Annotated in this window: 52 protein-coding genes (2 of these 52 cut by a window edge); 43 read left to right on the forward strand and 9 right to left on the reverse strand. The window is 54.6% G+C overall.

The features are described 5' to 3' along the window. Positions 1–1,274: the 5' portion of a chromosomal replication initiator protein DnaA gene (gene dnaA / locus Q1A69_RS08310; protein ID WP_299583908.1), read on the reverse strand. Its footprint begins 385 nt before the window's first position; 1,274 of the gene's 1,659 nt are visible here — the first part of the coding sequence; it begins with the start codon at positions 1,272–1,274; the stop codon falls past the left edge of the window. Between the two features lie 507 nt (positions 1,275–1,781). Here dnaA and rpmH point away from each other — a divergent pair. From rpmH to Q1A69_RS08420, 22 genes are all read left to right on the forward strand, one after another. Continuing rightward, positions 1,782–1,916, forward strand: coding sequence for a 50S ribosomal protein L34 (gene rpmH, locus Q1A69_RS08315; RefSeq protein ID WP_020413885.1), 135 nt, complete (start codon positions 1,782–1,784; stop codon positions 1,914–1,916). A gap of 26 nt (positions 1,917–1,942) precedes the next feature. Beyond that, on the forward strand, positions 1,943–2,329 hold the full coding sequence (gene rnpA / locus Q1A69_RS08320) for a ribonuclease P protein component (RefSeq protein WP_299583912.1): 387 nt from the start codon (positions 1,943–1,945) through the stop codon (positions 2,327–2,329). After that, a complete protein-coding gene (gene yidD / locus Q1A69_RS08325) occupies positions 2,326–2,559 on the forward strand; it encodes a membrane protein insertion efficiency factor YidD (protein WP_299583915.1) in 234 nt (77 codons plus the stop codon). Before rnpA ends, yidD begins: the two co-directional genes overlap by 4 nt. Before the next feature lie 8 nt (positions 2,560–2,567). Beyond that, on the forward strand, positions 2,568–4,235 hold the full coding sequence (yidC, locus tag Q1A69_RS08330; RefSeq protein ID WP_299583918.1) for a membrane protein insertase YidC: 1,668 nt from the start codon (positions 2,568–2,570) through the stop codon (positions 4,233–4,235). 75 nt (positions 4,236–4,310) lie between these two features. Continuing rightward, positions 4,311–5,687: a tRNA uridine-5-carboxymethylaminomethyl(34) synthesis GTPase MnmE gene (gene mnmE / locus Q1A69_RS08335; RefSeq protein ID WP_299583921.1), complete on the forward strand. Its 1,377-nt coding sequence runs from the start codon at positions 4,311–4,313 to the stop codon at positions 5,685–5,687. An 897-nt stretch (positions 5,688–6,584) separates the two neighbouring features. Continuing rightward, complete coding sequence (mnmG, locus tag Q1A69_RS08340) at positions 6,585–8,474, forward strand: tRNA uridine-5-carboxymethylaminomethyl(34) synthesis enzyme MnmG (RefSeq protein ID WP_299583924.1); 1,890 nt, start codon at positions 6,585–6,587, stop codon at positions 8,472–8,474. 88 nt (positions 8,475–8,562) lie between these two features. Further along, positions 8,563–9,192: a 16S rRNA (guanine(527)-N(7))-methyltransferase RsmG gene (rsmG, locus tag Q1A69_RS08345; protein WP_299583927.1), complete on the forward strand. Its 630-nt coding sequence runs from the start codon at positions 8,563–8,565 to the stop codon at positions 9,190–9,192. Positions 9,193–9,316: 124 nt separating this feature from the next. Next, positions 9,317–10,126 carry a ParA family protein gene (locus tag Q1A69_RS08350; RefSeq protein ID WP_299583930.1) on the forward strand — a complete coding sequence of 270 codons (810 nt, stop codon included), beginning with the start codon at positions 9,317–9,319 and terminating at the stop codon, positions 10,124–10,126. Between the two features lie 11 nt (positions 10,127–10,137). Continuing rightward, a complete protein-coding gene (locus tag Q1A69_RS08355) occupies positions 10,138–11,037 on the forward strand; it encodes a ParB/RepB/Spo0J family partition protein (RefSeq protein WP_299583933.1) in 900 nt (299 codons plus the stop codon). 202 nt (positions 11,038–11,239) lie between these two features. Then, on the forward strand, positions 11,240–11,602 hold the full coding sequence (locus Q1A69_RS08360) for an ATP synthase subunit I (RefSeq protein ID WP_299583936.1): 363 nt from the start codon (positions 11,240–11,242) through the stop codon (positions 11,600–11,602). A gap of 49 nt (positions 11,603–11,651) precedes the next feature. Continuing rightward, the gene (gene atpB / locus Q1A69_RS08365) at positions 11,652–12,578 is read left to right on the forward strand and encodes a F0F1 ATP synthase subunit A (protein ID WP_299583939.1); all 927 of its coding nucleotides are present in this window, start codon (positions 11,652–11,654) and stop codon (positions 12,576–12,578) included. Between the two features lie 66 nt (positions 12,579–12,644). Beyond that, positions 12,645–12,890 carry a F0F1 ATP synthase subunit C gene (gene atpE / locus Q1A69_RS08370; RefSeq protein WP_020413895.1) on the forward strand — a complete coding sequence of 82 codons (246 nt, stop codon included), beginning with the start codon at positions 12,645–12,647 and terminating at the stop codon, positions 12,888–12,890. Between the two features lie 52 nt (positions 12,891–12,942). Then, positions 12,943–13,413, forward strand: a complete 471-nt coding sequence (locus Q1A69_RS08375) for a F0F1 ATP synthase subunit B (RefSeq protein WP_299583942.1) — start codon at positions 12,943–12,945, stop codon at positions 13,411–13,413. Between the two features lie 13 nt (positions 13,414–13,426). Then, positions 13,427–13,963: a F0F1 ATP synthase subunit delta gene (locus Q1A69_RS08380; protein WP_299583945.1), complete on the forward strand. Its 537-nt coding sequence runs from the start codon at positions 13,427–13,429 to the stop codon at positions 13,961–13,963. 50 nt (positions 13,964–14,013) lie between these two features. Further along, positions 14,014–15,558, forward strand: coding sequence for a F0F1 ATP synthase subunit alpha (gene atpA, locus Q1A69_RS08385; protein ID WP_299583948.1), 1,545 nt, complete (start codon positions 14,014–14,016; stop codon positions 15,556–15,558). Between the two features lie 76 nt (positions 15,559–15,634). Further along, a complete protein-coding gene (gene atpG / locus Q1A69_RS08390; protein ID WP_299583951.1) occupies positions 15,635–16,495 on the forward strand; it encodes a F0F1 ATP synthase subunit gamma in 861 nt (286 codons plus the stop codon). 60 nt (positions 16,496–16,555) lie between these two features. Further along, positions 16,556–17,959, forward strand: a complete 1,404-nt coding sequence (atpD, locus tag Q1A69_RS08395) for a F0F1 ATP synthase subunit beta (RefSeq protein WP_299583954.1) — start codon at positions 16,556–16,558, stop codon at positions 17,957–17,959. An 18-nt stretch (positions 17,960–17,977) separates the two neighbouring features. Continuing rightward, complete coding sequence (locus tag Q1A69_RS08400; RefSeq protein ID WP_299583956.1) at positions 17,978–18,397, forward strand: F0F1 ATP synthase subunit epsilon; 420 nt, start codon at positions 17,978–17,980, stop codon at positions 18,395–18,397. Positions 18,398–18,579: 182 nt separating this feature from the next. Next, positions 18,580–19,566 (forward strand): hypothetical protein, encoded by a 987-nt coding sequence (locus Q1A69_RS08405; protein WP_299583959.1) that lies wholly within the window; start codon positions 18,580–18,582, stop codon positions 19,564–19,566. Positions 19,567–19,571: 5 nt separating this feature from the next. Further along, a complete protein-coding gene (locus Q1A69_RS08410; protein ID WP_299583962.1) occupies positions 19,572–20,021 on the forward strand; it encodes a VOC family protein in 450 nt (149 codons plus the stop codon). 143 nt (positions 20,022–20,164) lie between these two features. Beyond that, entirely contained in the window at positions 20,165–20,797 is a 633-nt protein-coding gene (locus Q1A69_RS08415; protein ID WP_299583965.1) for a glutathione S-transferase family protein, read from the forward strand. Between the two features lie 146 nt (positions 20,798–20,943). After that, positions 20,944–21,738, forward strand: a complete 795-nt coding sequence (locus Q1A69_RS08420) for a formate/nitrite transporter family protein (protein WP_299583968.1) — start codon at positions 20,944–20,946, stop codon at positions 21,736–21,738. 146 nt (positions 21,739–21,884) lie between these two features. On the opposite strand, the gene Q1A69_RS08425 is transcribed toward Q1A69_RS08420, so the two are convergent. Continuing rightward, entirely contained in the window at positions 21,885–25,226 is a 3,342-nt protein-coding gene (locus tag Q1A69_RS08425) for an amidohydrolase family protein (RefSeq protein WP_299583971.1), read from the reverse strand. A gap of 215 nt (positions 25,227–25,441) precedes the next feature. Here Q1A69_RS08425 and glmU point away from each other — a divergent pair, with 215 nt between their 5' ends. The 10 genes from glmU to Q1A69_RS08475 all read left to right on the forward strand — a co-directional run bounded on the left by glmU (position 25,442) and on the right by Q1A69_RS08475 (position 37,383). Then, entirely contained in the window at positions 25,442–26,803 is a 1,362-nt protein-coding gene (glmU, locus tag Q1A69_RS08430) for a bifunctional UDP-N-acetylglucosamine diphosphorylase/glucosamine-1-phosphate N-acetyltransferase GlmU (RefSeq protein WP_299584051.1), read from the forward strand. Positions 26,804–26,923: 120 nt separating this feature from the next. Beyond that, positions 26,924–28,015 carry a pyruvate dehydrogenase (acetyl-transferring) E1 component subunit alpha gene (pdhA, locus tag Q1A69_RS08435; RefSeq protein ID WP_299583974.1) on the forward strand — a complete coding sequence of 364 codons (1,092 nt, stop codon included), beginning with the start codon at positions 26,924–26,926 and terminating at the stop codon, positions 28,013–28,015. Beyond that, complete coding sequence (locus tag Q1A69_RS08440; protein WP_299583977.1) at positions 28,015–29,010, forward strand: alpha-ketoacid dehydrogenase subunit beta; 996 nt, start codon at positions 28,015–28,017, stop codon at positions 29,008–29,010. The genes pdhA and Q1A69_RS08440 overlap by 1 nt, the downstream gene beginning before the upstream one ends. Further along, positions 29,007–30,251, forward strand: a complete 1,245-nt coding sequence (locus tag Q1A69_RS08445; protein WP_299583979.1) for a dihydrolipoamide acetyltransferase family protein — start codon at positions 29,007–29,009, stop codon at positions 30,249–30,251. The genes Q1A69_RS08440 and Q1A69_RS08445 overlap by 4 nt, the downstream gene beginning before the upstream one ends. A gap of 113 nt (positions 30,252–30,364) precedes the next feature. Continuing rightward, positions 30,365–31,141 (forward strand): DeoR/GlpR family DNA-binding transcription regulator, encoded by a 777-nt coding sequence (locus Q1A69_RS08450; RefSeq protein ID WP_299583981.1) that lies wholly within the window; start codon positions 30,365–30,367, stop codon positions 31,139–31,141. 43 nt (positions 31,142–31,184) lie between these two features. Beyond that, the gene (gene glmS / locus Q1A69_RS08455) at positions 31,185–33,014 is read left to right on the forward strand and encodes a glutamine--fructose-6-phosphate transaminase (isomerizing) (RefSeq protein ID WP_299583984.1); all 1,830 of its coding nucleotides are present in this window, start codon (positions 31,185–31,187) and stop codon (positions 33,012–33,014) included. Between the two features lie 24 nt (positions 33,015–33,038). Then, complete coding sequence (locus tag Q1A69_RS08460; protein WP_299583987.1) at positions 33,039–33,899, forward strand: alpha/beta hydrolase; 861 nt, start codon at positions 33,039–33,041, stop codon at positions 33,897–33,899. An 878-nt stretch (positions 33,900–34,777) separates the two neighbouring features. Next, positions 34,778–35,020, forward strand: a complete 243-nt coding sequence (locus tag Q1A69_RS08465) for a hypothetical protein (RefSeq protein WP_299583990.1) — start codon at positions 34,778–34,780, stop codon at positions 35,018–35,020. A gap of 323 nt (positions 35,021–35,343) precedes the next feature. Beyond that, entirely contained in the window at positions 35,344–36,963 is a 1,620-nt protein-coding gene (locus Q1A69_RS08470) for a Na+/H+ antiporter (protein WP_299583993.1), read from the forward strand. 57 nt (positions 36,964–37,020) lie between these two features. Further along, positions 37,021–37,383, forward strand: a complete 363-nt coding sequence (locus Q1A69_RS08475) for a hypothetical protein (protein ID WP_299583996.1) — start codon at positions 37,021–37,023, stop codon at positions 37,381–37,383. A gap of 92 nt (positions 37,384–37,475) precedes the next feature. Here the strand turns inward: Q1A69_RS08475 and Q1A69_RS08480 are convergent, their stop codons facing one another. Both Q1A69_RS08480 and Q1A69_RS08485 read right to left on the reverse strand, forming a co-directional pair. After that, on the reverse strand, positions 37,476–39,332 hold the full coding sequence (locus Q1A69_RS08480; RefSeq protein WP_299583999.1) for a monovalent cation:proton antiporter-2 (CPA2) family protein: 1,857 nt from the start codon (positions 39,330–39,332) through the stop codon (positions 37,476–37,478). Between the two features lie 13 nt (positions 39,333–39,345). After that, the gene (locus Q1A69_RS08485) at positions 39,346–40,653 is read right to left on the reverse strand and encodes a sodium:proton antiporter (protein ID WP_299584003.1); all 1,308 of its coding nucleotides are present in this window, start codon (positions 40,651–40,653) and stop codon (positions 39,346–39,348) included. 447 nt (positions 40,654–41,100) lie between these two features. Here Q1A69_RS08485 and Q1A69_RS08490 point away from each other — a divergent pair, with 447 nt between their 5' ends. Together Q1A69_RS08490 and gstA are read left to right on the forward strand one after the other, a co-directional pair. Further along, complete coding sequence (locus Q1A69_RS08490; protein WP_299584006.1) at positions 41,101–41,499, forward strand: DoxX family protein; 399 nt, start codon at positions 41,101–41,103, stop codon at positions 41,497–41,499. A gap of 175 nt (positions 41,500–41,674) precedes the next feature. Then, complete coding sequence (gstA, locus tag Q1A69_RS08495) at positions 41,675–42,280, forward strand: glutathione transferase GstA (protein ID WP_299584009.1); 606 nt, start codon at positions 41,675–41,677, stop codon at positions 42,278–42,280. Between the two features lie 15 nt (positions 42,281–42,295). On the opposite strand, the gene Q1A69_RS08500 is transcribed toward gstA, so the two are convergent. Together Q1A69_RS08500 and hexR are read right to left on the reverse strand one after the other, a co-directional pair. Next, positions 42,296–43,555, reverse strand: a complete 1,260-nt coding sequence (locus Q1A69_RS08500; protein WP_299584012.1) for a multidrug effflux MFS transporter — start codon at positions 43,553–43,555, stop codon at positions 42,296–42,298. A gap of 117 nt (positions 43,556–43,672) precedes the next feature. Further along, entirely contained in the window at positions 43,673–44,527 is an 855-nt protein-coding gene (hexR, locus tag Q1A69_RS08505) for a transcriptional regulator HexR (RefSeq protein ID WP_299584015.1), read from the reverse strand. 139 nt (positions 44,528–44,666) lie between these two features. On the opposite strand from hexR, the gene uvrD reads away from it, so the two are divergent. Both uvrD and Q1A69_RS08515 read left to right on the forward strand, forming a co-directional pair. Beyond that, positions 44,667–46,871: a DNA helicase II gene (uvrD, locus tag Q1A69_RS08510; RefSeq protein ID WP_299584018.1), complete on the forward strand. Its 2,205-nt coding sequence runs from the start codon at positions 44,667–44,669 to the stop codon at positions 46,869–46,871. A gap of 139 nt (positions 46,872–47,010) precedes the next feature. Then, positions 47,011–48,156, forward strand: a complete 1,146-nt coding sequence (locus tag Q1A69_RS08515) for a TRAP transporter substrate-binding protein (protein WP_299584020.1) — start codon at positions 47,011–47,013, stop codon at positions 48,154–48,156. A gap of 61 nt (positions 48,157–48,217) precedes the next feature. Here Q1A69_RS08515 and Q1A69_RS08520 read toward each other — a convergent pair whose 3' ends face one another. The 3 genes from Q1A69_RS08520 to Q1A69_RS08530 form a co-directional block, all read right to left on the reverse strand. Then, positions 48,218–48,616, reverse strand: coding sequence for an acyl-CoA thioesterase (locus Q1A69_RS08520; protein WP_299584023.1), 399 nt, complete (start codon positions 48,614–48,616; stop codon positions 48,218–48,220). Between the two features lie 132 nt (positions 48,617–48,748). After that, a complete protein-coding gene (locus Q1A69_RS08525) occupies positions 48,749–50,113 on the reverse strand; it encodes a TRAP transporter large permease subunit (protein ID WP_299584026.1) in 1,365 nt (454 codons plus the stop codon). Further along, positions 50,110–50,682, reverse strand: coding sequence for a TRAP transporter small permease subunit (locus Q1A69_RS08530; RefSeq protein ID WP_299584029.1), 573 nt, complete (start codon positions 50,680–50,682; stop codon positions 50,110–50,112). The genes Q1A69_RS08525 and Q1A69_RS08530 overlap by 4 nt, the downstream gene beginning before the upstream one ends. Before the next feature lie 183 nt (positions 50,683–50,865). Between Q1A69_RS08530 and Q1A69_RS08535 the strand changes: the two genes are divergently transcribed. The 7 genes from Q1A69_RS08535 to Q1A69_RS08565 all read left to right on the forward strand — a co-directional run. Next, complete coding sequence (locus Q1A69_RS08535) at positions 50,866–51,918, forward strand: PstS family phosphate ABC transporter substrate-binding protein (protein WP_299584032.1); 1,053 nt, start codon at positions 50,866–50,868, stop codon at positions 51,916–51,918. A gap of 139 nt (positions 51,919–52,057) precedes the next feature. Further along, complete coding sequence (gene pstC / locus Q1A69_RS08540) at positions 52,058–53,437, forward strand: phosphate ABC transporter permease subunit PstC (RefSeq protein WP_299584035.1); 1,380 nt, start codon at positions 52,058–52,060, stop codon at positions 53,435–53,437. Next, complete coding sequence (gene pstA / locus Q1A69_RS08545; protein WP_299584038.1) at positions 53,430–54,716, forward strand: phosphate ABC transporter permease PstA; 1,287 nt, start codon at positions 53,430–53,432, stop codon at positions 54,714–54,716. Before pstC ends, pstA begins: the two co-directional genes overlap by 8 nt. Positions 54,717–54,749: 33 nt before the next feature. Further along, positions 54,750–55,628, forward strand: coding sequence for a phosphate ABC transporter ATP-binding protein PstB (gene pstB, locus Q1A69_RS08550; protein WP_299584041.1), 879 nt, complete (start codon positions 54,750–54,752; stop codon positions 55,626–55,628). A 25-nt stretch (positions 55,629–55,653) separates the two neighbouring features. Beyond that, positions 55,654–56,355 carry a phosphate signaling complex protein PhoU gene (gene phoU / locus Q1A69_RS08555; protein WP_299584044.1) on the forward strand — a complete coding sequence of 234 codons (702 nt, stop codon included), beginning with the start codon at positions 55,654–55,656 and terminating at the stop codon, positions 56,353–56,355. An 83-nt stretch (positions 56,356–56,438) separates the two neighbouring features. Further along, positions 56,439–56,747 (forward strand): antibiotic biosynthesis monooxygenase, encoded by a 309-nt coding sequence (locus Q1A69_RS08560; RefSeq protein WP_299584047.1) that lies wholly within the window; start codon positions 56,439–56,441, stop codon positions 56,745–56,747. A gap of 301 nt (positions 56,748–57,048) precedes the next feature. Further along, on the forward strand, positions 57,049–57,671 hold the 5' portion of the coding sequence (locus tag Q1A69_RS08565) for a putative porin (RefSeq protein WP_299584049.1). The gene runs 172 nt beyond the window's last position; only the first 623 of its 795 coding nucleotides appear in the window; the start codon lies at positions 57,049–57,051; the stop codon falls past the right edge of the window.

The following is a 57,671-nucleotide window of genomic DNA, read 5'->3' on the forward strand; positions in this document are numbered from 1 at the left end:
AGCGCCCCCTCCAGCTCGCGAACATTGGAGCGAATGCGCTGGGCAATAAAGAAAGCCGAATCATGTGGGAGCTCCACACCAAACTGTTCCGCCTTCTTCATTAATATGGCCACACGGGTTTCCAGCTCTGGTGGCTCCACCGCCACCGTGAGCCCCCAGCCAAAGCGAGATTTTAACCGCTCCTCAAGACCATCGATCTCCTTGGGATAGCGATCGCAGGTCAAAATAATCTGCTGACCGCCTTCGAGCAGAGCGTTAAAGGTATGGAAAAACTCTTCTTGGGAGCGCTCCTTACCAGCGAAAAACTGGATGTCGTCGATCAACAAGGCATCCACAGAGCGGTAATAGCGCTTAAAGTCACTAATGGCATTGAGCTGCAAGGCCTTCACCATATCGGCAACAAATCGCTCCGAATGCAGGTAGACCACCTTGGCATTGGGGTTGCGCACCAACAGTGCATTGCCCACGGCGTGCATAAGGTGCGTCTTACCCAGGCCAACCCCACCGTAGATAAAGAGGGGGTTATAAGCCCCGCCGGGATTGTCAGAGATCTGCTGCGCAGCAGCCAAACCCAGCTGGTTTGACTTGCCTTCGACAAAGGATTTAAAGGTAAAATTTCGATTGAGGGAGCTGCCATGTTTGATGGCACCCTCGACTTCAACTTGGCGCGCGGGCTGCTCTGGGATAGAGCGCACCATATCGTTCCTAGCCGCAGGGCGGATATCCGACACCGCCTGCTCCCCCTGACTCATCGGCCTGGTGTTGATTTCTTCTTCCAGCGCCGGATGCGAATTGTTTACTGGGCGCCCGCCGTAACTACAGCCATTAAGGGGCCTTGAAGATACAGGGGTTGATTCCGCCTGCCCCATAAAGCTTTGTGAGGTGGCCGGGGAGACCACACCCGCTGGTGTAGCGGGCATCTCTGTCGACCGAGAAGAGGCCGTAGGCGCCATAGCAGCAGGTATGGATTCGGGCGCTGGCGACGAATCCATCACTGCGTGACTGCGCTGAAACCGCGCGGGGCGGCGCGCAGTGATTTCCATGCCCACCTGAAGTGGCCGCCCAGGAGAAAACTGATGCACCAGTTCACGGATACGATGAAGGAATTTACTGCCAACCCAGTCCAGCACGAAGCGATTCGGAGCAACCAGGCGCAACTCGCCCTCCGCACACACGGGATTGACACGCAGCGGCCTGATCCAGGTATTGAACTGCTGAGATGGCAATTCGTCCTGCAAACAGCTTGCACACTGCTTCCAAACGGATTCAGTCAAGAAACCCCCCAAAACCCCAAAATGGTAAGACCACGGAGACAACGGCATGACGGGGCAGAAACGCCCAGGCCGTCAAATAAGATCGGCGCAGTATACCTTTCCATCGCCGGGTTATCCACAAGAAAGGTGAGTACTGTTGAGAAAATTGCGCAAAAAGGTCCATGCAATCAGGTATTTGCACAACAATTAGACAGGTGCAAACGAAGAGGTGGCAATTTTATCCACAGGAGCCTGTGTATATCTTGGGGTCAATCGGTGGGCATCGCGAGATATTCCCGTCACCTCAAGGGGTTGTCAGAGAGGCGCTAAAGAGAACAGGCCACCCATCGGAACACAGATTGAAATTCCCCGGCCAGCGCGTTGCTTTCGCTGCTGCGTTTCTATACAATCCGCGGCCTTCGCAGCGCATAGCTCCGTCTGCCCCGGCTAGTTGCCGGACCGGAGCCCAGGCCGCGGCCGGGGAAGGTCCCGTGAAATCTTGAACACAAAGTCTCAGGTAGCAAGACAATGAAACGCACATTTCAACCCAGCAACTTGAAGCGCAAACGCACTCACGGTTTCCGCGCTCGCATGGCAACCAAAAACGGCCGTAAGATCTTGGCCCGCCGCCGCGCTAAAGGCCGCAAAGTACTGTCTGCATAATATCTCTTTTTTTAGAGATATCTCTTATGCAGCAGGCGCGCAGCAGTTTCGGATTTGCCAAGACGCTGCGCCTGCTCAATGCAGCGCAGTACCGCAAGGTTTTCAATGAAAACCTTGTGCGCGCCGCGCACCCCAATCTGCTCATCCTCGCCCGTCCCAGTGAATTGGAGCACCCGCGCCTCGGCTTGGTAATCGCCAAGAAACATGTGCGCAATGCCTCCGACCGCAATCAAATCAAGCGTATTACCCGCGAAACGTTCCGTCTGCAGCAACACCAACTGCCGCCATTAGACGTTGTGGTATTAGCGCGGCCCGGGCTTGGCGATCTGGATAAGGCCGCTCTGGCCAAGACACTGAATAAACTCTGGCGCAAACTGGCCAAGCGTGCGCAGCAGCCGCAATCCAAGCCATGAAGTGGTTACTGATCAAGCTGATACACGTATACCGCTACCTGGCCAGCCCCTGGGTAGGCAACCAATGTCGCTTCTACCCCACCTGCTCACGTTACTCCGAAGAGGCCATTGAAACTCACGGAGCGATAAAAGGGGCTTATTTAACCGCGCGCCGCCTTATAAAATGCCACCCCTGGCACCCTGGAGGAATGGACCCGGTTCCCCCCTCCAGACACAAGAACACGCTCTAGGTATTAAAATGGATTGGCAACGCTACACGCTGCTCGGTGGAATTCTCGCAGTTCTCCTTGCACTCATTTTCCAGTGGAATGCATTTCAAGAGCTGCACACTCCTGAACTAGACCGCGAAACCATCGTGCATAGCGATGTACAGAGCGGCGGCCTAATCCCGGCGGAAACCGATGATAATAGCGGTGGTGACGTGCCCCAGCTTGAATCGCAGGCACCGGCCGAGACCGATAACGATGGCACCGAGCGCAAACTGGTCAATGTCACCACCGATGTGTTCGATCTACTGATCGATCCCCGCGGCGGAGATATTGTTAAAGTAGCCCTGCGCAAGTTCGAGGAAAAACTGGATACCCCAGACCAACCTCTAATTCTGCTTAACCAAACGCGCTACCACACCTATATCGCACAGAGTGGCCTGATCGGTAAAAATGGCACCGATAACGCCGCCGGTCGCCCCCTGTTCAACGTTTCCAAAACCGAATATGCCCTGGTCGAGGGACAGGACCAACTAGTGGTGGACCTGACTCTGCAACAGCAAGGTGCCAATATCACCAAGCGCTACACCTTTAAGCGCGGCGACTACCTGGTTCAGGTAGCCTATCTGGTAGATAACACTAGCGCCAAGCCCTGGTCGGCAGCCATGTTTGGCCAGATCAAGCGCGATACCAGCGAACCCGTCACCGATACGGGTTTCGGCATGTCGCCCTTCCTCGGTGCGGCCCTGCACACCAATGAGGAAAATTACTTCAAACAGGATTTTGAAGAAATCGCTGAAAAGCCCACGCGCGAAACCATTGAGGGCGGCTGGGTGGCCATGGTGCAGCACTACTTCCTCAGCGCCTGGATCCCCCCCCAGGACGAGCGCAATACCTTCGAACTGAAAGAGCTCTCCAACGGTCTTTTCCGCATGGGCTTTACTGCCCAACCCGTGCAGATTGCCGCGGCCACGCAAGGTGAGCTCAGCGCCTCTTTCTACGCCGGCCCCAAAGATGTCTACCGCCTGGAGGAGATTTCGCCCTACCTGGATTTGACTGTGGACTACGGCTGGCTGTGGTGGATTGCCAAGCCACTGTTCCGTGTCCTGCACTTTATCCAGGAGCACATTGTCAGCAACTGGGGTTGGGCGATTATCCTGCTCACCGTCTTTATTAAGACACTGCTGCTGCCGCTATCCGCCGCGGGAACCAAGTCCATGGCGCGTATGCGCAAGTTCGCCCCGCAAATGAAAAAGTTGCAGGAGCAGTACAAGGACAACCGGCAGAAGCTGGCGGAAGAGACGATGAAGCTCTACCGCCGCGAGAAAATCAATCCGATGGGCGGCTGTCTGCCGATCCTGTTACAGATGCCGGTCTTTATCGCACTCTACTGGATGCTCACGGAAACCGTTGAGTTGCGCCACGCGCCCTGGATCTTCTGGATTCACGACCTCTCGGCAAAAGACCCCTACTTTATTCTGCCGGTGTTTATGGGGCTCTCTATGTGGTTTATGCAAAAGCTGAACCCGGCGCCCACCGATCCGACCCAGGCCCGGATCATGCAGCTGATGCCGGTGATGATGACGGTATTCTTCCTGTGGTTCCCGGCCGGCCTGGTACTTTACTGGATTGCCAATAACTTGATCACTATCGGGCAGACCTGGTATATCAACAAGCAAGTGGATGCCGGCAAGTATTGACCCGCAGAACCCACACAGCAATAAACAAGGGCCGCATCAGCGGCCCTTTTCCGTTACGTCGAGTAAACTCAGCCGATGACACAGCAAAGCCTTAACCGCGACACCATCGCCGCCGTCGCCACCGCACCTGGGCGTGGTGGTATCGGAGTAATCCGTCTATCTGGAACCAACGCCCTGGCTATAGCCCAGCAGATCTGCGGGGAAAAGCCTCTGAAACCACGCAGCGCGCATTATCGCGACTTCACCCATGCCGACCTATTGATCGACCAGGGCCTGGCGTTGTATTTCCCCGGCCCCAATTCCTTTACCGGGGAGGATGTTGTCGAGCTCCAGGGGCACGGCGGCCCGGTGATTCTGGACCAGCTTTTAAAAGCAACCATTGCACTCGGGGCCCGCCAGGCGCGTCCCGGGGAATTTTCCGAGCGTGCCTTTCTCAACGATAAACTGGACCTGACCCAGGCCGAAGCCATCGCCGACCTGATTGATGCCGGTAGCGAGCAAGCGGCCCGCAATGCCATGCGTTCACTACAAGGCGCTTTTTCGGAAAAGATCGAAGATCTTGTGGAAAACCTCATCCACCTGCGTATCTATGTGGAGGCCGCCATCGATTTTCCCGAAGAGGAAATCGACTTTCTCGCCGATGGAAAGGTTGCCGCCGATATCCAAACCCTACTGACGCAGATGAGTGCAGTGGAGGCCCAGGCCCGCCAAGGGGCCATTATGCGCGAGGGGATGCGCGTAGCCATAGCCGGGCGCCCCAACGCCGGAAAATCCAGCCTGCTCAATGCTCTCGCCGGCCATGATGCAGCTATTGTCACCGATATCGCAGGTACCACCCGGGATATTCTGCGCGAACATATTCATATCGACGGAATGCCCCTGCAGTTCGCCGATACGGCCGGTTTGCGCGATGCGCCGGACAGAGTTGAGCAGATCGGCATAGAGCGCGCCTGGGAAGAGATTCACCAAGCCGATCGTGTCCTATTAATTATGGATGCGGAACAACTGCATTCTCTCAACCCCGCCGAGGTCTGGCCGGAGTTTACCGACCAGCTGGTAAACCTCAGCAAGCTCACCCTGGTGCTCAATAAAATTGATCTGAGCGATTACAGCGCCGGCTTGCAGGCGCACACCGAGGGCGTTCCGGTAATCGCGATCAGTGCCAAGACCGGAGCTGGGCTGGAGGCACTGAAAGAACACCTGAAGCAAAGCATCGGATTTAGTGCTGCCGCTGAGGGCAATTTCAGCGCCCGCAGGCGTCATCTGGAGGCACTCGAGCGCGCTCGCGCCTTTATAGAACAAGGAGCCCAACAACTGCACGGTCATGGTGCGGGTGAGCTACTAGCCGAAGATCTGCGCCAGGCCCAGCAAGCCCTAGGGGAGATCACAGGGTCCGTAAGCGCCGATGATCTACTGGGTAAAATTTTTGGCAGCTTCTGTATCGGTAAGTAAGAACTGGGGCACTGCCAGCGCTCACAGAACTGAACGTTATACACTGTGGGGGCCTGCCCATCAGGGCCTCTGCTACCCCCTTCTCACTTCCTCGCCCTCAAAGCACAACTTCCACACGCCTTGTTCACAGGAAAGGCCCAAATCTATTCCCTACTCACAATACACGCCACTTTCATCCCCAGCTTTCACATTGAGTTCTCCACGCACATTCGACGTCTCGTAGTGCTTCAGTCAATTTATGCCACTCATTCAATGAATAAAGTTATACATTTCCACGGGGATTTCCCGTGGATAACGCTATTAGCATGTATCCCACTATTAACCCACACAGATTAGGCGGGTATATGCACAGGTTTATACAAAAAATTTGATTACCCACAGGTATCCCCCATCTAACCAGTCAAAGGACCCATATGTAGTAGTCGATAAAATCCGACTGTGGGCAAAAGAGGGGATAAGCACCCGCAAAGTAGATCAATCGTATGATGATAACTTTGCCTTACTCTCTAAGTATGCAAAGTTGTCCCAAGTTGTTACCGCCTAGTACCCCGGTTGCTCCCCCTGTCGCCAAGGGTTTATAGGCAGGGTTTTACCTGTTATAACCCTATGATTTATATAGTTTTTTTTGTTTTATACCGTTTATCGCCGCGCCTAATAAAAACAATAAATACAAATAACTCTTTATAAGAAACATATTTATTCATTAATAAAGTTATTTAAGAGCGAGAAATAAAAACTGAAATCCTGAGTGATACAAAAGCACAGAGCGACAAAGACATCGGTGGCGATTGAGAGTAAGGTTTGCTGAATGCCCTGAACGGTCCCATCAAAGTCAATTGCTGAGGTGGCCTACTGTCTATAAAATGTGCGCCCCAGTTGTAACCAGTAGCAGCCACTATGGATTTCCCTAAGACCTATGATGTGATCGTGATCGGCGGAGGCCACGCAGGCACTGAAGCCGCTCTGGCAGCCGCACGAATAGGCGCCTCCACCCTGCTGCTGACGCACAATATCGAGACGCTCGGGCAGATGTCCTGCAACCCGGCCATAGGGGGTATTGGCAAAAGCCATCTGGTCAAAGAGGTCGATGCGCTGGGCGGAGCTATGGCTCAAGCGACGGACCTCGGCGGAATACAATTTCGGATACTCAACGCCCGCAAAGGCCCCGCCGTGCGGGCCACCCGCGCTCAGGCAGACCGAGCGCTGTACCGAGCGGCAATCCGATCGATACTTGAGCGCCAGGAAAACCTGGAAATTTTTCAACAGGCCGCCGACGACCTGATTGTCGAAGGTGAGCGAGTGGTCGGCGTCGTCACCAATGCGGGGGTCCGCTTTCGCGCAAAAACCGTAGTGTTGACCGCTGGTACCTTTCTCGGTGGGCGAATTCATATCGGCCTGGATAATCACGCCGGAGGGCGTGCAGGTGACCCACCCTCCATCGCGTTGGCAGATCGCCTGCGTGAATTACCATTCCGTGTCGATCGGCTGAAGACCGGTACACCGCCACGTATCGATGCCCGCTCAGTAGATTTCCGGGAGCTGGAGGAGCAGTGGGGGGATAGCCCGACGCCGCTTATGTCCTACCTCGGCAGCCCGGCCCAGCACCCGCGCCAGGTTTGCTGTTGGATTACCCACACCAATACCCGCACTCATGAAATTATCCAGGGGGGGCTCGATCGCTCCCCTATGTACTCCGGGGTCATCGAAGGCATAGGTCCGCGTTACTGCCCTTCGATCGAAGACAAGGTGCACCGCTTTGCCGATAAAGACAGCCACCAGGTGTTTATCGAGCCCGAGGGGCTGACCACCAACGAGCTCTATCCCAACGGCATTTCTACCAGTCTGCCCTTCGATGTGCAGGTGGAGTTGGTGCACTCGATCAAAGGGTTTGAAAACGCCCATATCACTCGGCCCGGCTACGCCATCGAGTATGATTTCTTTGATCCCCGCGACCTGTTGCCTTCTCTGCAAACCAAGTTTATTCAGGGGCTCTATTTTGCCGGTCAGATCAACGGAACCACCGGCTACGAAGAGGCCGCCGCGCAGGGGCTTCTGGCTGGGGCTAATGCAGCCCTGCAGGCGCAGGAGCGCGAGGCCTGGTCACCGCGCCGCGATGAAGCCTATCTGGGCGTTCTGGTGGATGACTTGATCACCAGTGGCACCAAAGAGCCCTATCGCATGTTTACCAGCCGCGCCGAGTACCGCTTGCTGCTGCGGGAAGACAACGCCGACCTGCGTCTCACCGAGAAGGGGCGCGAATTGGGTTTGGTGGGCGATGTGCGCTGGGCCGTATTCAGTGAAAAACGCGAAGCCATAGCCCTAGAGACCCAGCGTCTGCAGGACACTTGGGTTCACCCGAAAACACCGCAGGCCGCAGCGGTGGAAGAAAAGCTTCCACAGCCATTAGCGCGGGAGTACAGCCTGATGGACCTGCTGCGCCGCCCGGAGCTCGGCTACGGTGATGTGGCGGGTCTGAAAGGCGAGCCAGTAACCGATGTGCAGGTCGCAGAACAGGTAGAAATATCGGCAAAATACGCCGGTTATATCGATCGCCAGCGCGAGGAAATCGAGCGCCTGCAGGCCTACGAGGACACCCCGATTCCGGCGGATTTCGATTACAGCGATATTTCCGGTCTCTCCAATGAGGTGAAACAGAAACTCGGCGAGACGCGTCCGGACACACTGGCGCGGGCCTCCAGAATACCTGGGGTCACGCCCGCCTCGATTTCACTGCTGTTGATCCAGCTAAAAAAGCGCGGCCTGCTCAAGCGCAAAAAAGCCGTATAAATTAGTTTTCCACAGGGTGGCCCGCGAGACCCTGCGGGGGGATTTGAACTTCGCGGGATTACCGGGGGATAGACCCATTTCGCACTCAATGGAACAGTTTCGTCCGCGCCTGTCGGAGGCGGCGGCACAGATGTCGGTGGGGCTCAGTGAGCAACAGCAGAGCCAACTGCTGGAGTATTTGGCCCTGTTTGATCGCTGGAATAGCGCTTACAACCTCTCGGCGATCCGCGATCCAGAGCAGATGTTGGAGCGCCACCTTATCGACAGTCTCAGTGTGGTCAATTTCTGTGGTGAGGGACCGCTGATCGATGTCGGTAGCGGTGGCGGATTGCCGGGAATTCCACTGGCTATCATGCACCCACAGCGCCCAATCACCCTGCTTGACAGCAACGGAAAGAAAACCCGCTTCCTGTTCCAGGTGGCCAGTACCCTGCCCCTACCCAATGTGACGGTTGTGAATGAGCGCGTTGAATCCTTTATTCCGGAGCAGCCCTTCGCCGGTGTTGTATCCAGGGCCTTTGCCTCTATCGACGATATGGTCGCCGGCAGTGAACACATGTTGGCACCCGGTGGCCGCTTTTACGCCATGAAGGGCAAGCTGCCGGAGGATGAGTTGAGCGCTCTGCCAAAAGGCATTAAGGTCGAACAGGTGCACCGACTGACGGTGCCTGGCTGCGATGCGGAACGCCACCTGATACAGCTTTGCCGTGCGCAATAAACGCGTATCCGGTTAAGCTCGCACCGACCCAAAGCACTTTCCCATGGGAAACCTAAAAGCCACTGGTACCAATGGGTACAGGCATCGGGATAGACCTTCCCGAAAACTACAAAGGACCAGAATCTTGAGCAAGATATTTGCTGTGGCCAACCAGAAAGGTGGTGTGGGCAAGACCACCACCTGCGTCAACCTGGCCGCATCCCTGGTGGCCAACAAGCGGCGCGTATTGCTGATCGACCTGGATCCCCAGGGCAATGCCACCATGGGCAGTGGTGTGGATAAAAGCGACCTGCAGGCGTCCGGTTACGATGTGCTCGCCGCCGAGCTTCCGCTTGATCAGGCAATTGTACCCACGGAAAGTGGTTTCGACCTGGTCCCGGGCAATGGCGACCTGTCCGCCGCTGAAGTGGAGCTTCTCAGCCTGGAGGGGCGTGAATCCCGATTGCGCAATACGCTCGCGGCAGTATCCAGTCGCTACGACTACGTAATTATCGACTGTCCGCCATCGTTGAATATGCTCACGGTGAATGCCCTCTGCGCGGCCCACGGTGTGTTGATTCCCATGCAGTGCGAGTACTACGCACTGGAGGGCCTATCGGCGCTGGTGGATACTATCACTCAGATTCAGCAAGCGGCCAACCCGGATCTCAAGATCGAGGGCATACTGCGCACCATGTACGACCCGCGCAACAGTCTCACCAGTGAAGTGTCCGCTCAGCTGCAGGAGTATTTTGGCGAGCGCCTCTACCGCACCTGTATTCCTCGCAATGTGCGCCTGGCGGAAGCCCCCAGCTTTGGCAAGCCGGCGCTGGAGTACGACCGCCACTCTAAAGGTGCCATCGCCTACCTGGCCCTGGCCTGCGAAATCAATCGCCGCCATCCCGCCAGCCAATCTTCCAATAAGAAAAACCGCCCTGTGGCGGAAGCGGTATAAGGGGAATTTTTATGGCCGCCAAACGCAAAGGACTGGGTCGGGGTTTGTCCCACCTGATCAGTAAGAGCGCCGGTTCCACTGTCACCTCAGCCAGTGGTGACACAGTCAGCGAAGCCGTTGTCGACGGTGAGTTGAAAGAGCTTCCGATCGAATTTTTGCAACGTGGGCGCTACCAGCCGCGCCGCGATTTTCCGCAGGAATCTCTTCAGGAGTTGGCCGATTCCATTCGTGCCCAAGGCATTATGCAGCCTCTTGTGGTGCGTGAAATTGGTGAACAGAGCTACGAGATTATCGCCGGTGAGCGCCGCTGGCGCGCCGCTCAGCTCGCCGGGCTGGACAAAGTGCCCACCCTGCTGCGCGATGTGACCGACGAAGCCGCTATCGCCATGGCGCTCATTGAAAATATTCAGCGCGAGGACCTGAATCCGATCGAAGAGGCCGTGGCACTGAAGCGCCTGCAGGATGAATTCAAACTAACCCAGCAGGAGGTTGCCGATGCGGTGGGTAAGTCGCGCACCGCGGTGACCAACTTGTTGCGCCTACTGGGACTCAGTGAGGAGGTGCGCACCTTTCTCGAGCGCGGTGATCTGGAGCTGGGGCACGCCAAGGCTCTGCTCGGCTTATCTGGAGCCACTCAGCGCTCGGCCGCGCGCCAGGTTGTCGAGCGCAGTCTCACTGTGCGCCAGACTGAGGCGCTGGTACGTCGCTTGCAGCAGCCGGCGGCACCTGCGCCGGAGAAGCCCAAGCCGGACCCCAACATTCGCCGTCTGAGCGAGCGCCTTGCGGAGAAAGTCGGGGTGCCTGTGTCGATCGATCACAATGACAAAGGCAGTGGCCGCCTAGTACTCAAGTACACCTCCCTGGAGGAGTTGGACGGAATCCTCGCCCATCTGGGCTACGCCGAAGATTGAGACAGTTGTACAGTGCGCGTCCAGGTGGCGCGCTCAATAACTGTTGGCAAATACTCACTGCGCAGAGTAATTCCGTGCAAAACCTCCAGAAAATCAAATAAGTTGACGACATTTGCCGGTTGAATCGGCGATGCTGTTGCTCCATAATTCGCACGCCCAAATTTTGGGCGGACAGCGCACAAAAAGTCGGCTTATCCCGTCTATGAAAAAACCTCCGGTATTGATAATTGCCGCGGTACAGCTCCTGCTGGTATCGCTGGTCGGTGCGGTAATGCACCTGAGTGGCAAACCGGTGACTGCGCTCTCCGTTTTGATCGGCGGCGCCTTGAACGCGCTGCCCAGTGCATATTTTGGCAGGCGCGCCTTCCGCGATAGCGGTGCGCGCGCGGCCCATCGCGTGGTAGGCAATTTCTATCGCGCGGAAACCGGCAAATTTATATTGACCATAGCGGGCTTTGCGGGGGTGTTTGCCTCCGTCAAGCCGCTAAACGCGGCGGCGCTTTTTATCAGCTACGGCCTCTGTGTAATCGTGCAGTGGATTTTGGTGGCGCGTATGGTCCGCTAGCCGGTGCAGAAGAAAAAAGAATTCTTACTTTTACGATTGTTGAGGAATTATGGCAGGCGAAGCTCAAACTGCGACGGGGTATATCCAACACCACCTGCAAAACATGACTTACGGCAAACTGCCGGCCGGTTACACCCGCGCCGATGGCAGTGTGCTCGGTGAGTCTACCTGGACCATGGCGCACTCCTCCCAGGAAGCCGCGGACATGGGCTTTTGGGCCCTGCACGTGGACACCTTGGGCTGGTCGATCGGCCTCGGTCTGATTTTTTGTTTCCTATTTGCCCGCGCTGCAAAAAAAGCCAGTGTGGTCAGACCCACCGGCTTTCAGAGCTTTGTGGAACTGGTGACCGAATTTATCGATAAGTTGGTGAGAGAAACCTTCCCGCACCGCAATACGATGGTGGCGCCCATGGCCCTGACCATCTTTGTGTGGGTGTTTCTTATGAACTTGATGGACCTGGTGCCGGTTGACTGGCTGCCGATGGCTGCCGCCAAGATCTCCGGTAATGATCACCTCTTCTTTAAAGTGGTTCCCACTACCGACCCCAACGCCACTCTGGGTATGGCCCTGGCTGTGTTCGCACTGATGATTTTCTTCAGTATTCGCGAAAAAGGTGCCCTCGGTTTCCTCAAAGAGTTGACCCTGCACCCCTTCCATACCGGCAAGTGGTTCTTTGACATCCTGCTGATCCCGGTGAACTTCCTGTTGGAAGCCGTTTCCCTGATTGCCAAGCCGATTTCTCTGGGCCTGCGTCTGTTCGGAAACCTGTATGCCGGTGAAATGATCTTTATCCTGATCGCCATTGTCTTTGGCGTGGGTGTCCTCGGCTTTATCGGTGCGGGCTTACTGCATATGGGCTGGGCAATCTTCCACGTACTGGTAATTACCCTGCAGGCGTTCGTCTTTATGGTGTTAAGCACTGTGTACATGGCGATGGCACACCATCGCGATGACGAGCACGAGCACGACCAATAAGTTTTTAACAGTTAACCCTTTACTCAACCTTTACAACAACTCTTTAACTTTGATTTGGAGAACACAATGGAAGCATTAGGTCTGGTTTACATCGCAAGTGCACTGCTGATCGGTTTGGGCGCTCTGGGCACCGCTATCGGTTTCGGTACCCTGGGTGGCAAGCTGTTGGAAGGTTCTGCACGCCAGCCTGAGCAAGCGCCGGCTCTGCAGGGCAAAATGTTCCTGATGGCGGGTCTGCTCGATGCGGTTCCGATGATCGGTGTTGGTATCGCCATGTACCTGATCTTCGCCGTAGCTCCTGGTCTGGTTTAATTACGCCGTTCCAATTGCCCTTAACCCTATTTAAAGAGCAAGAGGTGTCGGTGTGAATATCAACCTGACTCTAATCGGCCAGTCGATTACTTTTCTGTTTTTCGTCTGGTTTTGCTGGAAGTTTGTATGGCCGCCGCTTTTGGGCGTGATGAAAGAGCGTGAGCAGAAGATCGCTGACGGTCTAGCTGACGCCGAGCACGCGCAGAAAGATCTGGAATTGGCCAAGCGCAAGGCTGCTGAGCAGTTGAAAGCGGCCAAAGATCAGGCGGGCGAGATTATCGATGGTGCCAACAAGCGCGCCAATCAGATTCTCGACGAAGCCAAGCAGGCGGCACAGTCTGAGGGCGATCGCCTGAAGGCTGCGGCTAAAGCTGAGATCGACCAAGAAGTGAATCGCGCTAAAGAGCAGCTGCGCAGCCGTGTGGCAGACCTGTCTGTTCTGGGTGCGGAGAAGATTCTCGCGGTCAATATCGACGCCAAGGCGCATGACGACCTGATCGATAAACTGGCAGCCGAGCTGTAAGCGAGGAATCCCCATGGCGGAACTCAGCACACTGGCCCGGCCCTACGCGAAAGCTGCATTCAGCTATGCGCAGCAAGCCTCCAATCTCAAAGGTTGGAGCGTTGCGCTGGAAACTGCGGCGGCGGTCAGCCAGAACGAAAAAGTGCGTGAGCTGCTGGATAACCCACAGCTCACCAGTGAAGAGCGCGCAGATAAATTCCTGTCGATCTGTTCAGACGAGCTCGGCGAGTACGGAAAAAACTTCATCCGGTTGCTGGCGGAAAACCACCGTCTGCAGCTGCTGCCGGAAATTTCCGAGCTGTTCGAAGCGCTGAAAGCGCAGGCGGAAGCCACTCTCGAAGTGGAAGTCGTTTCTGCGCAAGCACTGAGCGATGCGCAGGCACAAGCGCTGAGCGTAAAACTCAGCAAGAAGTTTGAACGCGAAATACATCTGCACAGCTCGGTGGACGAGAGCCTGCTGGGCGGCGCGATCATCCGTGCCGGTGATACAGTCATCGACGGTACCGTACGCGGCCGTCTGGCCAAGCTCGCCGAGGCGATGAACTCCTAAATTACTCTCTCCCGTCGGCAGCTGTCGGCGGGGGACTTGAGGAACAGAGCATGCAGCAACTGAATCCCTCTGAGATCAGTGAAATCATCAAGAGCCGCATCGAAAATCTCGATGTGAGCACTGAAGCCCAAAATGAGGGCACCATTGTTTCCGTTTCCGACGGTATCATCCGCATCCACGGCCTGGCCGATGTGATGTACGGCGAGATGATCGAGTTCGAAGGCGGCGTTTACGGTATGGCGCTGAACCTGGAGCGCGACTCCGTTGGTGCTGTAATCCTGGGTGACTACAAATCTCTGGCCGAAGGCCAGAAATGTCGTTGCACCGGCCGTATTTTGGAGACCCCGGTTGGCCCGGAACTGCTCGGCCGCGTTGTAGACGCGCTGGGCAATCCGATCGACGGCAAGGGTCCGCTGAACAACAAACTGACCGACGCGGTTGAAAAGGTAGCGCCTGGCGTTATCGCCCGTCAGTCTGTTGACCAGCCTGTACAAACCGGTTTGAAAGCGGTTGATACCATGATCCCGATCGGTCGTGGCCAGCGTGAGCTGATCATCGGTGACCGTCAGATCGGTAAGACTGCGGTGGCGATCGACGCCATCATCAACCAGAAAGGCACCGGCGTTAAGTGTGTCTACGTTGCTGTGGGACAGAAGCAGTCCTCTATTGCCAACGTAGTGCGCAAGCTCGAAGAGCACGGTGCGATGGATCACACCATCGTGGTTGCCGCTGGCGCCGCCGATCCGGCTGCGATGCAGTTTTTGGCTCCCTACGTTGGCTGTACCATGGGTGAGTACTTCCGCGACCGCGGTGAAGACGCCCTGATCGTATACGATGACCTGACCAAGCAGGCTTGGGCCTACCGTCAGATCTCCCTGCTGCTGAAGCGTCCGCCTGGACGTGAAGCTTACCCCGGTGACGTTTTCTACTTGCACTCCCGTCTGCTGGAGCGCGCCGCGCGTGTCAACGCCGACTACGTAGAGAAGTTCACCAATGGTGAAGTCAAAGGCAAGACCGGCTCTCTGACCGCCCTGCCGATCATCGAAACCCAGGCCGGTGACGTTTCCGCGTTCGTACCGACCAACGTGATTTCCATTACCGATGGCCAGATCTTCCTTGAGACCGATCTGTTCAACTCCGGTATCCGCCCTGCGATCAACCCGGGGATCTCTGTATCCCGTGTAGGTGGTGCAGCGCAGACCAAGGTGATCAAAAAGCTGTCCGGTGGTATCCGTACCGCTCTGGCCCAGTACCGCGAATTGGCGGCATTCTCCCAGTTTGCCTCCGACCTGGACGAAGCCACTAAGGCCCAGCTGGATCACGGTGAGCGCGTAACCGAGCTGATGAAGCAGAAGCAGTATTCCCCGCTGTCTATCGCGGATATGGCTGTTTCCGTTTACGCCGCCGACAAGGGTTACCTGAAAGAAGTAGAAGTTGCCAAGGTGCTGGATTTCGAAGCCGCCCTGCTCGCGTTTATGAACAGCGAACATGCAGAGCTGATGGAGAAAGTGAACGCCACTGGTAACTACAACGATGAAATCGATGCAGCTTTCAAGGCCGCTATCGAGAAATTCGTCGCTACTAGCAGCTGGTAAGAACTCCCTGGAGAGCGCGAAAGAGCGGCTTGCCGCTCTTTCGGAATCTAACTTCCAGCGAACAAGGTAAATCACTATGGCAGGCGGAAAAGAAGTACGCACAAAAATTGCCAGCATCAAGAGCACGCAGAAAATTACTGCCGCAATGGAAATGGTTGCAGCCAGTAAAATGCGCAGAGCTCAGGATCGCATGGCACTGGGGCGTCCCTACGCCCAGCGCATACGCGCAGTGATCGGCCACGTCGCCAACGCTTCGGCCGAGTACCAGCATATTTACCTGCAGGAGCGCGAGGCCAAGCGGGTCGGTTTTATTCTGGTATCCACTGACCGCGGACTCTGTGGTGGCTTGAACGTCAATATGTTCAAGGCAGCCATTCGCGAGATGCAGGCGTGGTCCAATAAAGGCGCCGACGTCGAAGTCTGCGCGGTAGGTAACAAGGCGGCCAGTTTCTTTAACGCCATCGGCAGCAAGGTTGTCGCAGCGGTTCGCGACCTGGGCGATGCGCCCCAGGCCAACAAGCTGATTGGCTCAGTAAAAGTAATGCTGGACCGTTACGCGGAAGGCGATATCGATCGCCTGTTCCTGGTATCCAGTGAGTTTATCAACACCATGTCGCAGAAGCCGCGGGTCGAGCAATTGCTGCCGCTGCCGAAGGACGAAGATGAAAAACTCATGCACGAGTGGGACTACCTCTACGAGCCGGATCCGGTTGAATTGCTGGATGGGTTGCTGGCTCGCTATATCGAGTCCCAGGTATACCAGGCAGTAGTTGAAAACAAAGCCTGTGAGCAGGCGGCGCGTATGATCGCGATGAAGAGCGCCACCGATAATGCCGGTGAGCTGATCGATCAGTTGCAGCTTGTCTACAACAAGGCGCGTCAGGCGGCCATTACCCAGGAGCTGTCCGAAATTGTCGGCGGCGCGGCGGCGGTTTAATCCGCTGCCTCCAGCAGTTAATGGTCAGCCTAGAAAGAATTTAAAGCTGAGGATCCGGAAATGAGTAACGGGCAAATTGTGCAAGTGATCGGAGCGGTCATCGACGTGGAATTCCCACGTGATTCCGTTCCGAATGTATACGACGCACTGGTGGTTGAGGAAAAGAACCTCACCATGGAAGTGCAGCAGCAGTTGGGCGACGGCGTGGTACGCGCTATTGCCATGGGTTCATCCGAAGGTATCAGCCGCGGTCTGCCCGTGCGCAATACCGGCGCTCCGGTTTCTGTACCGGTAGGCCTGGAAACCCTCGGTCGCATCATGGACGTGCTCGGCAACCCGATTGACGAGTGTGGCCCTATCGGTGAGAAAGAGCGCTCCTCTATTCACCGCGCTGCGCCGACTTACGAAGAGCAGTCCAGCTCTACCGAACTGCTGGAAACCGGCATCAAGGTTATCGACCTGGTTTGCCCGTTCGCCAAGGGTGGTAAGGTTGGTCTGTTCGGTGGTGCCGGTGTTGGTAAAACCGTAAACATGATGGAACTGATCAACAACATCGCTACCGAGCACTCCGGTTTGTCCGTGTTCGCCGGTGTTGGTGAGCGTACCCGTGAAGGTAACGATTTCTACTACGAGATGGCCGAATCCGGTGTTGTAGACCTGGAAAATAAAGCCAACTCCAAAGTGGCAATGGTTTACGGTCAGATGAATGAGCCGCCCGGAAACCGTCTGCGTGTTGCCCTGACCGGCCTGACCATGGCGGAGAAATTCCGCGATGAAGGCAAAGACGTACTGTTGTTCGTCGACAACATCTACCGTTACACCCTGGCGGGAACCGAAGTATCCGCACTGCTGGGCCGTATGCCTTCTGCGGTAGGTTACCAGCCAACCCTGGCGGAAGAGATGGGCGTTCTGCAGGAACGTATTACCTCTACCAAGACCGGTTCTATCACCTCTATCCAGGCGGTATACGTACCAGCGGATGACTTGACTGACCCGTCTCCGGCGACCACCTTCGCGCACTTGGACTCTACCGTAGTACTGAGCCGTGATATCGCTGCAAAAGGTATTTACCCGGCTGTTGACCCTCTGGATTCCACCTCTCGTCAGTTGGACCCGCAGGTAATCGGTCAGGAGCACTACGAAGTGGCTCGCGGCGTACAGTCCGTTCTGCAGCGCTACAAAGAGCTGAAGGACATTATTGCGATCCTGGGTATGGACGAACTGTCTGAAGAAGACAAGCAGACCGTAGCCCGCGCCCGTAAGATTGAACGTTTCCTGTCCCAGCCATTCCACGTTGCGGAAATTTTCACCGGTGCACCAGGTAAATACGTTTCCCTGAAAGAAACCATCCGTGGCTTCCAGGGTATCCTGAGCGGTGAATATGACCACATGCCGGAACAGGCCTTCTACATGGTGGGAACCATCGACGAAGCTGTGGAAAAAGCCAACAAGAGCAAAGGCTAAGCCAGAGAGGCATATACTATGGCCATGACAGTACATTGTGACATTGTCAGCGCCGAGCAGTCTCTCTTCTCCGGACTGGTGCAGATGGTGATTGTGAGTGGTATCGAAGGGGAGCTGGGTCTCTCCTACGGCCACGCACAGCTGCTCACCGCCCTGAAGCCCGGTCCGGTACGCATCATCAAGCCCGGTGGTGAAGAGGAAGTACTGTTCGTCAGCGGTGGCTACGCCGAGGTGCAGCCAAACATGGTGACTATCCTCGCGGATGTTGCCGAGCGTGAAATCGATGAGGATGCCGCGCAGAAGGCCCGCGAAGAAGCGGAACACGCCCTGCACAAGGCGCCGTCTGAAGTTGACTATGCGCGTATCTCTGCCCAACTGGCTGAGGCCGAAGCGCGTCTGCGTACCCTGCAGGCGATTCGCAAGGCAGCCGGTAAGTAAGCAGTTCCTACCCTTCGGTAAGAATTGTTTACGACAAAAAGCAGCTTCGGCTGCTTTTTTTATTCCTTATAAAAATTTGTCCCCATCCCACCTTCTCTTCAATACCCGTACTGAAGCCTTTTCTATACTGTGTATTGGCTGGTTTAGCCAAATATTGTTTCCCTTTTTAGTGGCGTGGTTTTATGAGTTTTATTCGCTTTTCTCAAAGGCCTCTCAGGAGTTTTACTTTCTTTCTGGCGCTTCCTTTTTTGTTTTGGCAAGTTAACGGTTATTGCCAACCCCATATTTATACGCTTGCGGAAAGATTGGTGGAGACAAAACCTTTAGTGATCCCCGGTAATATATTTGTATCGGGAATCTCCCCATCACCAAACCGAGTGCCAAGTCACTTGAAAGAATTTGGGTTTTATCACTCTGGCTGGGATGAAGACGATATTCCTGAAGTTGCGGATTTTTCTACTTTTGTGGATGTTTGGCACTTCGATAAAGACTTAATGGAAATTGCCAGGAAGCACGGGTTAAAAATTTGGGTGGCACTTGCGCCTATTTTTTTCAAAGATGAAGGTAAAAACAAGCAAGAGGATTATCTTGATCGATGGTATAAGGCTAGGGAATCTTTACTGCCATTCAAAGATATTATTTATGCTTTCGATCCCCTTGATGAACCGTTTCAGAGATCTTTATTGCCCGATAGAGAACTGAAATCTTACCTAGAAGAAATTAGTGATCTGCTAATAAAGGATTTCCCCAGTGCAAAACGTGCAATTACCTTTACAAGTTATACGGTCAATAGAGCTAGATTTCAGCTGGTCGTACCTGAGAATTATAATTTATTTGGCGTTGATCATTATGTTGGAGTTTCTTTTCAGAATGAAATTGTGGAAAGATTAATAAATAAAACTCAGCATCTTGATGCTAAATATTATTTGATCCCAAGGGCATTTAAAACAACGAATAGTTATTACGGGTTTTTATTACATAGTGAGTTGGTGATGAGGGCGAGGCAAGCCTATGACTTCGCAATTTCTAATCCTAAAGTAGAAGTGATTTTTCCATTTCAGTGGAGGGATTTTTTGGGGGGTGGCGAGGATTATATCGGAGTTGGAAGTATCCCAGAGCTACGCCGTGAATATAAAAAAATCGGAAGTGCTATCACTAAAGACAGGTAATAATTTTGCCATTTGAACTGGTAGTTAAAAATCCTGATCATGTGACTGTAGTTGTCACTAATCTTACAGAGAGTCAAAATTTTTTTGGGCTGTTGGGTTTCGAACTTAAGATTAGCGAGCGGATCTCTGGGGATAAAATGTCCGAATATCTGGCTATAAAGGACATGGAAGCCGATCATCTGACCATGGTTTTAAAGGAATCTGAGCCAAGATTTGAAATACAGCTTTTGCACTTTCGAAAACCCAAAATCAATTCTGATCCTGAAATAATTAATCTGGCAAGACCTGGATATAACCATCTCTGCTTCAGGGTGGATAATATTGAACTATCTATAAATCACTTACGGAAAAATGGTGTGCGTATTCGCAGTCCTATTCTTGAGTATCTAAATAGAAAACTGGTGTACATTGAAGGTCCGGAATTTATTACCGTAGAATTATCGGAGTGGCTTTGAGCTAATTCTATCAAATACGCTGCCTCTATGTTTATATGTTTTTTTCATTTAAAAATATCCTGAAACATTGGTTGGCATGAAAAACCCTCGAAAAACGCCACGGTTGCCATAGACTATGTGCTCCAATTTTCAGGGAGAGAATCATGTCCGATAATTTGATTTTATATACCAACCCGCAGTCTCGTGGATGCATAGTACGTTGGATGCTGGAGGAGTTGGGAGTACCGTATCGCACCGAGGTGCTCGAGTACGGCGAAGCGATGAAAGCCGCTGACTATTTATCGCTAAATCCAATGGGCAAGGTACCCACTTTGGTTCATGAAGAGCGCATTATTACTGAATGTGCGGCGATTTGCGTTTATCTAGCGGAGGTATTTGCAGATTCCGATTTGGCCCCAAAAAGTGATGATGAGAGAGCAAGGTACTACCGCTGGATGTTTTTTGCAGCAGGACCGATGGAATCGGCGATAGTGAATAAAAATATCTTTGGTGAAGACGCTGGCAAAGATAAGCAAGAAATGCTGGGTTACGGGACCTACCAACTGGCACTGGATGCTCTCTCCAGCGTGATTAAATCCAGTGCTTATATTGTAGGTGACCGGTTTACTGCCGCCGATGTATACATCGGCGCTCAGCTTGGCTGGGGCTTACAGTTTGGCACGATCGAAAAGCGTGAAGAGTTCCAGGAGTATGTTTCTCGCTTGTCTCAGCGGGAGGCCTTCCAGCGTGCTCATGCCCTGGATCAAGCCCTTTTGAAAGAGGTTGATGAGGCGTAGTCGAACCTCTCTCTGACGCCATCCCAAGGCCCTGTTTTACAGGGCTTTTTTATTCTTGGGGTGTACTGGAATCGAAGCAGCTATTCTGGTTGTAACGGCAAAATTGTCTTCAATTTGATGTGGATACTTCCAGTTTATTGCACTGAATGAGTAGTGATAGCGACCGACCAAAAAGCGAACGGGCAGTCCTGCGTGAGCAAATGGATGCCAGCCTGCATGAGTATGAGCGCGAAAGCCGCTCGCTCTTGCTGTCATCGATTGCTGCGGGGCTGGAGATCGGCTTTAGCTTTTTCCTGATGGTGGTGCTGTTTAGCCATTTTCATGAGTTGTTAGAAAAGTCCACCTTGCACTTGGTGCTATCACTGAGTTATCCCATCGGATTTATCCTCGTTATTATTGGGCGTACCGATCTTTTTACCGAGCACACAACACTGGCAATTCTTCCGGTGGTCGACGGTAGACAGCGTATTCGGGACTTGGGGCGTATCTGGGGCTTAATCTACCTGGGTAATATGATAGGCGCTTTTGTGTTCGCCCTAATATTGGTGAGCTATGCGTTAGTTAGTCAGAATATTGTGCCGTCAGGATTTGATTATTACGGGCAGAAGTTAATTGATGATAACAATAGCGCACTATTTCTCGGCGCGGTTCTCGCCGGTTGGTTAATGGGGCTACTGGGTTGGTTGGTTTCATCGAGTACGGATACTATTGGCCGAATTACAGTCATCACCGTGGTGACGTTTGTTATTGGTTTCGGTGGTTTACCTCACTGTGTTGCCGGCGCGGTGGCAATTTTTAGTGCCTGGATCGGCGGCGATGCTGGTGTGGGGTTGCTTGAGGTGATTCGTTTTCAGGTTATTGCCACCCTGGGTAATACGATTGGAGGGGCGGTGTTCGTAGGCTTGTTAAAGTATGGATATATCACCAATAACCTGCCTTGATGGAATGGCGCTGTAGAGCGTGTTTTTTCAGAGGACATTATCGATATTGTATCGCTTTGGCCTCCTGGTGGTTGAGCATCTTGGAAGTTGTGCCCGGCGATAACCACCGGGCACAAAGCTTGCTAGCTATATTGTGTAAGAGGCGCTTAGTGCACCCAGTGGTGGCGTTGCATTTTCTCTTGCACCGCTTCTGCCGTGGGTGCTGGCATTGCACTGATAGGCAGGCGTTCGTGGAAGAATGCCATTCGCTCGCCGGCACCTAACTCATTCATGGTTTCTGCTTCGAACACGCGGCCATTGATCACCGTGTAGGTGATATTTTCGGATTGGCGCAGGTTATCCAACGGATTGCCATCTACCACGATCAGGTCTGCCAGTTTGCCGGCCTCGATACTGCCGATATCACCATCCATGCCCAGGTAGCGTGCACCGTCGATGGTGCCGGCGCGGAAGGCCTCCCAGGGGGTAAAGCCGCCCTGCTCCATCATCCACATTTCCCAGTGCGCTCCCAGGCCTTCACGCTGGCCGTGGGCACCGATATGCACGGTAACGCCCTCGTCGCGTAGCTGCTTGGCCTGGCGCGCGACGTTGAAGTGGTTGTAGTGGGCATCCGGCGCCGTGGGGCGGCGGATGGAACGGGGATTGACGATAAAGTCGGGAGTAAAGCGGGTCAGGCGTTCGTTTTTCCACACTTCGGTGCGGTCATACCAGTATTCCTCACCCCAGAGACCGCCGTAGGCCACCACGAAGGTTGGGGTATAACCTACCTGGGTCTGGCTCCACAATTGCTCCACATCGCCGTAGACATTGGCGATGGGTAGGGAGTGCTCAATACCGGTGTGCCCATCCACAATCATATTCATATTGTGCTGGTACTTACCGCCACCCTCGGGCACCACCATAATACCGGCCTCGCGGGCCGCTTGTAGTACCTGTTGACGCTGATCGCGGCGGGGCTGGTTGTAGCTTTTTACCGAGATAGCACCCATTTCCTTGAGGCGATTTACGTGAAACTGGGCATCCTCCAGGGAGTTGATCTTGGCTTTGTAGCCTGGGCCCTTGGCGCCATAGAGGATGGTGCCGGTGGAGAAGATGCGCGGTCCGGTAATCAGGCCGGCTTTCTGCATTTCTGCCGCGGAAAAAATCTCACTGCTGTCATTGGAGGGGTCGTGAATCGTGGTTACCCCGAACGCCAGGCTGGAGAACAGGTTCCAGTTTTGTTGCGGGATAATTTCCTCGCGGCCTTGGGCACCGTGGGCATGGGCGTCGATCAGGCCCGGCAGCACAGTTTTTCCAGTCACGTCGATGCGTTTCGCCTCTGTGGGGATTTTTACCTCGGCAGCGGGGCCCACTGCCACAATACGGTTGCCGCGAAACAGAACCACACCGTCTTCGATAATTTCTCGGTTATTCTCAGCATCGCGCATAGTGACAACCCTGCCACCGGTCAGGGCGACCAGTCCCGCTTGGTTGTCAAACTGCTGTTCAAAACTCAGATCAACTCCTTCGGAAACCGTATCCGATAGCTCCTCGGGTGCGCCGCTGATAAAACTGAAGGCGTCTTTCAATTCGCGCTCGAATAGCTTCGGTCCATGGGCCCAGCCCAGAGCATGGCTATCCACTGACCAATGCAGGTTTTCCCCCGCGTGTTTGGATACCTGGGTAACTTTGACGGCCTTGCTGTCGGGACCTATCCCCTCGGACTTGCCGGTGTGCATAAAGGGTGCGACATAGGCTTTGAAGTCTTGGGTAAAGGCGATCCACCTGCCGTCTGGAGAGAGACGGAAAGAGGTAATTTCGGCGCCGTGCAGATGCTCGCGCTCGTCCTTGCCTTCCAGATTGGTACTCTTCAGCACACGCTTGCCGCCGTCGGCAGGCTCATATACGGAGAAATAAATACGTTCACCGGTAGCACCGAAGTGAGGCTCATAACCGGATTTCACCACCCGGCGCTGCCAGTCACCACCGGCGTCTGCCAGGTAGATACCCGGCTCCAGGGAGTACTCGGGACTGAGCAGGTAGCCGCCAGTAAAGCGACGGTAAGCCACGGTGTCGCCGCTGGGGGAGAAAGCGGGCTCCACATACAGGCCTGGTTGCTTGGTGATGTTCTTGCCGCGACCGCTGCGGGCGGAAACCACACGCACATGGCCGAGCTTTTGATCGTCCCAGGTGACATAGGTGATCTCGCGGCCATCGCGAGACCAGCTGGGATAGAACTCAAAGTGATCGTTTTGGCGGGTCAGGCGGCGGCGCTCGCCGCTGTCGATATCCTGGATATAAATCTTGCCCAGGGCCTGGAAAGCCACCTGTTGGCCGTTGGGGGACTTTTGCGCCCAGCGAATCATCCTCACGTCGAAGGTTTCCGGGGCCACTTCCACCGGGAAGCGCACCGCATCGGCCACCTGCTTCTCGACTTTCACATGGGCCGCAATTGGCGCAACGCTGTCGCCGTGAACAGAGATGCGCAGGAATTTACCGCCGGTCCAAACAACCAGAGACTCGCCATCGGGCATCCAGTCGTACTGCACATAGTTACCGTGGGGGCCGAAGATTTCCTGCAGGTCTCGCTCCAGGCCCGCATAGATTGGGGTTTCCAGACCGGTATCCAGGTCTTTCAGGAACAGGGAGGTCCGGTTGTCCTGGCGGCGGATAAAGGCCAGCTTGCTGCCATCTGGGGAGGGTACCGGTGCCACTGCGCCGCCGGGGCCGGAGATAAAGGTCTCCTCTTCGCCGTCCTGCAGGTCGTAGCGATTGATGGCAAAAATCTCCTGGGTGGAGTTTTTGTTGTACTGCCAAACCGTACCCGGGGTGGTGTCGATGGAGTAGTAAACGTAGCGACCATCGGGGGAGAAGGCCGGATCGGCGATGTTCTTCTGGGCAATATCGCCACCGATACGCTCTTTGAGCTGGCGTCCTTCGCCACCACCGTAATGGTACATCCAGATCTCGCCGGCGGGGATACTGCGCCCGGACATAAAGCCTTTGCGCGCCACCAAATACTGGCCATCTGGACTCCAATTGGGCGAGTGCAGCAGGTTTTCTTTTTCGGTGGTGAGCTGACGCAGGTTCTCCCCGTTACTGTCCATCAGCCAGATATTGTCGGCGCCATCGCGATCGCTGATAAATACGATAGTCTCGCCGTCCGGGCTGAAGCGCGGCTGCATATTCCAGGCGATTTCATTGGTCAGGGCCACCGCCTCACCGCCGCTTACCGGCACCGTGTAGAGATCGCCGAGCATATCGAACAGAATGGTTTTACCGTCTGGGCTGATATCCAGGTTACTCCAGGTAGTCTCGCGGGTATCGAGCTGGATCGGTTTGAATTCATAGGGTGGCTTGTTGATATCCCAGGATTGCTCTTCCTTCTTCTCTTCTACAGCTTCCTGTTCCCGATTGGTTTCTGCTGCCACTGTCATAGGCAGAGACAGCACCAGGGCTGCGAGTACCAGCAGATGGCGCCGCGGTTTTTGTTGCGCGTTTGTGTTCATAGACAATTTCCCTCCACCGCACTTTTTTGCGGTGGCTTTCACTGTTCTGTTGTTGTGGGCTGCTTATGGGTTTACAGGAGGGTAAATTACCGGGATCAGAGCCCGGCGGCAATCACAATGGGTTGGGCGACAAGCTGTTACGTTGGGTTGAGTTAGCGCAGCCTAGTGGCCACAATGTTCCCAAATTAGAGATTTTAGAGAGATTTCAAACCAATATGACTATCGACGTTGTGATTCTGGCCGCGGGCAAAGGCTCTCGCATGCGCTCCGACCTGCCCAAAGTGCTGCACCCGATTGGCGGAATTCCCATGTTGGGGCACGTGATTGATACGGCGCGGCAACTACAGGGCGTTGAAATCACCGTGGTGATTGGCCACGGCGCCGAGCAGGTGCGCGAACGCTTTGCCGATAGTGGTGTGAAATTTGTGGAGCAGACCGAACAGCTGGGTACCGGCCACGCTGTGGCCCAGGCGATTCCACAATTCCGCGAGGGCGCCACAGTGCTGGTGCTCTATGGCGATGTGCCTCTGGTCAGAGCGGGTACTTTGCAGTCCCTGCTGTCGGCGGCGGATCACGGCCCCGCCCTGCTCTCGGTGGAAATGGCTAATCCGGCTGGGTATGGGCGCATAGTGCGTGATGATACGGGCCGTGTGGAAGCCATTGTGGAAGAGAAGGATGCGGATGCCGATACGCTGGCTATCCGCGAGGTGAATACCGGCATTCTGGCGGCGCCGGCGGATCTGTTGTCGCGCTGGTTGCCGGAGTTGTCTTGTGATAACGCCCAGGGCGAATACTATCTCACCGATGTCATTGCCCGCTCGGTCCAGGAGGGGATCGCGGTGACCGGGGAGCGCGCCAGCGATACCCTGGAAGTGGCCGGCGTGAACAGCCGTGCCCAGCAGGCGCAGATGGAGCGCGCCCTACAGCATACCCGTGCCGTAGCACTGATGAATGCCGGTGTCACTTTGCTCGATCCGGCGCGCATTGACATCCGCGGTAGCCTCGAATGCGACACCGATGTCTCCATTGATATTAATTGTATCTTTGAGGGAAGTGTCATCCTGGGTAAGGGGGTGCAAATAGGTCCGAACTGTTTGCTAAAAAACTGCCGTTTGGCGGATGGCACTCGTGTGGAGGCCAACTCTGTCATTGAAGGCGCCGAGATAGGCGAAGCCTGTAGCGTGGGTCCCTTCGCACGCCTGCGCCCAGGTACCGAGCTGGCGAATGGCGCCAAGGTGGGTAATTTTGTCGAAACGAAAAATGCCAAAGTGGGGATCGGCAGTAAGATCAACCACCTCTCCTATGTCGGTGATTCAGTCCTGGGGAAATCAGTGAATATCGGTGCCGGTACTATCACCTGCAATTACGATGGTGTGAATAAATCGCTCACTGAAATCGGCAACGGCGCATTTATTGGTTCCAATACCGCCCTGGTGGCACCGGTCAAAGTGGGCAGTGGCGCCACAGTCGGCGCGGGTTCCACAATTACTCGCGAAGTGGGCAGCGAGGAGCTGGCGGTAGCACGTGGCAAGCAGCGCAATATCACCGGCTGGGAGCGCCCCTTAAAGCGGAATTAATTTTCGTTTTCCACGGACTCTCGCTGGAAAATCGAATTCCGGCGGGATATCTCTCCTCTCGCCCGGTGAGATACCCTCTTTCCATTAAACTTGCGCTTCGGGAACACAAGGAATGGCCCGATGCACAAGCCCAGAATGCAGCTGCTCGCCAGCTTTGATATCGCCTCTTTGCAGTACCTGGATGAGCGGGGACAAACCACCCAGGCTCTGCCAGATTTTGCCACTCCGGACACTCTGGAGGCCCTCTATCGGCAGATGACCCTTGCGCGCATGGTGGATGACCGTGCGGTAAAAATGCAGCGCACCGGCCAGCTGGGTACCTACCCTTCCAGTTTGGGGCAGGAAGCCATCGGTGTGGGTGTCGCTGCCGCCATGGCCAAAGAGGATGTCTATTGCCCCAACTATCGCGAGACCGGTGCTCTCCTGGAGCGCGGTGTGCGAATAGAGGAAATTTACACCATTTGGGGCGGGGACGAACGCGGGCAGAATTTTTGCCATGTCCGCGAGGACCTGCCCCTGAGCGTGCCCATCGCCACGCAAATGCTGCACGGTGCCGGCGTTGCCTTCGCGCTCAAATACAAACACGAGCAGTTGAGTCAACCGATGCGCGCAGCCGTCACCAGTGGTGGGGATGGCGCTACCTCGAAGGGGGATTTCTACGAGGCGATCAATTTGGCCGGGGATTGGAAACTGCCTTTGGTGGTGGTTATCAATAACAATCAATGGGCCATCTCACTATCCCGCTCCGGCCAGACTGCATGCAGAACCCTGGCACAGAAAGCAATTGCTGCGGGCATACCGAGCCTTCAGGTGGATGGCAACGACGTGATCGCCGTTTATCAGGCGGTGACGGAGGCTTTGCAGCAGGCCCATGCCGGCGGTGGCCCCTCATTGATTGAAGCGGTGAGTTATCGCCTTTGCGATCACACCACGGCGGATGACGCCAGCCGCTACCAACCCGCGGAGGAGCTCAAAGAGGCCTGGGCTAGAGAGCCGTTGCGGCGGCTTAGAGCTTACCTGGAGACCCTCGGCGCTTGGGGAGAGGCCAGGGAAGAGGCTATGCAACGGGAGCTGAAGGAGATCCTGGAGGAATCCGTTCGCGTCTATCGGCAAGCACCGCGGGATACAGCTACGGCTATTTTCGATCACCTTTATGAAACACTGCCCGAGGCCTTCGTCGAGCAATACCAGCAATTGCAGGGGGACAGCTAATGGCGCAAATCACCCTGGTGGAAGCGGTCACCCAGGCACTCGCCTTTGAGATGCAAAGAGATCCCAAAGTGGTCGTATTTGGTGAGGATGTCGGTCTGAATGGCGGTGTGTTTCGCGCTACGGATGGTCTGCAGGCGCGGTTTGGCCGGGAGCGGGTATTGGATACCCCGCTGGCGGAAAATATGATCGGCGGAATGGCTATCGGAATGGCCGCACAGGGTTTGCGGCCAGTGGCGGAATTCCAGTTTATGGGATTTATCTATCCGGCACTGGATCAGATTCTCAGTCACGCTGGGCGCTATCGCAACAGGACCCGCGGTCGCCTTTCCTGTCCCATCGTATATCGGGCCCCCTACGGAGGTGGTATCCACGCACCGGAACACCACTCGGAGAGCACTGAGGCGCTATTTGCCCACATTCCCGGCTTGCGTCTGGTGGTGCCCTCCTCTCCGGCGCGGGCCTACGGCTTGCTGCTCGCTGCTATTAGAGACCCGGACCCGGTGATGTTCCTCGAACCCAAACGCATCTATCGCGCGGTGCGCCAGGAAGTTGTCGATAGTGGAGAAGCACTCCCCCTGGATCGCGCATTTGTTTTGCGTGAGGGCCGTGATATCACACTAGTTGCCTGGGGAGCCTCCTTGAAGGAAGCCCTACAGGTCGCTGAGCAGCTCTCTAGGGAGGGTATTGAGGTCGAGGTAATAGATCTTGCCACCCTAAAGCCTCTGGATATTCACACTATCATCGACTCCCTGGAAAAGACCCACCGCTGTGTATTGATCCATGAGGCCGCGCGCTTTTGTGGTGTGGGGGCAGAAGTTGCCTCACAGATCAATGAGTATGCCTTCGATCTGTTACTGGCGCCGGTACAGAGAGTCACGGGATTCGATACCGTAATGCCCTACTTCCAATTGGAGGATGCCTATTTACCCGGTGTGCCGCGGATTATGACGGCGGTGCGGGAAGTTCTCGAATACGCGAATGGAGGGGTGGCATGAAAACTTTCACTCTGCCAGACCTCGGAGAGGGGCTGCCCGATGCGGTGGTGCGTGAATGGCATGTGAGCGAGGGCGATACGATTGCTGCCCACGAGAGCCTGGTTACTGTGGAGACGGCCAAGGCCTTGGTGGAAGTGCCGGCCCCCTGGGGAGGCCGGGTTGAGAAGCTATTTGCGGCGCAAGACCAAACTGTAAATGTGGGTGAGCCCCTGGTGGGCTTTACTGCGGAGGATGCCAATCACGAGATACCGGCCACGGAGCACTCCACTACAACCATCTCTCCAGGCGATAGCGTCTCTGCGGAAGACCCCTCTGTGAAAGAAACCGCCCCACCGCAGACGCGATCGGACAGCGGTACGGTTGTGGGCAAGCTGGAGCAGGGAGAGGCTGTACTTGGGGCTGAGCAGCGAGTTGCGCCAAGTCGGCGTCGTCCCGCCACACCCAAAGTCAGGGCATTGGCGCGCCGGCTGGGAGTGGATCTGGAAAAGCTCTCCACGGATGGATCCCTGGTTACCGCGGCCCAGGTGCATGCTGCCGTGGGCTCCACACCTGTCACAGAAAAAAGCGCAGAGGAAAAAAAATCGCCACTACCAGTGCAGGGTGCGGAAAAAACCGCCGGGGTAGAGGCGGTGATGTCGCCCGCGCGACGCGCGATGGGATTATCCATGAGTCGCGCCAGGGATCAGGTTGCGCAGATTACCCTGTGTGACGATGCGGATATCTCCAGCTGGTGGGGCAGTACTCCGGCGCTGCTGCGGTTGATTCGCGCCGTGCAGTTGGCCTGTACCGCTGAGCCTACCCTGAATGCCCTTTACGAGAATGACCAGCTGAAGATTCAAGAGACGGTCAATATCGGCTTGGCGGTGGACTCCCCCCGTGGTTTATATGTCCCTGTGCTGAGGGATGTGGCCGGACACACGGATGAGGCCTTGCTGGCGCAGGTGGCCGATTACAAGCACCAGGCTCGGGAAACCGGTATTGCCCAGAGCGATTTACAGGGCGCCACGATTCTATTGTCCAACTTTGGTGCTATTGCCGGACGCTATGCCACTCCGGTTGTCCTGCCGCCAACGGTGGCAATCGTCGGTGCGGGCAGGGTCTGCCAGGGTGTAGTGGTGATCGACCGCTGGCCGGCGATGCGCCCACTTTTACCCCTTTCTATTAGTGCCGATCACCGCGCGGTAACCGGCGGTGAGCTGGCGCGTTTTCTCCGGGCGATGCTGCATGCACTCTCCACTTGAGCGCGGATTGCTCCCCCTATTTTGCACGGCAAGTTGGCGTTTGAGTGAAATTACAGTGGGAACTTATATTTCACTTTGCTATCTTTAAGTTTCGAAACGAAATTTAGAGATTTATGTCGAAACGTAATACACAACACCGCCGACACGGCATTATTAGCCTTTTGAACGAGGCGGGAGAAGCTAGTGTCGAGCAGTTGGCACGCCAGTTCGAAACTTCAGAGGTTACGATTCGAAAGGATCTCACCGCGATGGAAAACCACGGCCTGCTACTGCGTCGCCGCGGTGGTGCCATACCGGTACCGCGGGAACTGGTGGTAGAGGAAGGTCCTTCGGAGGTAAAACGCGCGATCAGTCGCGCGGCGGCGGCTTTGATCCCGGATCACCACCGCATCGTAATCGACTACGGCCGCACTACAGCGGCGATGATTCCCGAGCTGGAGCGCAAGCGTGGGTTGGTAGTGATGACCAATTCCCTAAACGTAGCCAATGCCCTGCGGGAGCTGGAAAACGAGCCGACTCTGCTGATGACCGGAGGCACCTGGGACCCCCATTTTGAGGCCTTTCAGGGCAAAGTGGCGGAACAGGTACTGCGAGATTACGACTTTGACAGAGCCTTTATCGGTGCTGACGGCATAGACCTTGAGCGCGGCACCTGTACGTTTAATGAGCAGATCGGCCTCTCCCGCGTGATGGCGGAGGTGGCCCGCGAAGTGGTGGTTTTGGCGGAGTCTAGCAAGGTCGGCAGGCGCATACCCAACCTGGAGTTGTCTTGGGCGCAAGTCGATGTGCTGGTAACGGATTCCGCACTGGAAGAGAGTGCGCGCGAGCAACTGCAAGACCTGGGGGTTCGAGTTATCTGCGCCGCGCCAACTTCGAGCGCCCAAGACTAGCAAGGGCGAGACAAAAAGTTTAAGAATTTGTAAGGAGAGCGAGATGTGTGGAATTGTTGGGGCTCTGGCCCAGCGCAATGTGACAGGTATTTTACTCGAGGGCCTGCGTCGTCTCGAGTACCGCGGTTACGATTCAGCCGGTGTCTGCCTACTCGGTGATGATGGCCAGTTGCAGCTACGCAAGAGCCAGGGCAAGGTCGCCGACCTGGAGGCCAAACTGCAGCAGCAGCCGAGCGCTGGTCATTTGGGGATCGCCCATACCCGCTGGGCCACTCATGGGGTACCCTCTGACGACAACGCCCATCCCCACATGTCCGGACATATTGCCCTGGTGCACAACGGGATTATCGAAAATCATCAGGCATTGCGCTCAGAGTTACAGGACAAGGGCTACCAGTTCTCCTCGGATACTGATACCGAAGTGGTGGTTCACCTGATTCACTCCCTGAGCAGCGAAGGTGCCAGCTTGGTGGACATAGTGGGCAAAGCCACGCAAATACTCGAGGGTGCCTATGCCCTTGCCGTGGTGAGTAGTGAGGAGCCGGATGTGCTGGCCTGTGCCCGTTTGGGCAGCCCCCTGGTTCTGGGGGTTGGTATCGAGGAGAACTTTATCGCCTCAGATCCCATGGCGCTGCGCCAGGTGACCGATCGATTTATCTTCCTCGAAGAGGGCGATGTGGCGGAGGTACGCCGCGGCGGTATTTCTGTGCGCGATAAGCAGGGGGGGGAAGTCAGCCGACCGGTGCATAAGCTGGATGGGGGCCACGATGTGGCTGACAAGGGGCGCTACCGCCACTATATGCAGAAGGAAATTTTCGAGCAGCCAGAGGTGGTGGCGGCCACTTTGGCGGGTCGAATTGGTGAGCATTCGGTACTGCCTCAAGCTTTGGGTGCTCGAGCCCTAGAAATTCTCCCCAAAGTGAAGCAGGTACAAATTGTCGCCTGTGGCACCAGCTACCATGCGGGTATGGTTGCTCGCTATTGGCTCGAAGAGTGGGCGGGAGTCCCCTGCTCGGTGGAAGTGGCCAGCGAAATTCGCTACCGCAAAACGGTAGTGCGTCCCGGTACCTTGTTTGTGACTATTTCCCAGTCTGGCGAGACCGCAGATACTCTGGCGGCGTTGCGCCAGGCCAAGGAGCTCGGCTACCTGGGCTTTATGACCATTTGTAATGTGCCCAACAGCTCTCTGGTGCGCGAGTCGGAGCTATCGCTGATGACCGAAGCGGGCCCGGAAATCGGGGTGGCCTCCACCAAGGCCTTTACCACTCAGTTAGTTGCCCTGCAGCTGTTTTGCCTCGCCTTGGCCAAGACCAATGGTCTATCCGCTGAGCGTGAGGCAGAGCTAGTAGGCGCTCTGCGCCAGTTGCCGCAGTTGATGGAAGCCTTTGCCGGCCTGGATAAGACGGTGCAGCGTACCAGTGAAGCTTTCGCGGAGAAGAACCACGCGCTGTTCCTCGGCCGCGGTGTTGAATTTCCTATCGCCCTCGAGGGCGCTCTGAAGCTCAAGGAAATTTCCTACATTCATGCGGAGGCTTACCCCGCCGGGGAACTTAAGCATGGCCCATTGGCACTGGTGGATGGCGATATGCCGGTTATTGTTGTCGCCCCCAATAATGACCTGTTGGAAAAACTCAAATCCAATTTGCAGGAAGTGCGCGCACGGGGTGGTCAATTGTTTGTGTTTGCCAGCCCTGAAGCCGGTTTTTCCAGCGAGGAGGGGATGACCCTGATCGAGGTGCCGGACTGCCCCAGGAGCCTGGCCCCGATTCTGTACACAGTGCCTCTGCAGCTGCTCAGTTATCATGTAGCGCTGCTGAAGGGCACCGACGTGGACCAGCCGCGCAACCTGGCCAAGTCGGTCACTGTAGAGTAAATCTCATAAGGCCACGGATGGCTGATGAACATATCTGTTGAGCGCTGCTCATTCACGACTGCCGATGGGGTTACGCTGAGCTACCTGTGCGCCGGGGCTGGCCCCACCCTGCTGCTTCTACACGGCTGGTCTCAGGGGGCTGCCCTGTTCAAGTACCAGCTCACAGGTCTGAGTGATCGCTATCGGGTGATTGCCCTGGATATGCGTGGCCACGGATTTTCTGAAAAACCTTCACACGGTTACCGAATTGCCCGGTTGGCCAAAGATCTACAAGAGATAATAGCCACTTTAGACCCCGTATCGCTGTACCTGCTAGGCCACTCGGCCGGCGCCTCGGTTATCTGGAGCTACCTGGAAATGTTTGGTGACAAGCGGGTTACCAAACTTGTATTTATCGATGAGCCGGCGGCGTTGCTCGCTCAGCCCAATTGGTCTAAACAGGAATGCCTTGAGGCCGGGGCGATCCTCACGCCTGCGCAACTCTTTCAGTTTACCGGTCTGTTACACAGTACGGAGGGAGAGCGCGCCACCCGGGAAATATTGATGTCTATGGTGACGCCGGCGATGACTGAGGCACAAAGAGAAGAGCTGGTCGCGGTCAATCTGCAGTTTCCTCGCACCCTGGCGGCGCGCCTGTTTATCGACAACGTTACCCGTGACTGGCGTGACTTCATTCCACATATTAAAAAACCCACATTGATCGCCTTTGGCCGTGCCAGCCCGCACCCGGTGGAGTGCCAAGAGTGGATTTACCAGCAGATTAAAGGTTCCCGCTTGGAAATTATCGATGCTGCAGACGGTGGTAGTCACTTCCTGTTTCTCGAAGCGCCACACAGATTTAACGCGCTGCTGGCGGACTTTTTGGGCGATGAACCTTACCAGTGAATTAGCAGGTGGGCCCGGGAAAGGAATCTACCGGTAACCGTCCCCAAAATGAGTTTTCCACAGGCGCAATTTTATTTTTACTGAGGCATAACCCGGTGGGTAACTGTTGACAAAGTTATCAACAGTTTGGGTTTTACAGTATTTTTTGAAACTCCTTGCACATTTAAGACCTTCTTCCTGTGGGTAACTCCCTCTAAGAGGGCTTCATCTTAGATAAACTATGCACAGAGGCAGCTTTTTAGGATGAAAATCGTAGGTTATCAACAGCCCTTCTATTTTTAATAAGCAATCTTTAGAAGGTGTAAGCCCGTCAATTCCAGAGGCTTTTGGGAGAGATTTACTGGTGGAAGTTCAGGCGGCATCGGTAAATCCTGTGGATGCCAAGGTGCCAGCCGAACCTGGCCTGTGGAAACTTCTGGGTGGGTGATTGGGATTGGTTTGCGTAGGATAATACCCGTGCCGGCAACAATGCACAGTACCGGCTGGAGGAAGAGCGGATCACCCGTCCTGCCGCTAAACGTCTCAGTAATGCGTAAGCTATAGTCCAGTCCAGTCCAGTCCAGTCCAGTCCAGTCCAGTCCAGTCCAGTCCAGCTTAAACCCCTGCCCGCCAATGCCATCTGGGAGTTGGGATTCACCTCCTTGTATGTGGACTTCAGAAAGGTGGGATCGCTAACTCTATCCTCGTTATCAGTGCTGCGGGGGGCAGGCTATTTTGGTACACCTAGCTCGCCGTTTAACCGGCCTCAAGGGAATCGAGGCCGCCTCCCTTGAATAGAGCAATGCATGGTTGAAAAACTCGGCGCGGTCCCTGTCATCAATCACCGTCACTCGCTTCGTGAAGAACTAAAAAACGCCGTTAAAGGTGAAGTAGACTAGGTGATTAGCTTAATCAAAACCGGGAATGATTTAGTGAAAATGGTGCAGAGCATGAAGTGGCAGGAAGAACTGGCTCTGATTAATGATCCAGACGCCTTGGATGAAATGGCTCTCAAGCGAAAAGTATCTGTCTGCACTGAGACTGTATTCACTTACCCGCTATTTAAAACCGGGGATATCAATGCTCAACCTATGCGCCTCAATGGTTGGCGGAATTATTTGAGAAAAGAATTAATAGAATGACACTCGGTTAATATTTTTGGGTGATCAAAGCAGAAAACGTTCGCAGGGTACGTGCCCTTAAAGAATATCAGAGTACCAGAAATAAAATTGTCTAAGGGAATGATTTAAAATAATTTACTGATTTTATTTCAGTTGTGAATAATCAGCTATTTTAAATAACGTCTGGATTCATGCAATTTTTCTAGAAAAAACAGAGAGATTTTTTCGTAATTTAAAGTGCTGACAACAGGAAAAAAGGTCTCCTATACTGGCTGGATGACTGACCCGATTATTCGAGTTGAAAGCCGCACTGCGGCAGTCTTTTACAGGAATTTTAGTGAGAGATGCACTATCTCGTTGTTGCACTACTGTTACTGCTGGTAGTTGCGCTCAGCTTGATTGTCGCGCGAATATTGCCTTTTCCCATTCCTTTGCCACTGATACAAATTTTAGGTGGCTTTATTCTCGGTTCCGGTTTTGGGATAAAAATACCCTTAGATCCGGATATTTTTTTTCTGCTTTTTATACCTCCTTTGCTCTTTCTTGCGGGCTGGCGAATTCCCAAGGGGGCTTTTTTTAGGGACCTTGGTTCGATTATCACTCTGGCCGTGGGTTTAGTGATATTCACTGTAGTTGGAGTCGGTTTCTTTATTGCTTGGTTGCTGCCTGTTATGCCTATCGCGATGGCGTTCGCCATTGCCGCGATACTCGCGCCGACCGATCCGGTGGCGGTGTCGGTGGTTCAAGGAAACAATAATATTCCGCCAAGGCTTGAACATATACTAGCTGGAGAATCCTTGTTTAACGATGCCTCTGGTCTGGATATTTTCCGCATTGCTGTGGCGGTAGTGGTTACTGGCAGCTTTTCCTTTTCACAGGCGGTGGGTGGATTTTTTTGGGTGGCGGCTGGGGGTGTCGTGATTGGCGCGGGAGTCGCATTTATTTGTGGCTATCTATTGCGCTGGTTGGTACGCCTCAGTGGCGAGGACACAGCGATACAAATTCTGGTAAGTCTGCTGGTACCCTTTGCGGCGTATCAGGCCGGTCAAAGTTTAGGAGTCTCTGGAATTCTCGCTGCGGCCAGTGCGGGAATTGCCACGCACTATACCAGCCTGCATAGTTCGGAAAAATCCTCAACCCGCATGGATCGCCGGGCGGTGTGGAATACCGTGCAAACCGTACTTGATGGCGTTATTTTTGTGCTACTGGGTGAGCAGTTGGTACGGCTTATCGATGCGGATACCAGCTGGGCGAATGATGTTGGGGTCGGCATGCTTGTGCTGTATATCCTCGCTATTTTTTTTGTTCTATTCCTGCTGCGTTTCGTGTGGGTTTGGGTCTCTCTCTATTTATCACGCTTTCGTCGCAATATTCGCAGTCTCTCCGTTCACTTTATCCTGGTTAACGTTTTGACCTTGGCTGGTGTGCGCGGAGCCATTACTCTTGCCGGTGCTTTTTCCCTCCCCCTATTGATGCCTGATGGTTCGCCATTTCCGGGGCGTGAAGCAGCCCTGACCATTGCCATGGGGGTTATATTGATCTCCCTGTTACTCGCCAGCATTGCACTGCCCTTTGTGCTGAGGAGCTTGCCGGATACGCCACATCTGGCGGCAATTGGCGATGAGCGGGGCGCGCGAGTCTCTGCTGCTAAGGCCGCTGAAGAGCGTTTGCTCAGCTTGCGCAGGGAGATTGACGGGCACTGGGAAAATAAGGACCTTGCCTATGAGGCGATTGATCATCTATTGGACTTATATCGTCGCAGAATAATCAGCGGCGATGATGAGGGAGGGGAAAGCCTGTGGGTTCGCGCGCGAATGGAGCGCAATTTTCGTTTAGATGCGCTAGCGGCAGAGCGTGAGCGTCTTTTTCAGTTGCGGGTGCGGCGGGAAATTGACGATGAGTTGCATAGAAAACTCGTGCTTGAAGTCGACTTAATTGAAGCCAGTATTCTCTCTAAGGGGTAGTGCTTAGCAGGGTGGGTAGATCTAAGGATTGATTAGTTGCGATTTAGGAGCAGCCAAGTGGAATATATAGAGTTGGTTACGATTGATGGTTTATCTACATTTAGAAAGAGAAATATAAACTATGAGACGAGCCAATTTCTTGGAAAGTATTCCGAAGCGTATCCGGTTAAACAGTTATATTTTCGCGAATTTATCGCCCAGCAGATTTTTGATTGGCACTGTGCCCCGCGTGAGCAATTTATTATTTACCTGGCTGGAGAAGTAAAAATAACGACGAGCTCCGGTGAGCAACGTATCTTCGTGGCTGGTGATATTTTATTGGCCAGAGATTTGCGGGGGGAGGGTCACGTGAGTGAAACCCTCACCCCCGGTCGGGCTGTGATAGCGGTGCTCGATTACAGTCCGGCTCAGGATGGATAAGCTGCGATCAAATAAATCGCCACGGATTTTGTATGTCCGCCTGCGAATTTATTATCGCTTACCTAAATACTCCTAAAACCTGCTGGCCCCCCTTAAGATTTTTCCGCTTCCGGTTGGGCCTCTTCCCAGTAATGGTCCAGATGCAAATCCTTGTCGCGCCGGTCTTCCCGCAGGGCCTGCAACAACTGTTCGCGATAGATTCGGCTCTGGGCGATATGCTGAGCTTCATCGCGCCAGTAGGGGAATAGTGCCTCCAGCATACGCTGGTCGTGTTGCTTAAACTTGCGCGCGGCGCGGCGCGCTTGCAATGGACTGAGTCCGAGTAACTCCAGGGCTTTTTCACCGATCGCCAGAGCCGGGTCTATCGTCTCGCGGAAAATATATTTCACCCCGGCTTCCATAAGGGCATATTGATGCATACGGCTGCGGGCTCGAGCGAGAATCGTGAGGTGTGGAAAATGCTTCTGCAACTGCGCAACAATTTCCAATGAAGCGGCCTGATCGCTCAATGTGAGAATCACCATACGTGCATGAGCGGCTCCAGCGGCACGCAGCAGGTCTTCTCGTGTGGCGTCGCCATAGAAGGCTTCAATACCATAGCGCCGCACCAGGTCGAGTTGTTCCGCATTGCGCTCCAGCAGTGTGGTGCCAAACCCGCAGGCGTTGAGCAATCGCCCGGTGATCTGGCCGAAGCGGCCGTAGCCGATAATGATCACCGGTGAGTTGGTTTCTAATGACGGTGCTTGGTGAGGTTCCTGAGGTGCATCAGGGCCGATGATAAAACGCGGCTGGATGAATCTTTCAAATATAAGTAGCAGTATTGGAGTGAGAGCCATAGTCAGAGCGATTAGGGCTACCAGTAAGCTGCTCGCTTCGGCATCGAGTACCTGGATTTGGGTGGAGAAAGACACCAATACAAAGCCGAATTCCCCGGCCTGTGCCAGGGACAGAGCAAATAGCCAATCTTCCCCCTTGGACATTCGCAGAAAGCGTGCCAATAGAAATAGGACCGCAAACTTCACCAATACCAGGGCCAACACCAGGCCGAACAACAGAAGTGGATTCTGCGCAATTTGCGCGAAGTTCAGGCTGGCACCCACCGCGATAAAGAAAAGCCCCAGTAACAGCCCTTTGAAGGGCTGTATATCCGCCTCCAGCTCGTGGCGAAATTCGCTCTCAGCCAACAGGACTCCGGCGAGGAAGGTGCCGAGTGCGGGGGAGAGATCCAGCCAGCTCATTACCGCCGCCGCGCCGAAAACAATGAGTAGCGCGGAGACGGTAAACATCTCGCGTACCTGGCTGCCAGCCACCAGGCGCAACAGCGGGCCGAGAAGATAGCGCCCACTGATGGCAAAGGCGGCGATGGTACCAATAACGGCGGCGGCATATTGCCAACCCTCCAGGCCACTACCATGTGTCACGGCCGGGGTAACCGCGAGTAGTGGCAGTAGGGCGAGGATGGGGATAACCGCGATATCCTGAAGTAGCAGTACGGCAAAGGCACTGCGCCCGCCCTGGGTCTTGAGCAGCCCCTTCTCACTGAGGGACTGCAACACAATAGCGGTGGAGGACAGCGCCAGGATCAAGCCGATGGCCACGGCAGTGCGCCAGCCTAAATCAAAGAACAGTAGCGCTGTGCCGGCGACGGCAGCGGTGGTCAACAGCAATTGTGCACTGCCGGTACCGAGAATGGCGCCGCGCATCTGCCAGAGCTTCTTGGGTTGCATTTCAAGGCCGATCAAAAACAGCATCAAGGCCACGCCGAATTCGGCTACGTGCATCTCGTCGCTGGCGTCACCGACTAAACCCAACGCGCTGGGGCCAATAGCCACTCCGGCAAGCAGGTATCCGAGCACGGAGCCCAGTCCAAGACGTGTGGCAATCGGCACTGCGATTACCGCAGCACTCATAAATATGACGGCTTCTACAAGGAAGTTAGAGTGTTCCATCGATCAATTATCGCTATTTTACAGCTTGTTGCTGGTTGGCTGTGGCGGCGCTTTCCGGTTCGGCGAACTCCCGGCTGCGGCGAATTAATGGGGCTATGGTAGAGCCCTGTACCACGATAGAAAAGAGCACCACGCCATAGGTCATGATTACCCATAGGTAGCGCAGGTCCTGCCCCTGTACAAAAGCGCTGCCCGATGGAATAGACATGGCCAGGGCCAGGGCCAGGCCGCCTTTGAGGCCGCCCCAGATTAATATTCGGTTGGTATAGGGGTGGTAGCGGCGGCGTCTTTTCAGGTACAGGAAGGGCACACACACCGCCATTACCCGAGCCAGCAATACGATGACAATACTCGCCACCATCAACAGGTAGTCTGCCGGGCGCAGGTCGATGGTGATCAGGAACAGACCCACCAATAGGAATAACAGGCCGTTGAGGAAATCCTCGGTGATATTCCAGAAGTTATCCAGTTCGTGTTGGCTCACACGGGAAAAACCCCGTTCGCGAGTAAAATTACCGATGATGATGCCGCTTACCACCATTGCCAGGGCACCCGACACCCCGAGAATATTGGCCAGGGAGAATCCGGCAGTGGGGATTACCAGGGTGAGCAAAAGCTCCAGGCTGTGGTCGTCGGTACAGCAAATCAGCCAGTGGAAAAGCCCACCGATAATCAGGCCGAGTAAAATACCACCCACAGCTTCCAGTAAGAAAAGCTCTGCTACCGCCGGAACCGTTGGCTGGCCCCCTTCGAAGGCCACAGCATAAATTACCGCGAATACCACAATACCGAAGCCATCGTTGAACAGAGATTCACCCTCCACCTGAATGGAAACCTGCTCTGGTGCCTTCAGGTTTTTCATAATGGCCAGTACTGCGATGGGGTCGGTGGGGGAGATCAGAGCGCCGAATAATAGGCAGTAGACAAAAGCCACGGGCATATTGATGAGCATCAGGAACCAATACAAAAGCGCGCCCACGACAAAGGTCGAAATCAGGGTACCGACAATGGCGAGCAGGCCAATTTCGAGCTTTTGATTGCGTAATTCTAATAGGTCGATGTGCAAACTGCCGGCGAAGAGCAGGAACCCCAGCATTCCTTTGAGCAGGATATCCTCTAGATTGAGCAGCGGAAGCAGCTGATCTGCCCAGGTGCGCAGCTCCACAATCCCCAACTTACCCAGGCCGGTAACGATGAGCGACAGCGCCAGGGCGCCAGCAGTAATGGCGATGGTGGTTTGCGCACGCAGTACATACTGGTTTAGGAAGCCGAGAAAGACCGACACCGCGGCAAGAAAACAAAAGGTGTAATAGACTTCCATGCCGTGCGTGAACTCCAGAGATTAAAATTGCGGGGCTTTTCCCCGCCCTCAAAAGGAGCGGCTTGCTGCTCTTTAGTGGGCGAATTGATCGGTTGGTGAGCGTGCCGTTATTGTAGTCGCGCAGGGGCCGCCCGAATCTCCCTGACAGGGGGCTGTTCTCGGGAGTATTTTCTGGAAATAACCGCTAGTCCCCTAGTTGGGGGCGCGCAATTGTAACGGCTCCTGTGTGCGGTACAACCGCATTTGTTATTTAAATCCACAACCGCCCGGCGGTGTCTGCCCAAACTGTCATTTGTTAATTTTCTGCCTGCTTTGTTCTCCATAAGCCCCACCATTTCACCACTTTGGCGCCTCCTGATACCGGTTTTCCTGCAGTTTCTACACAAGTTCCCAACTACACTGGATGCAGCTGATGATCTCCGATATTCAACAGGAAGGGGGAAGACTGTGACAACGCACCCTGTTTTATGTGACACGTCTAAATTGGTTGGGCGGGTATTGATGTCCCTGCTGTTTATTTTTGCCGGATGGAACAAAATTGGCGGTTACAAAATGACCGAGGCCTTTATGGTCTCCATGGGGATTCCAGCGCTGCTGCTACCTTTGGTCATTATTGTCGAGTTACTTGGGGGCCTGGCGATACTACTGGGCTTCTTTACCCGCTTCTCCGCGATCATACTTTTTCTCTTCTGCCTGGCCAGCGCCTGGATAGTGCACTATTCCCCCGAGGATCCGGGAGAGATGACCAGCTTTATGAAAAATATCACCATTGCCGGGGGTTATCTGATCCTCGCCTGTGCCGGCGCTGGACGCTTTAGTCTGGATCATTGGATTCGCAAAAAATAGTAGCGAACTGGGGTGTGGCGGACCACGATGGGTTTATCGGCACTCAACACACCAGTCAATACCGTATATTTCTATTAGCTTCAGGGGGCAACTTGACCGAGGACTTAGGCCAATAGCCCGGTAAAAGCACACCTATACTGGCTGGTGCCGCGCAACCGATAACAGGAGGATCACTATGAAACTCTTCTACTCACCCGGTGCCTGTTCCCTATCCCCTCATATCGTCGCCCTCGAGGCGGGTATTGATCTGGAACTATCCAGGGTAGACCTCAAGACCCATACCCTAGAAAACGGTGATGACTTCAGCCGGATTAATCCGAAGGGGTATGTGCCGACCCTACAACTGGAAGGTGGTGAGCTGCTCACGGAAGGCGTCGCGATTGTCCAGTTTCTCGCCGAACAAAAACCCAATGCGAATCTGGCACCGCCGCTGGGAACACTGGACCACTATCGGTTATTGGAGTGGCTGAATTTCCTCAGCAGCGAAGTCCATAAGTTGTTTTTGCCACTGTTCTGGAATGGCTCGAAGGAGGAAAAGAATAAGGCCCGGGAGAAAATATTGCGGCGGATGGATTACATTGATCAGCGCCTGCAGCGAGATTACCTGTTGGGGGACTCTCTGTCGGTGGCAGATGCTTATCTCTACACCATTATTCGTTGGTTGCAGGCCAAGCATTTCGATATGTCGCGTTGGCCCAAATTACAGGCGTTCCAGGAGCGTATGGAGGCGCGGCCCGCGGTGCAGCAGGCTCTGCGCAATGAAAATGGCGGTGATGCTTGACCCCGCACCTACGCATTAGCGAGGGGTGAAACGCCGGGTGACCGGTATATCTGATTCTATCGGTTTGCGCGCCTGAGCGATCACCAGTGTTGAAAACAGAGCCGCTATTGCACAGGCGAACATGGAGCCGGCGATGGGAATCAGAGTGCCCGTATGCAGGCTGCTCACCAGTCCGCCGAGTACTCCTCCAGTAATAAAAATAGTGGCGCCGTAGAGGGCGTTGGCGCTGCCACTGATTTTGGGGAAAAACTCCAAGTAGCAGGCCGCGGCATTGGGCCCAGTAATACCGATACAGCTCATTACCAACACCAGTGGCACCATCCACAGGGTTAGCTCCCTGATGCCCGTCATAGTACCCAGTAACAGCAGTCCACATCCGAGCATTTGCAGGATAACGCCCGCAAGCAAAATGTTGCGCGGTTGAAATAGATTAAGCAGGCGGATATTGACCTGCACCATGCAGATCAAACCCAAAATACAGGTGCCAAAAAACAAGGGAAAACGGTTGGCACTGACGTTGAAGTAGTCCATAAATACGAAGGGCGCCGTGGTGATATAGATAAACATCGAGCCACTGACACAGGCCTGGGCGCCGAGGAACCCGAGGGCGCGGCGGTTGCGCAAAACCTGGCCGTAAGTGGAAACGAGAGTAGCGAGAGGCATCAACTGGCGCCGTGCGCGAGTGAAGCGCGAGACGGTTTCCGGTAACAGTACGCGCACCAGTACCAGCATGGCGACGGCATACAACAGCAGGAAAACAAAAATACTCTGCCAGCCTCCCACTGCCAGCAGCAGCGAGCCGATTACCGGCGCAATCAGTGGAGCGATCAACATAATAGTGCTGATCATGGAAATAATTTTGGCGGCCTCACGGCCGCTGTGCAGGTCGCGCACGATGGCTGCGCAAATCACCGTGGCAAAGCCACCACCTACCGCCTGCAGGAAGCGCAGAATAATCAGGTGATCCACATGGTCGCTAAAGAGTATTAGTAGTGAGCTGACAATATAAATACACAGTCCAATTGTGCCCACCAAGCGCCTTCCCCAGCGATCGGAGAGCGGCCCCCCGAAAAGTTGGCCCAGGGCAAAGCCCAATAAAAAACTGGACACCGAATACTGCACCCGCTCCACCTCAGTATCCAGTGCTACGGCCATAGCGGGAATTGCCGGTAGGTAGCTGTCGATGGAGAAAGGCGTCAGAGAGACAAGGGCGGCAAGCCAAACCACCAGCCAGCGCGGTGCTTTCTGCTCAGCGGATAAAGCCGTGGTTGTCATGGAGTAGCTCTGGTGCGGCCTAGAGGAATTTAGCGGCTGTGGCTGTGTGCTGCCGGGTACTGGCCATGGTAGAGGTGCTGCGGCACATTATCCAGTACCGCAATCCCAGAAGCTTTTTTAATGCTTGTCTTCCCGCAATGTATACAGGCCCTGTTTCAGTTTTAGCAGGTGTTCCTGGAGTTCCGGCCCCTTGCGTTGAGCCACGCCGATAGCGAGTACATCGATCACTACCAGGTGGGCGATGCGGGAGGACAGCGGCGTGTATATCTCGATATCCTCCTCCACATCGACTTCCAATGGGATACTGGCCTGCTGCGCCACCGGCGAACCGCTGGGGGCGAGGCCGACCACCAGGGCGCCCTGCTCTTTCGCCATACCCATGGAGCGCAACAATGCCTTGGTGCGCCCGCTCTGGGAGATCGCCACCACCACATCGCCGGGCTCCATGGACATGGCCGACATATTCTGGATGTGATGGTCGGAGTGGGCCGCCGTGGCCAGTTGCAGGCGGAAGAATTTGTGTTGGGCATCGGCGGCAACGGCGCCGGAGGCTCCGAAGCCGAAAAATTCCACGCGTTTGGAGGCCGCCATAGCGGTCACCACAGCTTCCAGGGCGCGGTCGTCGATACGGTCGCGCACCTTGAGCAGTGTATCGACGGTGGAGTCGAATACCTTGCGCTTGTACTCGGCGATGGTGTCGGTTTCGGTCACCGCGATCTGGCCAAAACTAGGGCTCGAGGCCAGCTGCTGCGCCAGATTCAACTTGAACTCCTGGAAGCCCGAGCAGCCAACGGCCCGGCAGAAACGCACCACTGTGGGTTCACTCACCTGGGCTTCAGTGGCCAGGTCGACAATTCTCATATGAATGATTTCGTCGGGATTGGCGAGAATATATTCCGCCACCTTGCGCTCAGATTTGCGCATGGATGACAGTTGTTCGCTGATTCTTTGCGTGACTTCCGCCGGTTTCACAGGACTTCCTTCTCTATGCCAGATGGCGCAGTTTAGCCGCTGCACACTCTGCTGGCGAGCGGCTTGGCGTTGTCAGATTGGGCAAAATCCTGTTTATTTACACAGGTCCTACACTGCAGCTCTGGTACAATCTTCGCCCATGGACGTATCTCAGATTCTAGACCCCCTCAACGACGCCCAGCGCGAAGCGGTAGCCGCCGCGCCCGGCAATCAATTGGTTCTGGCCGGTGCCGGCTCGGGCAAGACCCGTGTACTGGTGCATCGCATCGCCTGGCTGATGCAGGTGGAGGGCGCCTCGCCCTACTCCATTATGGCAGTGACCTTTACCAACAAAGCGGCCCGCGAGATGCGCGCGCGTATCGAGGAGTTGCTGGGGGTGAACACCTTCGGCATGTGGGTGGGCACCTTCCACGGCCTCGCCCATCGCCTGCTCAAGGCCCACTGGCAAGAAGCCAAGTTGCCGCAGAACTTCCAGATTCTGGATTCCGACGATCAGCTGCGTTTGATCAAGCGCGTTCAGGCAGATCTGGGACTGGATGACAAAAAATGGTCGCCGCGGGAAACCCAGTGGTGGATCGGAGCGCAGAAAGACGAAGGACTGCGCCCCCAATATATCAATGCCGGCGCCGACCCCTGGCTACAGACCATGGTACGTATTTACTTCGCCTATGAAGAGGCCTGCCAGCGTGGCGGGCTGGTGGATTTTGGCGAGTTGCTGTTGCGCGCCCACGAGCTCTGGCTGAATAACGACAGTATTCTCGCCCACTATCGCCGGCGATTCCCCTTTATCCTGGTGGATGAATTCCAGGATACCAACACCATCCAATACGCCTGGTTGCGTCTGCTCGCCGGTGAGCAGTGCCATATCACCGCAGTGGGTGACGACGACCAGTCCATTTACGGCTGGCGCGGCGCCAAGATTGAGAATATCCAACACTTTTCCGCGGACCTGCGCCAAGTGCAGACGGTTCGCCTGGAGCAAAATTATCGCTCTACTTCCACCATATTGAAGGCTGCCAATGCGGTGATTGCCAATAACAGCGGCCGCCTGGGTAAGGAATTGTGGACTAAGGGGGAAGAGGGTGAGCCCATCGCCGTCTATGCGGCGTATAACGAACAGGATGAATCGCGCTTTATCGTCGAGCGAATCAATGACTGGGTGCGCGATGGCAATCGCCGTGACAGCATTGCTATCCTCTATCGCTCCAATGCCCAATCCCGGGTGCTTGAAGAGGGGCTTTTGCGCGAGCAGGTGCCCTACCGTATCTATGGTGGTCAACGTTTCTACGACCGCCTGGAAATCAAGAATGCCTTGTCTTACTTACGCTTGATTACCAACCGCGATGACGATACGGCGTTTGAGCGGGTGGTCAACACACCTACTCGCGGCATCGGAGCGCGCACGGTAGAAATGGTGCGCGCCTACGCCCGTGAGCAGGGATGCTCCCTGTGGCAGGCGGCCAAGTTGATGTTACAGCAACGGGTACTCGCTGCCCGCGCTGGCAATGCCCTGCAGGCCTTTCTAGATCTTGTGAATCAGTTGGCCGCAAATGCCGAAGACAAAGAGCTGGATGCCATCGCCGAGGACGTGATTGAGACCAGTGGCCTGTTGGAATTCCACGGCAAGGAGAAAGGTGAGAAGGGGCAGACCCGAGTGGAAAACCTCAAGGAACTGGTCAGTGCCTGTCGAGCTTTTACTGGCGTGGGTATGCCGGAGGGCGAGGAAGGTGAAGAGGAAATTCCTCTACTCAATCAGTTCCTCGACAGCGCTGCGCTCGATGCCGGCGAAGGCCAGGCGGATGAGTTTGAAGATGCCGTTCAACTCATGACCCTACACTCGGCGAAGGGCCTCGAGTTCCCTCTGGTGTTTATGGCTGGTGTGGAGGAAAACCTGTTCCCGCACAAGATGTCGGCGCAGGAGCCGGGCCGCATGGAGGAAGAGCGGCGCCTCTGCTACGTGGGCATCACCCGTGCTATGCGCAAGCTATATATTACCTACGCGGAAAACCGCCGCCTGTTTGGCAGTGAAACCTATAACAGCCCGTCTCGTTTTATTGCTGAGATTCCGGTGAATCTGGTGCATGAAGTGCGCCTCAAGACGGAGATTTCCCGACCGCTGTACCAGGCCGATTATGGCAAAGTGGGCAAGTTTTCTGATCCAGCTCCGGATTTTGATGACCTGCCGCCACTGTCTTTAGGTGGCCGTGTGGAGCATGCCAAATTCGGCGAGGGCACCGTGGTGCAGTTTGAGGGCAATGGTCCGCGCGCCCGGGTACAAGTGAACTTCGACGATGCCGGAAGTAAATGGTTGGTGGTGACTATGGCGAAGTTACAACCGCTGTAGATTTTGCCTTCTCCAATACACGAAATATATTTTAAACAAGTGAAGTTACCGAGACTCCGGTTTTGCCGGAGTCTCGGTAACTATAAAAATAGTTAGCTGACATTCAGTGCGCTAAAACAATAAAAGATAATTAATAGCGATGAAAAAAATTAACTGGTATCCCGCCATTATTTTGGGGCTTCTCGCGCTGCTTGTAGTGACCTTCGCCGCGTTGGTAACCTCCCGTGCATCTCTTGGGCCCGCGCAACACTTTTCTGATAGCGGCGCTAGAGAACTATTTGAGTGGAAACTGGTTACTACCTGGCCAAAAAATTTTCCCGGCCTCGGCCAGGCACCGGAGCGCTTTGCAAAAAATGTTGAGTTGATGTCGTCCGGTCGTCTCAAAATTAAAGTTTATGGTGCCGGTGAACTGGTGCCTGCTTTGGGTATTTTCGGAGCGGTGTCTGAAGGCGCTGCGCAGATGGGGCATGGCGCCGCCTACTATTGGAAAGGCAAGATTCCGGCCGCCCAATTTTTTACCGCGGTGCCTTTTGGTCTAAATGCCCAGGAAATGAACGGCTGGCTCCACCACGGTGGGGGACTGGAACTCTGGCAGGAAATTTATGAGCCTTTTAATTTAATACCCCTGGCCGGAGGCTCTACCGGGGTACAGATGGCTGGCTGGTTTAATAAACCGATTAACTCGGTTGAAGATCTACAGGGCTTAAAAATGCGTATCCCGGGGCTCGGTGGTGAAGTATTAAACCGGGCTGGCGGCACCGCGGTTACTATTCCCGGTGGAGAACTCTACACCGCCCTGCAGACCGGTGTCATTGATGCGACCGAGTGGGTTGGCCCATACAATGACCTTGCCTTCGGCTTCCATCAGGTTGCCGAGTACTACTATTATCCCGGCTGGCATGAGCCAGGCTCGATGATGGAATTTATTGTCAATAAAAAAGCCTTTGATCAATTGCCTGAAGACTTGCAGGTAATTGTGCGTGTGGCAGCCCGCGAAGCAAACCAGGATATGCTGGATGAGTATACCGCGCGCAATAACCGCGCCCTGCGTGAATTGGTGCAGGAACAGGGTGTAAAACTAAGGCGTCTGCCGGATGATGTGCTTTCTCATCTGAAGCAAATCAACACGCAGATCATGCAGGAAACCGCAAACCAGGATCCTGAATTCGCGCGCATCTATAAGGCCTTTAAGGACTTTGAACGGGATGTGCGGCCCTATCACCAGATCAGTGAAGAGGCTTATTACCAGGCGCGGGAGCTGGATGAAAGGAATAAGGAAGAGTAAAGAAGGGTCTGAAGGGAAACTGCTTTAAAGCCAGTTTCCCTGAACAAGTTTTATAAATAGCCTAAGGCAGCGGTCTGGTATGTCCGCTATCGTCTATTGCGACAAAGACAAACTCACCTTCGGTGACCTTCACCTGCTCACCGGAATCCACCCGTGTCAGCCACACCTCAACCATTGTTCTAATGGAAGAGCGACCCACTTCAATAGCCTCGGCATAGCAGCTGACCGTGGAGCCAACAGGTACCGGGCGTAAAAACACCATACTGCCAACTGCGACCGTGGTTACTCTGCCGCGTGCGATACTCTGGGCCAGGATTGCACCAGCCAGGTCCATCTGCGACATCAGCCAACCGGCGAATACGTCTCCCTGAGGATTGGTATCCCGTGGCATGGCCAGAGTTTGCAGGGTCAGGGTTCCTGAGGGTTGTGGATTCTCATCGAGTGCTGGGAGTGCGGACATCGGCTGCTCACAAATTGTTAGAGTTATTGATTTCCACCTGGGAAAGGTGGCGCATTCTAGCACAAGTTGCGCAGTAAATAACCAGGCTCGCGCGGCAAAAAGCCACGCTTACCGGACTAGTCGGACAAAGCTTTAACTACGTAATGTCCCCGGTAACCATGTGACCAGCGCTGGCCAGAGTGCCAATAGGCACAATAACAGCAACTGAATCGCGATAAATGGCGTGACACCGCGATAGATCGCCGAGGTGGCCACTGAGCTGGGGGCGACACCGCGCAGATAAAAAAGGGCAAAACCGAACGGTGGTGTGAGAAAGGAGGTCTGCAGGTTAATGGCGATCATGATACCCAACCACACGGGGTCGACGCCCATAGCCAGAAGCACTGGGCCCACAATAGGCACCACGACAAAGGTAATTTCGATAAAATCGAGGATAAAGCCGAGCAGGAATATCACCAGCATCACCAGCAGTGTTGCCCCGATAACACCGCCGGGGAGGCTGTGGAAAATACTGGTAACCAGTTCCTCACCGCCATAACCGCGAAACACCAGGGAAAACAGCGAGGCGCCGATCAGGATTGCAAATACCATGGCACTGACCTGCAGGGTGCTCCGGCCAATCTCTCCCGCGCGATCCCAGCTCAGGGCCCTGCGGCTGTAGGCCAAGAGCGCAGCACCCAGGGCACCTACGGCGGCGGCCTCTGTGGGTGTGGCCGCACCGGTAATGATGGAACCCAGCACCACCAGCATCAAGGTAATCGGTGGAAACAAGCTGCGTAGCAGAGGCCAGACTTCAAGTGGCTCGCGTTCTGCGGGTGGGGCTAGAGCCGCTCCGCGGCGCGCCACGAATAAGAGATAAATAATGTAGGCTGCCACCAGCAATACGCCTGGAATAATGGCCCCGATAAACAGGTCGCCGACGCTGACGGGCTTGGGATTGAATATCCCCGCGGACAACTGGGCCTGCTGATAGGCGTTGGAAAGGGTATCTCCCAGCAAGACCAGGGCGATCGAGGGAGGGATGATCTGTCCCAGGGTGCCAGTGGCACAAATGGTCCCGGTGGCCAGTGTGGGTGAGTAGCCTTTTTTCAGCATGGTGGGCAGGGACATCAGGCCCATGGTCACCACCGTGGCTCCGACAATACCGGTACTGGCAGCGAGCAGTGCGCCCACCACAACGACAGAGATCGCCATACCGGCCGGTGCACCCATAAACACTTTGGTCAGATTGATGAGCAGGTCTTCGGCTATCTTGGCCCGCTCCAAAATAACCCCCATCAACACAAACAGCGGAACTGCCACCAGGGTGCCGTTTTGCATAATGCCGTAGAGCCGGTCGGGAAAGGCGCGCAGGAACTGCCCATCAAATGCGCCAAAAATAATCCCTAGACCGGCGGTAATCAGGGCAGTGCCGGCGAGGGTAAATGCCACCGGGTAACCAAACATCAGCAGTGCGCAGACGGCCGCAAACATCAGCAGTGGTATCAGCTCAATCATGCCTCGACCGCCTCTGCCTGTTTCAGCAGCTGGGGCTTGGCCGACGCCCTGGTTGCCGGGGCCGGTATTTCCATCAGCTCAAGGAGTGCGCGTATAAACTGGGCGACGCCAGCCAGGGCAAGGGTGACCGCGGCCAGGGGGATGAGGCTTTTAAGAAAGAATACGCCTGGCAGGCCGCCCGCATTGGCGCTCCCCTCATATACCGACCAGCTATTCATGGCAAATTGCCAGCTGCCAGCCAGAATAAAAGCACACACTGGCAGCAAAAACATGAGAGCACCCAAGGCGTTAACCCAGGCTCTGCCCAGGGGTTGCATCCGCCGGTAGAAGACATCCACGCGCACATGGGCATCAGTTTGCAAGGCGTAGGCCAGCCCCAGCATAAAGGCCGCACCGTGCAGATAGATAACGGATTCCTGCAGTGCTATCGAACCACTGTCGAACAGGTGACGAAGTACCACGACGCAGGATTGCAGTAGGACCATGGCCCAGGTGAACCAGGCGAGCAGGTGGCCGGTGCGACTGGATAGACTCTCCAATACACGCGCACCACGCAACAGAAATGGCATGGGGGCTTCTCTCTCTACATCTTATTGTTATCTTGTTTGTGAGCAGGTTACCGCTTTGCCCGCCCCCGCACCAGTGGAGTAAATTTTCACCTGTAACCTTTTTGTCATCTTTTATTCATAGAATCGTCATCCGTTGTTCCTAGCATCGCCGCGTGAAATAAAAAACACTCATCGGAGTTCCACATGAACAAGCAAATTCTGGCCACTTCCCTGGCGGCACTGACCCTCGCCACTTCACAGGTGGCTATGGCGGCGCGCGACTACATCAGTGTTGTCGGTTCCTCTACGGTTTACCCATTTACCACCACTGTGGCGGAGCGTTTCAGCCGTGCTACCCAGTTCAAGACCCCGGTAGTTGAGTCCACCGGTACTGGCGGTGGTATGAAGTTGTTCTGCCAGGGCGTCGGTGAAAGCACCGCGGATGTTACCGGGGCATCCCGCCGCATCAAGCAGTCTGAGCTGGAGATGTGTAAAGGCAACGGCGTCGATGTTGTGGAAGTACAGATTGGCTACGACGGCATTGTGCTGGCCAATGCCAAGAAAGCGACACCTTTCAAATTGACTCGCAAAGATATCTTCCTGGCCCTGGCCAAAGAGGTGCCGAACCCCAACGGTTCTGAAACTCTGGTGGCCAACCCTTACAAAACCTGGAAAGACGTAAACCCTGCACTGCCCAATACTAAAATCGAAGTGCTCGGCCCGCCCCCAACATCAGGTACCCGCGATGCCTTCGCTGAATTGGCGATGGAAGGTGGCTGTAAGAAGTTTGGCTGGATCAAGGCCATGAAGAAAAAAGACAAGAGCGCTTACAAGGCAATTTGTCATAACGTGCGTGAAGACGGTGCTTATGTCGAGGCCGGCGAGAACGACAACCTGATTGTGAACAAGCTAGTTGCCAACCCGAACGCTCTGGGTATCTTCGGTTTTAGCTTCCTCGACCAGAATGCAGACAAGGTTCAAGGCTCTCTGATTGAAGATCAGGCCCCGACTTTTGACTCCATTGCCGATCAGAGCTACCCGGTATCCCGCCCGCTGTTTATCTACGTGAAAAAGGCACACGCTGACGTAGTACCGGGTATCAAGCAATTCCTGGCGGAATTTACCAATGAGCGTGCCTGGGGTGATGAAGGTTACCTGGCCGACAAGGGCATGATCCCGCTGCCTACCGAGAAGCGCCAGAAAATTGCCACCGACGTGCGCAAGATGAATGCCCTGAGCAATCTCGCAGCGAAGTAGCTTTATCTTGGAGTAGTACAGTCAAAGGGAATTGACGGCCAAGCCCGAGAGGGCTTGGCCGTTCTTTATAAAAGCCAAGTGGAAACACCAGGAAAAGTCGGGATAATGCCGACATCGACATTTTTAGCACGGTAAAGTAATGCAAACCCCCACACTGTTCGCCCTTCTGCTGCTGTTGATACTAGTGGCCTACGGTACCGGCTTTAGCCGTGCACTGAGTGCTGCGCGCAGCCGCGGAGGCCTGCGCAATCTGGCTTCACTGCCCAGTTATCACGGATTATTTGCTGCGCTTTGGTGTGGCCTACCGGCGCTATTACTGCTTGGGGCTTGGCTGATTTTTGACGATGCGATTATCCGCTTTATGGTGATGCACAGTATCGCGGATAAGCCCGATACCATTGCCGGGCAGAACCTGCTCTATGCTCAAATTCAAAACCTGTCCGCTGGCCACCTGATCGGCGAAGCCTCCCCCCAATTGCAGTCTGCGGCAGAGCACCTCAATCAATTGCGCAGCAATGCAAATACACTGCAGGCCTTCTTGATTCTTGTGTTGGCAGTGGGCTTGGGGGCATTCGCATTACTGCGTTTCTCCCCGGAACTGCGCGCTCGCGAAAAAGTGGAAAAAGTCCTGCGGGTTATTCTGATTACCTGTGCCTGCGCAGCAATTTTCACCACGGTTGGTATTTTATTTTCAGTATTATTTGAGTCCCTGCGTTTCTTCCAGTCGGTACCGGTGAGTGAGTTTCTCTTCGGTCTGCACTGGAGCCCGCAGATGGCTCTGCGCGCTGATCAGGTGGGCTCCAGCGGCGCCTTCGGTGCGGTGCCGTTGTTTACCGGCACCCTAATGGTCTCTGCTATCGCCATGCTGGTGGCGGTGCCGGTGGGCCTGATGGCCGCGATCTACCTGGCAGAGTATGCCAGCAAGCGGGTGCGCAATGTCGCCAAGCCGATTATCGAAATTCTCGCCGGTGTACCCACGGTGGTGTACGGCTTTTTTGCGGCGCTGACTGTGGCCCCGTTTATTCGCGAACTGGCCACTTCTGTCGGCCTGCAGGCCTCCAGTGAAAGCGCCCTCGCCGCCGGGTTGGTGATGGGCATTATGATCATCCCGTTCGTCTCCTCCCTGTCCGACGACGTGATCAATGCGGTACCACAATCCCTGCGCGACGGCGCTCTGGGGCTCGGTTCAACCCAGTCGGAAACTGTGCGCAAAGTGGTTATTCCCGCGGCCCTGCCAGGTATTGTCGGCGGCGTGCTGCTGGCGGTGTCCCGCGCAATCGGTGAAACCATGATTGTGGTGATGGCCGCTGGTCTCGCCGCCAACCTGACCGCCAATCCCCTGGAGTCTGTCACCACCGTTACGGTTCAGATCGTGACGCTATTGGTGGGCGATCAGGAATTTGACAGTCCCAAGACCCTCGCCGCTTTTGCCCTTGGCTTGATGCTGTTTATCTCCACTCTGGTGCTGAACTTTATCGCCCTGCACGTAGTGAAAAAATACCGGGAGCAGTATGACTAACCTCACCCAGACGCAGGTTCGCGAGCGTATTGAAAAGAACCTCGCCAGCCGCCATCGCACAGAAAAGTTATTTCGTGGGCTGGGTATCGCCAGTATCGCCTTCGGTGTGCTCGCGGTTGTCATTCTGTTCAGCGATATTATCGGTAAGGGCAGTGGTGCCTTTATGCAGGCTTCGATTCAGTTGGAGGTGCATTACGACACAGAGGTGCTGGGTATTGATCAGGTCGATGATGAGAGCCTTACTTGGGCTAACTTCTCCGGTGTGATCCGCCAGGCCCTGCGTGAGCGCTTCCCCTCCGTGACTGGTCGCAGCGACAAGCGAGAACTTTACACCCTGGTTTCCTCCGGGGCGCCCTTTACCCTGCGCGATCGCCTGGCCGAAAACCCGGAATTGCTTGGTAAGAGCGAGGTCGTCTGGTTTGCCGCCGATGACGATGTGGATACCTTTATCAAAAGCCTAAAGGACTCGAAAGAGGGATTCCGCGGCCGCACCTCTGACCAGAAAGCTGGCTGGATTGAGCAACTGCTGGAGACTGGTGAGCTGAAGAAACGCTTTAACACCATTTTCTTTACCAATGGGGATTCCCGCGAACCGGAACAGGCGGGTATCCGTGCGGCCCTGATGGGCTCCCTGTTTACACTCCTGGTGACCCTGGCGCTGTCCTTCCCAATTGGGGTGGCCGCAGCTATTTACCTGGAGGAGTATGCGCCTAAGAATCGTTGGACGGATCTGATTGAGGTCAATATCAACAACCTCGCAGCCGTACCTTCTATCGTTTTCGGCCTGTTGGGGCTGGCGATTTTTATTAACTTCTTTGAGTTGCCCCGTTCGGCGCCGTTGGTCGGAGGGCTAGTACTCACTCTGATGACACTGCCGACCATTATTATTTCGAGCCGCGCGGCGCTGAAGGCGGTGCCACCCTCGATTCGCGAAGCGGCTATGGGCATGGGGGCTTCGCGTATGCAGGTGGTGTTTCACCATGTGCTGCCGCTGGCGATGCCCGGCATGCTCACCGGTGCAATTATTGGTATGGCCCAGGCTCTGGGTGAGACAGCCCCACTGCTAATGATTGGCATGGTTGCCTTTATTGTCGATGTCCCCGGTGGGGTTACCGATCCGGCCACCGTGCTGCCTGTACAGATTTTTCTATGGGCGGACAGCCCGGAGCGCGCCTTTGTGGAGCGCACCTCGGCGGCGATTATGGTGCTGTTGAGTGTATTGATTTTAATGAATGCCAGCGCGGTAATGCTGCGCAAGAAACTTGAGCGCCGCTGGTAACAGAGCGCGGACAATCAGAAAGCGGGATTATTTATGAGTACCATGACCCTGGATGCCGCCGAACGCACCGAGTCGGCGCGTTCCGAGCTGACCGGTAAAAAGGTTGCAGTGAGCCAAGCCGAAGTGAGGAAAACTGTGGGCCAGCCCTTCTCTGACACCGCCAAGTTGCGCATGCGCGATGTGAATGTGTTCTATGGTGAAAGCCAAGCTATTCACAACGTGAGCCTGGATATCGGCCGCAATGAAGTGGTAGCCATGATCGGTCCGTCCGGTTGTGGTAAATCCACTTTTCTGCGCTGTCTCAATCGTATGAACGACACCATTGAGGGCTGCCGGGTGGAAGGCGAACTGAGCCTGGACGGCGAGCCGATCTACGGGGCTAAGGTGGATGTGGTGCCCCTGCGTGCGCGGGTGGGGATGGTGTTTCAGAAGCCCAACCCCTTCCCCAAAACCATCTATGAGAATGTGGTCTATGGGCCCAAAATTCATGGTATTGCCAGCCGTCGCGCGGACCTAGACGAAATTGTGGAAAACAGCCTGCGTCGTGCCGGCCTCTGGAATGAGGTCAAGGATCGTCTGGATAAGCCGGGTACCGGCTTGTCCGGTGGTCAGCAGCAGCGCCTGTGTATCGCCCGTGCTATCGCGGTGAGCCCGGAAGTTATTCTGATGGATGAGCCCTGCTCCGCCCTGGACCCGATTGCCACTGCGCGTATCGAAGAGCTGATTGATGAGCTGCGAGAGAACTACACTATTGCCATCGTGACCCACTCGATGCAACAGGCGGCACGAGTCAGCCAGCGCACGGCCTACTTTCACCTGGGCCATCTTGTTGAGGTCAATGATACCGAAACCGTGTTCACCAATCCGGAGCACGAACTAACCGAAGCCTATATCACCGGCCGCTTCGGCTGAGCCAGTTTTGCTCCGAGGGATAACTATGGAAATGCACTTCGATCAGCATATTTCCCGCCAGTTCAATGAGGATCTGGAGGGTATTAAGACCGAGATGTTGGAGATGGGCGGCATGGTCGCCCGCCAAGTAGCCGACGCTGTTGACGCGCTGTCGAATGCCGACAGCCAACTGGCCGAGGAAGTCCTGCGTATCGAAGAGGAGATCGATAGGAGGGAGATGGCTCTGGATGAGCACGCGACCCTGATTATCGCCAAGCGCCAGCCCGCCGCCTCAGACCTGCGTATGGTGATGTCGGTAATACGTATCGCCCGCGACCTGGAGCGTATCGGCGATGAGGCCAGCAAGATCGCGAAAATGGCTATTGCCTTGACGGACGAGGGCACCTCACCGCGCGGTTACACAGAAATTCGTCATCTGGCTAATGCGGTGCGCAAGATGCTCAACGATGCCCTTGACGCTTATACCCGCTTCGATGTGGAATCAGCCATGCACACTCTGGCTGAGGATGAACAGGTGGATATGGACTACCGCACCGCTGTTCGCGAGCTGGTGACTTATATGATGGAAGATCCACGCAGTATCTCCCGAGTCATCAATGTTCTGTGGACTCTGCGTGCACTGGAGCGTATCGGCGATCACGCGAAGAATATTTGCGAGCAAGTGGTATATCTGGTCGAGGGCGCGGATATTCGCCACGGCCACTTGAGAAATCTAAAGCAGTCTTAAGCTTTCAAACCCGAAAAAAGGTCGCACAACGCGGCCTTTTTTATTGCAGATTTGTTTTCAATAAAATGCCAGGTATCTGACTCATGAAATATATTTTCGAAGTGCAGATCAAAGCAGGCTTTACAGCGGAGGAATATGCGGAAGCCTGGGTGCAGGCGTCCCAATTGATCCAGCGGGCGCCCGGGGCCCAAGGTACGGAACTTCTACAAAAAATTGGTGACCAAAATACTCTGCTCGCTATTGCTTGTTGGCACAGCAAAGCCGAAAGAGATGCAATGCACAGTCGGCATACCGATGAAATTGATAGAATTATTCGGAGTGTTGCGCCTTTTGTAGGGATACGTCTTTTGGGTGAGTTTAATGAGTTCCGAAAAGTTATTAATAATGCATAAATGTATTTATGTTGATTTTAGTCGAGTAAAGCTGAATCTAAGCTGAATATCTGAATTATTTTTTTCAGTAAAAGAAAAAGCGGGAAATAGTATCAGAAAATGTTTTATAGGTAATTTATTTTTCAATTACACTGAATTACGCCGTTCTTCATTTTTTATTCTATCCGTCCTGTGTTTTCACTCTCTTCGTCGCATAAACTTTATAAACTGACTTTGTGTAATTAGCTGTTGTTGCGTCCAAAAAAACCTTTGTTACAATCCGCATCCCAATTTGGATCCAAAGTTAACGAAGGATTTTGTAATGAGATTCAAGCTCGCAGCTCTTCCCCTGATGCTTCTCGCGGCTACTGCAACTGCCGAGGAGTATAATTCCTTTACTGAAGCTAACTACGCAAATTTTGAAGATGGTGATGATGGCTTTACTATTGATAGCCAGTATTTTTTTGGTGGCAAGGAAACACTCGGCCCGCTAAAAGAATTTGAATATATCAACAAAGTAAGCAATATTTACGGTGGCTTCTCGCATATCAATGAAGGTAGTGAGGACAGTGATATCTTCTCTGTCGGTGGTGAATATTTTGCATCAAATGGCTTTGTTTTGGGGGCTCAATTAGACGATCTTGGCGAAGAAAATATTGATACTTTATCAATTGGCTATCTCTTTACTCCTAACTTTCTTGTTAGCCTAGAGCATGTCGATAACGACAGCGACAATGAGTTGTCTGCTAATGCCCGTTATAACCACCAGCTGAATGGAACTGATTATATCGGTTTCAATTTTTCCATTGACGAAGAATTTGATACCCGTAGTCTGTCCTCCAAGTACTTTACGCATCTGGGTGACGATCAGTACCTGACTGCAGAGTTGACCTATGCCAGCATTGATGGGGGGGATGATTATTGGAAATTGGGCACAGAGTACTT

The sequence above is a fragment of the uncultured Microbulbifer sp. genome (genome assembly GCF_947498635.1).
GTDB classification, from domain to species: Bacteria; Pseudomonadota; Gammaproteobacteria; order Pseudomonadales; family Cellvibrionaceae; genus Microbulbifer; species Microbulbifer echini.

Bases quoted from the DNA above. Each gene is read 5' to 3' on its own strand.
- rpmH (WP_020413885.1), top strand. From the start codon at position 1,782: ATGAAACGCACATTTCAACCCAGCAACTTGAAGCGCAAACGCACTCAC.
- rnpA (WP_299583912.1), top strand. From the start codon at position 1,943: ATGCAGCAGGCGCGCAGCAGTTTCGGATTTGCCAAGACGCTGCGCCTG.
- yidD (WP_299583915.1), top strand. From the start codon at position 2,326: ATGAAGTGGTTACTGATCAAGCTGATACACGTATACCGCTACCTGGCC.
- yidC (WP_299583918.1), top strand. From the start codon at position 2,568: ATGGATTGGCAACGCTACACGCTGCTCGGTGGAATTCTCGCAGTTCTC.
- mnmE (WP_299583921.1), top strand. From the start codon at position 4,311: ATGACACAGCAAAGCCTTAACCGCGACACCATCGCCGCCGTCGCCACC.
- mnmG (WP_299583924.1), top strand. From the start codon at position 6,585: ATGGATTTCCCTAAGACCTATGATGTGATCGTGATCGGCGGAGGCCAC.
- rsmG (WP_299583927.1), top strand. From the start codon at position 8,563: ATGGAACAGTTTCGTCCGCGCCTGTCGGAGGCGGCGGCACAGATGTCG.
- Q1A69_RS08355 (WP_299583933.1), top strand. From the start codon at position 10,138: ATGGCCGCCAAACGCAAAGGACTGGGTCGGGGTTTGTCCCACCTGATC.
- Q1A69_RS08360 (WP_299583936.1), top strand. From the start codon at position 11,240: ATGAAAAAACCTCCGGTATTGATAATTGCCGCGGTACAGCTCCTGCTG.
- atpB (WP_299583939.1), top strand. From the start codon at position 11,652: ATGGCAGGCGAAGCTCAAACTGCGACGGGGTATATCCAACACCACCTG.
- atpE (WP_020413895.1), top strand. From the start codon at position 12,645: ATGGAAGCATTAGGTCTGGTTTACATCGCAAGTGCACTGCTGATCGGT.
- Q1A69_RS08380 (WP_299583945.1), top strand. From the start codon at position 13,427: ATGGCGGAACTCAGCACACTGGCCCGGCCCTACGCGAAAGCTGCATTC.
- atpA (WP_299583948.1), top strand. From the start codon at position 14,014: ATGCAGCAACTGAATCCCTCTGAGATCAGTGAAATCATCAAGAGCCGC.
- atpG (WP_299583951.1), top strand. From the start codon at position 15,635: ATGGCAGGCGGAAAAGAAGTACGCACAAAAATTGCCAGCATCAAGAGC.
- atpD (WP_299583954.1), top strand. From the start codon at position 16,556: ATGAGTAACGGGCAAATTGTGCAAGTGATCGGAGCGGTCATCGACGTG.
- Q1A69_RS08400 (WP_299583956.1), top strand. From the start codon at position 17,978: ATGGCCATGACAGTACATTGTGACATTGTCAGCGCCGAGCAGTCTCTC.
- Q1A69_RS08405 (WP_299583959.1), top strand. From the start codon at position 18,580: ATGAGTTTTATTCGCTTTTCTCAAAGGCCTCTCAGGAGTTTTACTTTC.
- Q1A69_RS08415 (WP_299583965.1), top strand. From the start codon at position 20,165: ATGTCCGATAATTTGATTTTATATACCAACCCGCAGTCTCGTGGATGC.
- Q1A69_RS08420 (WP_299583968.1), top strand. From the start codon at position 20,944: ATGAGTAGTGATAGCGACCGACCAAAAAGCGAACGGGCAGTCCTGCGT.
- Q1A69_RS08425 (WP_299583971.1), bottom strand. From the start codon at position 25,226: ATGAACACAAACGCGCAACAAAAACCGCGGCGCCATCTGCTGGTACTC.
- glmU (WP_299584051.1), top strand. From the start codon at position 25,442: ATGACTATCGACGTTGTGATTCTGGCCGCGGGCAAAGGCTCTCGCATG.
- pdhA (WP_299583974.1), top strand. From the start codon at position 26,924: ATGCACAAGCCCAGAATGCAGCTGCTCGCCAGCTTTGATATCGCCTCT.
- Q1A69_RS08440 (WP_299583977.1), top strand. From the start codon at position 28,015: ATGGCGCAAATCACCCTGGTGGAAGCGGTCACCCAGGCACTCGCCTTT.
- Q1A69_RS08445 (WP_299583979.1), top strand. From the start codon at position 29,007: ATGAAAACTTTCACTCTGCCAGACCTCGGAGAGGGGCTGCCCGATGCG.
- Q1A69_RS08450 (WP_299583981.1), top strand. From the start codon at position 30,365: ATGTCGAAACGTAATACACAACACCGCCGACACGGCATTATTAGCCTT.
- glmS (WP_299583984.1), top strand. From the start codon at position 31,185: ATGTGTGGAATTGTTGGGGCTCTGGCCCAGCGCAATGTGACAGGTATT.
- Q1A69_RS08460 (WP_299583987.1), top strand. From the start codon at position 33,039: ATGAACATATCTGTTGAGCGCTGCTCATTCACGACTGCCGATGGGGTT.
- Q1A69_RS08470 (WP_299583993.1), top strand. From the start codon at position 35,344: ATGCACTATCTCGTTGTTGCACTACTGTTACTGCTGGTAGTTGCGCTC.
- Q1A69_RS08480 (WP_299583999.1), bottom strand. From the start codon at position 39,332: ATGGAACACTCTAACTTCCTTGTAGAAGCCGTCATATTTATGAGTGCT.
- Q1A69_RS08485 (WP_299584003.1), bottom strand. From the start codon at position 40,653: ATGGAAGTCTATTACACCTTTTGTTTTCTTGCCGCGGTGTCGGTCTTT.
- gstA (WP_299584009.1), top strand. From the start codon at position 41,675: ATGAAACTCTTCTACTCACCCGGTGCCTGTTCCCTATCCCCTCATATC.
- Q1A69_RS08500 (WP_299584012.1), bottom strand. From the start codon at position 43,555: ATGACAACCACGGCTTTATCCGCTGAGCAGAAAGCACCGCGCTGGCTG.
- uvrD (WP_299584018.1), top strand. From the start codon at position 44,667: ATGGACGTATCTCAGATTCTAGACCCCCTCAACGACGCCCAGCGCGAA.
- Q1A69_RS08515 (WP_299584020.1), top strand. From the start codon at position 47,011: ATGAAAAAAATTAACTGGTATCCCGCCATTATTTTGGGGCTTCTCGCG.
- Q1A69_RS08520 (WP_299584023.1), bottom strand. From the start codon at position 48,616: ATGTCCGCACTCCCAGCACTCGATGAGAATCCACAACCCTCAGGAACC.
- Q1A69_RS08525 (WP_299584026.1), bottom strand. From the start codon at position 50,113: ATGATTGAGCTGATACCACTGCTGATGTTTGCGGCCGTCTGCGCACTG.
- Q1A69_RS08530 (WP_299584029.1), bottom strand. From the start codon at position 50,682: ATGCCATTTCTGTTGCGTGGTGCGCGTGTATTGGAGAGTCTATCCAGT.
- Q1A69_RS08535 (WP_299584032.1), top strand. From the start codon at position 50,866: ATGAACAAGCAAATTCTGGCCACTTCCCTGGCGGCACTGACCCTCGCC.
- pstC (WP_299584035.1), top strand. From the start codon at position 52,058: ATGCAAACCCCCACACTGTTCGCCCTTCTGCTGCTGTTGATACTAGTG.
- pstA (WP_299584038.1), top strand. From the start codon at position 53,430: ATGACTAACCTCACCCAGACGCAGGTTCGCGAGCGTATTGAAAAGAAC.
- pstB (WP_299584041.1), top strand. From the start codon at position 54,750: ATGAGTACCATGACCCTGGATGCCGCCGAACGCACCGAGTCGGCGCGT.
- phoU (WP_299584044.1), top strand. From the start codon at position 55,654: ATGGAAATGCACTTCGATCAGCATATTTCCCGCCAGTTCAATGAGGAT.
- Q1A69_RS08560 (WP_299584047.1), top strand. From the start codon at position 56,439: ATGAAATATATTTTCGAAGTGCAGATCAAAGCAGGCTTTACAGCGGAG.